The sequence below is a fragment of the Thioclava electrotropha genome, assembly GCF_002085925.2.
Lineage (GTDB): Bacteria > Pseudomonadota > Alphaproteobacteria > Rhodobacterales > Rhodobacteraceae > Thioclava > Thioclava electrotropha.
This window is the reverse complement of sequence record NZ_CP053563.1, coordinates 1-57,671: the sequence shown is the minus strand read 5'-3', so window position 1 is coordinate 57,671 and position 57,671 is coordinate 1. Positions and strand designations below refer to the sequence as shown.

Annotated in this window: 43 protein-coding genes and 8 pseudogenes; 30 read left to right on the top strand and 21 right to left on the bottom strand. The window is 60.1% G+C overall.

The features are described from left to right. Positions 1-261 precede the first annotated feature (261 nt). The 3 genes and pseudogenes from AKL02_RS20655 to AKL02_RS20645 form a co-directional block, all read right to left on the bottom strand. Positions 262-687, bottom strand: coding sequence for a rhodanese-like domain-containing protein (locus AKL02_RS20655; RefSeq protein ID WP_078523298.1), 426 nt, complete (start codon positions 685-687; stop codon positions 262-264). A gap of 24 nt (positions 688-711) precedes the next feature. After that, positions 712-1,428 carry a DUF1499 domain-containing protein gene (locus AKL02_RS20650; protein ID WP_083080186.1) on the bottom strand — a complete coding sequence of 239 codons (717 nt, stop codon included), beginning with the start codon at positions 1,426-1,428 and terminating at the stop codon, positions 712-714. A gap of 138 nt (positions 1,429-1,566) precedes the next feature. Then, positions 1,567-2,417: pseudogene (locus tag AKL02_RS20645) on the bottom strand (sterol desaturase family protein). Positions 2,418-2,502: 85 nt separating this feature from the next. On the opposite strand from AKL02_RS20645, the gene AKL02_RS20640 reads away from it, so the two are divergent. The 3 genes from AKL02_RS20640 to AKL02_RS20630 all read left to right on the top strand — a co-directional run bounded on the left by AKL02_RS20640 (position 2,503) and on the right by AKL02_RS20630 (position 5,207). Beyond that, positions 2,503-3,165, top strand: a complete 663-nt coding sequence (locus AKL02_RS20640; protein ID WP_083080184.1) for an ArsR/SmtB family transcription factor — start codon at positions 2,503-2,505, stop codon at positions 3,163-3,165. 307 nt (positions 3,166-3,472) lie between these two features. Beyond that, positions 3,473-4,447 (top strand): calcium/sodium antiporter, encoded by a 975-nt coding sequence (locus AKL02_RS20635; RefSeq protein ID WP_083080182.1) that lies wholly within the window; start codon positions 3,473-3,475, stop codon positions 4,445-4,447. 139 nt (positions 4,448-4,586) lie between these two features. After that, the gene (locus AKL02_RS20630; RefSeq protein ID WP_083080179.1) at positions 4,587-5,207 is read left to right on the top strand and encodes a class I SAM-dependent methyltransferase; all 621 of its coding nucleotides are present in this window, start codon (positions 4,587-4,589) and stop codon (positions 5,205-5,207) included. A gap of 20 nt (positions 5,208-5,227) precedes the next feature. Here the strand turns inward: AKL02_RS20630 and AKL02_RS20625 are convergent, their stop codons facing one another. Then, entirely contained in the window at positions 5,228-5,656 is a 429-nt protein-coding gene (locus AKL02_RS20625; RefSeq protein WP_083080176.1) for a MerR family transcriptional regulator, read from the bottom strand. A gap of 106 nt (positions 5,657-5,762) precedes the next feature. On the opposite strand from AKL02_RS20625, the gene AKL02_RS20620 reads away from it, so the two are divergent. Next, positions 5,763-7,970, top strand: a complete 2,208-nt coding sequence (locus AKL02_RS20620) for a heavy metal translocating P-type ATPase (RefSeq protein ID WP_232621814.1) — start codon at positions 5,763-5,765, stop codon at positions 7,968-7,970. 290 nt (positions 7,971-8,260) lie between these two features. Here the strand turns inward: AKL02_RS20620 and AKL02_RS20615 are convergent, their stop codons facing one another. The 6 genes from AKL02_RS20615 to AKL02_RS20590 all read right to left on the bottom strand — a co-directional run bounded on the left by AKL02_RS20615 (position 8,261) and on the right by AKL02_RS20590 (position 15,952). Further along, on the bottom strand, positions 8,261-9,649 hold the full coding sequence (locus tag AKL02_RS20615) for an IS1182 family transposase (protein WP_198453197.1): 1,389 nt from the start codon (positions 9,647-9,649) through the stop codon (positions 8,261-8,263). Positions 9,650-9,919: 270 nt separating this feature from the next. Next, the gene (locus AKL02_RS20610; RefSeq protein ID WP_083080445.1) at positions 9,920-10,507 is read right to left on the bottom strand and encodes a hypothetical protein; all 588 of its coding nucleotides are present in this window, start codon (positions 10,505-10,507) and stop codon (positions 9,920-9,922) included. A gap of 265 nt (positions 10,508-10,772) precedes the next feature. Then, positions 10,773-12,221 (bottom strand): hypothetical protein, encoded by a 1,449-nt coding sequence (locus AKL02_RS20605; protein ID WP_083080447.1) that lies wholly within the window; start codon positions 12,219-12,221, stop codon positions 10,773-10,775. Between the two features lie 9 nt (positions 12,222-12,230). Then, on the bottom strand, positions 12,231-14,066 hold the full coding sequence (locus AKL02_RS20600; RefSeq protein WP_083080449.1) for a site-specific integrase: 1,836 nt from the start codon (positions 14,064-14,066) through the stop codon (positions 12,231-12,233). Positions 14,067-14,237: 171 nt separating this feature from the next. Continuing rightward, a complete protein-coding gene (locus tag AKL02_RS20595) occupies positions 14,238-14,627 on the bottom strand; it encodes a helix-turn-helix domain-containing protein (RefSeq protein WP_083080451.1) in 390 nt (129 codons plus the stop codon). A gap of 62 nt (positions 14,628-14,689) precedes the next feature. Then, positions 14,690-15,952, bottom strand: coding sequence for a hypothetical protein (locus AKL02_RS20590; protein WP_198453323.1), 1,263 nt, complete (start codon positions 15,950-15,952; stop codon positions 14,690-14,692). Between the two features lie 520 nt (positions 15,953-16,472). Between AKL02_RS20590 and AKL02_RS20585 the strand changes: the two genes are divergently transcribed. Both AKL02_RS20585 and AKL02_RS20580 read left to right on the top strand, forming a co-directional pair. Further along, positions 16,473-17,564, top strand: coding sequence for a MarR family transcriptional regulator (locus AKL02_RS20585; RefSeq protein ID WP_083080463.1), 1,092 nt, complete (start codon positions 16,473-16,475; stop codon positions 17,562-17,564). After that, positions 17,561-18,448: a nucleotidyl transferase AbiEii/AbiGii toxin family protein gene (locus tag AKL02_RS20580; protein WP_083080465.1), complete on the top strand. Its 888-nt coding sequence runs from the start codon at positions 17,561-17,563 to the stop codon at positions 18,446-18,448. The genes AKL02_RS20585 and AKL02_RS20580 overlap by 4 nt, the downstream gene beginning before the upstream one ends. A 563-nt stretch (positions 18,449-19,011) precedes the next feature. On the opposite strand, the pseudogene AKL02_RS20575 reads toward AKL02_RS20580, so the two are convergent. Then, positions 19,012-19,506: pseudogene (locus AKL02_RS20575) on the bottom strand (ISNCY family transposase); the annotation flags it as partial. A 161-nt stretch (positions 19,507-19,667) separates the two neighbouring features. On the opposite strand from AKL02_RS20575, the gene istA reads away from it, so the two are divergent. From istA to AKL02_RS20530, 9 genes and pseudogenes are all read left to right on the top strand, one after another. Further along, entirely contained in the window at positions 19,668-20,900 is a 1,233-nt protein-coding gene (istA, locus tag AKL02_RS20570) for an IS21 family transposase (RefSeq protein WP_083080372.1), read from the top strand. Continuing rightward, the gene (istB, locus tag AKL02_RS20565; RefSeq protein ID WP_083080375.1) at positions 20,897-21,739 is read left to right on the top strand and encodes an IS21-like element helper ATPase IstB; all 843 of its coding nucleotides are present in this window, start codon (positions 20,897-20,899) and stop codon (positions 21,737-21,739) included. The genes istA and istB overlap by 4 nt, the downstream gene beginning before the upstream one ends. Positions 21,740-21,811: 72 nt before the next feature. After that, complete coding sequence (locus tag AKL02_RS20560; RefSeq protein WP_198453321.1) at positions 21,812-22,747, top strand: hypothetical protein; 936 nt, start codon at positions 21,812-21,814, stop codon at positions 22,745-22,747. 148 nt (positions 22,748-22,895) lie between these two features. After that, a complete protein-coding gene (locus tag AKL02_RS20555; protein WP_083080440.1) occupies positions 22,896-24,779 on the top strand; it encodes a DNA methyltransferase in 1,884 nt (627 codons plus the stop codon). Next, positions 24,776-25,312: a DEAD/DEAH box helicase family protein gene (locus tag AKL02_RS21225; protein WP_198453320.1), complete on the top strand. Its 537-nt coding sequence runs from the start codon at positions 24,776-24,778 to the stop codon at positions 25,310-25,312. Before AKL02_RS20555 ends, AKL02_RS21225 begins: the two co-directional genes overlap by 4 nt. Further along, the gene (locus tag AKL02_RS20545) at positions 25,312-27,399 is read left to right on the top strand and encodes a DEAD/DEAH box helicase family protein (RefSeq protein WP_269780202.1); all 2,088 of its coding nucleotides are present in this window, start codon (positions 25,312-25,314) and stop codon (positions 27,397-27,399) included. Before AKL02_RS21225 ends, AKL02_RS20545 begins: the two co-directional genes overlap by 1 nt. Positions 27,400-27,597: 198 nt before the next feature. Continuing rightward, a pseudogene (locus tag AKL02_RS20540) lies at positions 27,598-27,763 on the top strand (transposase); the annotation flags it as partial. A gap of 55 nt (positions 27,764-27,818) precedes the next feature. Beyond that, a pseudogene (locus AKL02_RS20535) lies at positions 27,819-28,010 on the top strand (ATP-binding protein); the annotation flags it as partial. Between the two features lie 178 nt (positions 28,011-28,188). Beyond that, a pseudogene (locus tag AKL02_RS20530) lies at positions 28,189-28,785 on the top strand (IS3 family transposase); the annotation flags it as partial. A 68-nt stretch (positions 28,786-28,853) separates the two neighbouring features. Here AKL02_RS20530 and AKL02_RS20525 read toward each other — a convergent pair. From AKL02_RS20525 to AKL02_RS20495, 7 genes are all read right to left on the bottom strand, one after another. Further along, positions 28,854-31,292, bottom strand: a complete 2,439-nt coding sequence (locus AKL02_RS20525; RefSeq protein WP_083080102.1) for an ATP-binding response regulator — start codon at positions 31,290-31,292, stop codon at positions 28,854-28,856. A gap of 12 nt (positions 31,293-31,304) precedes the next feature. Further along, positions 31,305-32,165 carry a type II secretion system F family protein gene (locus AKL02_RS20520; RefSeq protein WP_083080099.1) on the bottom strand — a complete coding sequence of 287 codons (861 nt, stop codon included), beginning with the start codon at positions 32,163-32,165 and terminating at the stop codon, positions 31,305-31,307. After that, entirely contained in the window at positions 32,165-33,127 is a 963-nt protein-coding gene (locus tag AKL02_RS20515; RefSeq protein ID WP_083080096.1) for a type II secretion system F family protein, read from the bottom strand. Before AKL02_RS20515 ends, AKL02_RS20520 begins: the two co-directional genes overlap by 1 nt. Continuing rightward, positions 33,124-34,572: a TadA family conjugal transfer-associated ATPase gene (locus tag AKL02_RS20510; RefSeq protein WP_408648151.1), complete on the bottom strand. Its 1,449-nt coding sequence runs from the start codon at positions 34,570-34,572 to the stop codon at positions 33,124-33,126. Before AKL02_RS20510 ends, AKL02_RS20515 begins: the two co-directional genes overlap by 4 nt. Beyond that, entirely contained in the window at positions 34,565-35,872 is a 1,308-nt protein-coding gene (locus tag AKL02_RS20505) for a CpaE/TadZ family protein (RefSeq protein WP_083080090.1), read from the bottom strand. The genes AKL02_RS20510 and AKL02_RS20505 overlap by 8 nt, the downstream gene beginning before the upstream one ends. A 1-nt stretch (position 35,873) precedes the next feature. Next, on the bottom strand, positions 35,874-36,797 hold the full coding sequence (locus AKL02_RS20500; protein WP_083080087.1) for an SAF domain-containing protein: 924 nt from the start codon (positions 36,795-36,797) through the stop codon (positions 35,874-35,876). A 357-nt stretch (positions 36,798-37,154) separates the two neighbouring features. Continuing rightward, positions 37,155-37,934 carry a tetratricopeptide repeat protein gene (locus AKL02_RS20495; RefSeq protein WP_083080085.1) on the bottom strand — a complete coding sequence of 260 codons (780 nt, stop codon included), beginning with the start codon at positions 37,932-37,934 and terminating at the stop codon, positions 37,155-37,157. 339 nt (positions 37,935-38,273) lie between these two features. Here AKL02_RS20495 and AKL02_RS21325 point away from each other — a divergent pair. From AKL02_RS21325 to AKL02_RS20450, 9 genes and pseudogenes are all read left to right on the top strand, one after another. After that, a pseudogene (locus tag AKL02_RS21325) lies at positions 38,274-38,417 on the top strand (hypothetical protein); the annotation flags it as partial. Between the two features lie 636 nt (positions 38,418-39,053). Beyond that, positions 39,054-39,989: a hypothetical protein gene (locus AKL02_RS20485; RefSeq protein WP_198453317.1), complete on the top strand. Its 936-nt coding sequence runs from the start codon at positions 39,054-39,056 to the stop codon at positions 39,987-39,989. 211 nt (positions 39,990-40,200) lie between these two features. Then, positions 40,201-41,112 (top strand): BapA/Bap/LapF family prefix-like domain-containing protein, encoded by a 912-nt coding sequence (locus AKL02_RS20480; protein ID WP_133052013.1) that lies wholly within the window; start codon positions 40,201-40,203, stop codon positions 41,110-41,112. Next, a complete protein-coding gene (locus AKL02_RS20475; RefSeq protein WP_083080077.1) occupies positions 41,109-42,407 on the top strand; it encodes a TolC family protein in 1,299 nt (432 codons plus the stop codon). Before AKL02_RS20480 ends, AKL02_RS20475 begins: the two co-directional genes overlap by 4 nt. A gap of 42 nt (positions 42,408-42,449) precedes the next feature. After that, on the top strand, positions 42,450-44,576 hold the full coding sequence (locus tag AKL02_RS20470) for a type I secretion system permease/ATPase (RefSeq protein ID WP_083080074.1): 2,127 nt from the start codon (positions 42,450-42,452) through the stop codon (positions 44,574-44,576). Then, complete coding sequence (locus AKL02_RS20465) at positions 44,573-45,745, top strand: beta-barrel domain-containing protein (RefSeq protein ID WP_083080071.1); 1,173 nt, start codon at positions 44,573-44,575, stop codon at positions 45,743-45,745. Before AKL02_RS20470 ends, AKL02_RS20465 begins: the two co-directional genes overlap by 4 nt. 44 nt (positions 45,746-45,789) lie before the next feature. Continuing rightward, complete coding sequence (locus AKL02_RS20460; protein WP_083080068.1) at positions 45,790-47,175, top strand: type II and III secretion system protein family protein; 1,386 nt, start codon at positions 45,790-45,792, stop codon at positions 47,173-47,175. A gap of 5 nt (positions 47,176-47,180) precedes the next feature. Further along, entirely contained in the window at positions 47,181-47,759 is a 579-nt protein-coding gene (locus AKL02_RS20455; protein WP_083080065.1) for a hypothetical protein, read from the top strand. Positions 47,760-47,767: 8 nt separating this feature from the next. Further along, a complete protein-coding gene (locus tag AKL02_RS20450; protein ID WP_083080063.1) occupies positions 47,768-48,229 on the top strand; it encodes a TadE/TadG family type IV pilus assembly protein in 462 nt (153 codons plus the stop codon). A gap of 11 nt (positions 48,230-48,240) precedes the next feature. Here AKL02_RS20450 and AKL02_RS20445 read toward each other — a convergent pair whose 3' ends face one another. Beyond that, entirely contained in the window at positions 48,241-49,752 is a 1,512-nt protein-coding gene (locus AKL02_RS20445; protein ID WP_083080060.1) for a UDP-N-acetylmuramoyl-tripeptide--D-alanyl-D-alanine ligase, read from the bottom strand. A gap of 186 nt (positions 49,753-49,938) precedes the next feature. On the opposite strand from AKL02_RS20445, the gene AKL02_RS20440 reads away from it, so the two are divergent. Further along, positions 49,939-51,597: a hypothetical protein gene (locus tag AKL02_RS20440; protein ID WP_133052012.1), complete on the top strand. Its 1,659-nt coding sequence runs from the start codon at positions 49,939-49,941 to the stop codon at positions 51,595-51,597. On the opposite strand, the gene AKL02_RS20435 is transcribed toward AKL02_RS20440, so the two are convergent. After that, a complete protein-coding gene (locus tag AKL02_RS20435; protein ID WP_198453316.1) occupies positions 51,591-52,145 on the bottom strand; it encodes a Tad domain-containing protein in 555 nt (184 codons plus the stop codon). The genes AKL02_RS20440 and AKL02_RS20435 overlap by 7 nt on opposite strands. Then, a complete protein-coding gene (locus AKL02_RS20430) occupies positions 52,124-53,194 on the bottom strand; it encodes a pilus assembly protein TadG-related protein (RefSeq protein WP_198453315.1) in 1,071 nt (356 codons plus the stop codon). The genes AKL02_RS20435 and AKL02_RS20430 overlap by 22 nt, the downstream gene beginning before the upstream one ends. A 227-nt stretch (positions 53,195-53,421) precedes the next feature. Here AKL02_RS20430 and AKL02_RS20425 point away from each other — a divergent pair, with 227 nt between their 5' ends. The 5 genes and pseudogenes from AKL02_RS20425 to AKL02_RS21180 form a co-directional block, all read left to right on the top strand. Then, complete coding sequence (locus tag AKL02_RS20425; RefSeq protein WP_108722455.1) at positions 53,422-54,729, top strand: BamA/TamA family outer membrane protein; 1,308 nt, start codon at positions 53,422-53,424, stop codon at positions 54,727-54,729. Positions 54,730-55,048: 319 nt separating this feature from the next. After that, positions 55,049-55,429 (top strand): IS66-like element accessory protein TnpA, encoded by a 381-nt coding sequence (gene tnpA, locus AKL02_RS20420; protein WP_108722460.1) that lies wholly within the window; start codon positions 55,049-55,051, stop codon positions 55,427-55,429. After that, on the top strand, positions 55,426-55,773 hold the full coding sequence (gene tnpB, locus AKL02_RS20415; RefSeq protein WP_075777367.1) for an IS66 family insertion sequence element accessory protein TnpB: 348 nt from the start codon (positions 55,426-55,428) through the stop codon (positions 55,771-55,773). Before tnpA ends, tnpB begins: the two co-directional genes overlap by 4 nt. A gap of 62 nt (positions 55,774-55,835) precedes the next feature. Beyond that, a pseudogene (gene tnpC / locus AKL02_RS20410) lies at positions 55,836-57,460 on the top strand (IS66 family transposase). After that, a pseudogene (locus tag AKL02_RS21180) lies at positions 57,460-57,666 on the top strand (hypothetical protein); the annotation flags it as partial. The pseudogenes tnpC and AKL02_RS21180, both read left to right, overlap by 1 nt. Positions 57,667-57,671: the final 5 nt, after the last annotated feature.

Sequence of the window (57,671 nt, the reverse complement as noted above, 5' to 3'; positions counted from 1 at the left end):
AAGCTCTGCGGGACAAGCCTGCCGATCGCAGCATTCACTCGATCTGTGCCGCAAGGGCGAAGGATTTTGCAAGGGCGCTGGAATTGGATTTTTACTGCAGTATCGATGAAGGACTGAACAAGAAAAGGAACGGCTGATAGTAGGTTGTGCTGAGCCGACTATTCTGTTGCCCCATCGCTTCGGAGACTTCTCTCAAAGCAGTTCGATCGACGGGCAGTCCGAGCCAACGCCATGGCCCGGAGCCATCAGGAACGGTTCAGATCAGGGCTTGTAGGCAGCGTCTTTTTCCCAACCGGCGAAACCAGTTTGCAGAACTACGACGTTCGTTCGACCCGCCACCCGCAGGGCAAATGCTGCTTGGGCGGACAGACTGCCGGTGTTGCAGAAGAGGACTGTCATTCGATCCTCGGGGATCTCGTCAATCCGGTCCAGCACTTCGCGCCATTCGATATTGATGGAACCGGGAATCGTGGCAGCGTCGAACTGCTCTGCGTCGCGTGTGTCGACGAAAAGCGCCGTTTCAAAGACGGCCTGGTCGATCTGTTGCGGTAGTATGATGCCAGCCTCATACTCCGAAAACATCATGTATTCCTGCATAGCCTCGATGGCCGCGTCCTGCGCCAAAATGGGAGTGGAATAGAGGCAAAGCGCGACAGTGGCCGCGCCAAGAATGTGGGACAGTTTCATCTGGGTGCTCCTTGGTTTTCGATCTTATTCGGTGACTTGTGCTTGCAGCTCCGCAAGGAACGCCTCGATGCGTCGGGCATTGGCGCCGCGGTCGATCTGCCCAAGGCGCGAGCGTGACCGCATGTCGATGCGGCTGCCTGTCTCGATGTCGGTGACCCGAACTGCCACCTCGTCCTCGAAGCCGAAGACGCGGCTTCGGGCGATAGCTTCGATCTGGTTTTCCGCAGGGTCGGCCGAGAGCACCTCCCAGCTACGCGCCTCAACAAGGGTCAACGCCTTTGCGAATGCATCCTCGACCGGGATCGGAATTTCCAGCGGGCGCACGTCCGGATAGGCGGAGCGTTGTGGCTCGGCATTCTGCGCCGGGTAGTCCGTTGGGGTCGCGGTGAACCAGTAGACTGGCGGGTCTTCGGTATCGGTCGAGATGTCGTTTATCGGCGGTGTCGTCCGAGCGGCGATTTCGAAAGCCACTCCGAGGCCTGCAACGGGTAAGGACAGGATCAGGCCAATCAGCGCAATGCTGGCACCGCGCCTCTTGCGGATAGCCCCCGCCAACGTCACGAGCGCTGCGACGACCCCCACTAATGCCGCCCAGACACCCCACCCGGCGATGTCATAGGCTTGGGGCCAAGGCCAGCCGCCCGCGCGATAGCCCCAGACGGACAAACCAAGAAGCGCAAGGGACACAAGGCCGAGAAGGATCGCCGCAAAGCCAAGGCGTCGCGTTATGATTTCAAGCATCTGTATCTTTCTGATCGGAGGCGGGATTTAAGCGGAGTGCGTTTCCAAGGGTCAACGGGCCTCCTGAAAGCCGAAAAGAGCACCTCCAAGGGCTGTTCAAGAAAGGGCGCAGGTTCTCACGGATGCCGAGGATGTAGGTCATTCCTCTTCCTCCACCGCGATGCGTGGGTCGAGAGCATGGCCCGAAGCTGGGCCACGCAGGGGCTGGATCAGCATTCTATCGATCCAAAGGTCACGGCGCGTGCGGAACTGTTCGATCCCGATCTCCATACCCTGATGCCCCCTTGCCGGTTGCGCGACATAGGTGCCTAATAGCCGATCCCACCAAGGCAGGTTGAAGCCGTAGTTCGAATTGGTCTCACGCGGATCGATGGAATGGTGGACGCGATGCATGTCGGGCGTGACCACGAACAGGCGCAGCACTCTATCAACCGGGCGCGGCAGATCGATATTAGCGTGGTTGAAAAGCGCGGTCGCATTCAGGATCACCTCGAACAGCAGCACCGCGACCGCAGGCGGCCCGAGCGCCGCGACCACCGCCAGCTTGATCCCCATCGAGATCAGGATTTCCAGCGGATGGAACCGCAGGCCCGTCGTTGCGTCGAAGTCGAGATCGGCATGGTGCATCCTATGAAGCCGCCAAAGTCCGGGAACTGCGTGGAACATGACGTGCTGAAGGTAGATCGCCAAATCGAGCACCAGCATCGAAACAAGGATGGCTGCCCAGCTGGGCCAATCAAGATTGTTGAACAGCCCCCAGCCACGATCCTCGGCCATGACGGCCAATCCGACTGCGAGGATCGGGAATGCCAGGCGCAGGATCACCGTATCCACAAAGACCAGGCGATATTGTTCGTCCAACGGATCAAGCGCGGGATCTCTCTGCGCCGCCGGGGGGCCGCGACCTCCCATAGCGCCATCGCCGCCAATACGCCCAGGAAAGCGGCAAGTCGGATCGTCGGCTCAGCGGTGAGTATCGTTTCGGTCATGCGGTCGGCTTTGCTCTTGTGGCGCAGGCTGGATTCGCTATCATTCAATTATTCGATTGAATGATGTAATATCCCGAGGCAGCCCATGTCAATTAGCCCGAAGATGGCCCTTCTCGAAGAATACGCCCTTGTCGCGCGGGCCTTGTCGGCCCCCGCACGCCTTATGCTTCTTGAGCAGCTCGCCCAGAGCGAGCGCAGGGTAGAGGCGCTTGCGGAAAAAACCGGGCTCACTGTCGCGAACTGTTCGCAGCATTTGCAGCAATTGCGGCACGCTGGCCTTGTCACCAATCGGCGCGACGGCAAGGCGATAATCTACAGGCTGACCGACGCGAGAACGCTGACGTTGTTGGGAATTTTGGGCGATGTGGCCGACAGGAACCTCGCACAGGTTGGGGAGATTCTGCGCGGGCTATCGAACGGCGGAGACGCGCCGGAACCGATCAACCGCGACGAGCTTGCCGCTCGACTGAGTGAAGGGTCGGTGACCGTCCTCGACGTGCGCCCCGCCGACGAGTTCGCCGATGCCCATATCTCGGGCGCGCTCAACATGGCCGTGACGGAGCTGGACAAGTTCCTGACGGATCTCGACCGAAACACCGAGATTGTGGCCTATTGTCGTGGTCCATACTGTGTCTACGCTCACCAAGCCGTGGCGTTCTTGCGCAAGAATGGCTTCAACGCTCGTCGTCTTGACGGCGGTCTGCCTGAGTGGCGCGAAGACGGTCGAGCCATTCAGGCAACATCCTGATCTACAAAGGCCTTATTCGATGTCGCTACGGGTCGACTTGACTATGTGATCGCATCTGCATGCGAGGCCTTCAAAAATGCAATGACAATTCGCCCAGACTTCACATGAGATCTCATGATGGAAGCAACCTCCGCTTAGTGTCTGCTACCGGGTCGCCGTTCATGGACGGCCAGTTGCTGCCGTTGATACGCATGCCGGAGCGCTGCTCTACACCGCGACACATCTTGCGCAACTCTCTTGATACCCGCGCGCGCCACCGCCATTTGGCGTGCGGTAAGCGGCGATGACCGCATAGGGATGGACTGAGATGTTCGAGATTTGGGGGCCCATTCTGGCGGGGCTGGTCGCGCTGGTGGTCGGAGGCGAGCTTTTGGTCCGCGGGGCGGTCCAGACCGCTGAGCGGATCGGTATCTCACCGCTTGTGATCGGATTGACACTGGTGGGGTTCGGCACCTCGACACCGGAACTGGTGACATCGGTTCAGGCCGGTCTGAGTGGATCGCCAGGCATCGCCTTCGGCAACGTCGTGGGCTCAAACATCGCGAATATCCTTCTGATCGCTGGCGTTTCTGCCGTTATTGCGCCCCTCGTTGTGGCGCGCGTCGCCCTGCGACGAGATGCGATGGTGATGCTGGTCGTCGCCGTCGTCTTCGCTGGGGTCGCGCCGTTCGCTCCGATGGGGCGGATCGCCGGAGTTGGATTGATCGCAGCGCTGGTCGGCTATTTGGGCTTCGTGATCCATCAGGAACGCCAGCACGCTGACCGCGGCGCGATCTACGACAAGACGGTGGCCCTTGCTGACGCGGTTCCCGGCCTCGCGCCACCGCATGCACCTCACGGTATTCTCATGCCGCTGTTGCTCGCGTTCGCCGGATTGGGCCTCGTGGTTTTCGGTGGCTCATTGCTGGTTGGTGGCGCCGTATCGCTCGCGCGGGCTTTTAGCGTCTCGGAAACGGTCATCGGTCTGACCATCGTGGCGATTGGCACCTCGATGCCCGAGCTGATCACCTCGATCGTGGCGGCGCTGAAGCGTCAGGGCGAGGTGGCTTTCGGAAATGTAGTCGGATCAAACATCTACAATATTCTCGGCATCGGTGGGACGACAGCGCTGATCGCCCCGTCGCGCGTGCCCGAGGAAATCGCGCGATTCGACGCCCCGCTGATGGTTCTTGTCTCACTCCTTCTGGTGGTCTTCGCGACCACCGGGCTACGGATCACCCGATGGGAGGGGCTGGCGCTAATCGCGGGCTACGGTATCTATCTTTGGAAGCTTTGGCCTTGAGAACGTTGGAGTCAAAGGTGAAAACTTTGAAATGTCGAACCCTGGGCGGGGCGGCGTCAAAATCTGAAAAAGCATATGGATCACGAACACCAGGCGCCTTGATAGCAATGCTATTATAGCCAGCGAATAGGGGACTTGGATGAACGAAGCGCGAAAGGATCACTGGGATCGGATCTACGGCAACAAGAGTGACAGTGACCTCAGCTGGCATCAGGACGCTCCGGAGATCTCGCTCGAACTTGCCGAACGCGCCGGTTTGACGCCGGACACTCGGGTGATCGACGTGGGCGCTGGCACTTCGCGGGTCGTTGACGGCTTGATCGCGCGTGGCCTGCGCGACATTTCCGTTCTCGACCTCTCCCAGGCGGCCCTCGACGCCCAGCGTGCCCGGCTTGGGCCGCGCGGCGCGGACGTGGAGTGGATCGTCGCCGATATCACGCGCTGGTCGCCCCAGCGGGTCTATGACCTCTGGCATGATCGCGCCGTGTTCCACTTTCTGGTCGATCCATCGGATCGGGCTGCCTATGTGACGCGCCTGTCTCGTGCCCTGCGCATTGGGGGGCACGCGATCATCGTGACCTTCGCTCCTGACGGGCCGGAGACCTGCAGCGGCCTTCCCGTTCGTCGCTACAGTCCGGAGGCCCTTGGCGGTGTGCTGGGCCCCGATTTCGAGTTGGTGGCAAAACGGTTCCAGAAACACACGACGCCCTCAGGCAACCTGCAGTCTTTCCAGTTCAGCCTGTTCCGGAAGCTCCGCTGATCGGCCCCTATGCTACGGGGTCAGCCTATCGCGTCGTGGTCCTCGGCGAGACATTCCGAGTGGTCGCGCAGCACCTCCAGCACCCGGCACTCCGAGGCTGTCCCTCCCCGACATTCGCCGATCATCCGTTCCAGTTCGCTCCTGAGCGCTTGGAGACGCGCGATCCGGGTCTCGACCTCGCGCAATTGCCGCCGCGCGATCGAATCCGCAGCTCCGCAATCGCGCGCCGGATGATCTGACAGGTCCAGCAATTCGCGGATCGCTTCGAGCGGGAAGCCCAATTGGCGCGAGTGCCGGATGAAGGCGAGCCGGTCGAGATCGGAATCGCCGTAGCGCCGCTGGCCGCCCTCGGTCCGCCCGGGCTCGGGCATCAGGCCGATCTGCTCGTAATAGCGGATCGTCTGCACCTTGGTTCCGGTGCGGCGGGCCAATGTTCCGATCGTATGCATGTCGCTCCTATCACGGTCGCGTGAGGGCGAATTTTTCCCTTGAACCTATAGTTGCTGTAGCTCCCATCTTCCTCGCTGTCGAGAAAACCACGCGAGAGGACAGCAGATGACCGAGACAGCAGACCTTCAGGAATGGCGCGTGATGGGCATGGATTGCGGCGCCTGCGCGGCGAAGGTGCGCGGTGCCGTCGAGGCTCTGCCCGGTGTCGAGGGGGTCGAGGTGACGCTGATGAACGAGCGGCTGCGGTTGCGGCTCGATACGGCGACCACCTCGCGCGAAAGCGTGGAGAAGGCGATCCGCCGCCTCGGCTATGGCGTCTCGGCCAAAGGGGCTGAGCCGGAAAAGCCCAAGGGCGGATTTGTTCTTCCCGAGGGTGCCCTTCCGGCGGCGAGCGAGACGAATGAGACGCCTGCGGTCGAGAGCGCGCCAACGCCGCCTGCCGATCCCGCGTGGTATGCGACCCCGAAGGGACGCTACCTGATCGCGACTGGGCTTCTGCTGGCCGCCGCCTGGGTGGTGGAGCTGCTGGTCGGCGGCCCGATTGCGCATTGGGTCTTCGTGCTCGTCACCGTGATCGCCGTCGCCCCCGTGGCGCGGCGGGCCGCCCTGATGGCCCGGGCGCGGATGCCTTTCACCATCGAAATGCTGATGAGCATCGCCGCGATCGGCGCGCTTTTCGTCGGGGCGGCGGAGGAAGCCGCGCTCGTCGTCTTCCTCTTCGCTGTCGGCGAGATGCTCGAAGGGCTTGCGGCGTCGCGCGCCCGCGGCTCGATCCGGGCGCTGGCCGATCTTGTGCCGAAGACTGCGCGGCTCGTCAGCGGAGACCGGATCCGAGAAGTTCCGGCGGACAGCCTCGACATCGGGCAGATCGTGCAGGCCCGCCCGGGCGACCGCATCCCGGCGGACGGCGTCATCGTCTCAGGCAGTTCGGGTGTCGATGAAAGCCCTGTGACCGGCGAGAGCGTGCCAGTCCTGAAAGAGCCCGGCGACGCGGTCTTCGCCGGCGCGATTAACACCGAAGGCGAGCTGCGCATCCGCGTCGAGAAAGCCGCCGAGGACAACACCATCTCGCGCATCCTGCATCTCGTCGAGGAAGCTGAAAGCGCCCGCGCCCCTGTAGAGCGGTTCATCGACCGGTTCAGCCGCGTCTACATGCCCGCGGTGGTGGGCGTGGCGCTTCTGGCCGCGATCGTGCCGCCGCTCGCCTTCGGCGCGCCTTGGGAGACGTGGATCTATCGCGGCCTCGCGCTCTTGCTGATCGGCTGCCCCTGCGCGCTGGTGATTTCTGTGCCTGCCGCCGTCGCCGCCGGGCTCTCGACCGGGGCGCGCCACGGGCTGTTGATGAAGGGCGGCGCGGTGATGGAGACAGCGGCTAAAACCAGCCTCGTCGCCTTCGACAAGACCGGCACGCTGACCGAGGGACGGCCGCAGATCACCGATCTTTTGCCCCTGAACGGGACCGAGGCCGACCTTCTCGCCACCGCCGCAGCGGTCGAGACGGGCAGCAACCACCCGCTCGCACAGGCGATCCTCGCACGGGCGGAGGCGGGCTCTATCGTGGTGCCCGAGGCGACTGAAGGCATGGCGATCCCGGGCCGCGGCGCGCGCGCCAAGATCGACGGCGAGGTCTGGAACGTCGGGGCGCCGCGCCTTGCAAACGAAACGGGAATTCTCGGCGCCGCCGACAGCGCTACCGCCCGCCGCCTCGAAAGCGCGGGCAAGACCGTCGTCTGCGTCTTCACGCCTGGGCGCCTTCTGGGCCTTATCGCGCTGCGCGACGAGCCGCGCCCCGATGCGGCAGAGGCGGTCTCCGCGCTCAAGCAGATGGGTATCTCGTCGGTCATGCTGACCGGCGACAACCCGGTGACGGCCCGCGCGATCGCCGACGGGCTGGGCATCGAAGCCCGTGCCGGGCTGCTGCCAGAGGACAAGGTTACGGCGGTGCGCGATCTGGCGCGGGATGCGCATGTGATGATGGTGGGCGACGGCATCAACGATGCCCCGGCGCTCGCCACCGCCCATCTCGGCATCGCGATGGGATCGGGCACCCATGTCGCCCTCGAGACCGCGGACGGAGCGCTGCTGCGCAATCGGGTTGCCGATGTCGTCGAGCAGATCCGGCTAGCGCGCGCGACGATGGCCAACATCCGTCAGAACGTGGCCATCGCGCTCGGGCTGAAAGGGGTGTTTCTGGTGACGACGCTGCTCGGTCTCACCGGTCTCTGGATCGCGGTAATGGCCGATACCGGCGCGACGGTGCTGGTCACGATGAACGCGCTCCGCCTCCTACGGTTCAAGGCGGAGGCGCAGTAGGCCTGAAATCTCTGCTCAAGCGCTGGAGATTTCCTAAATCGACAAACCCCGTGCCGTTCAACCGGGCAGCCGAAAACGTTTGAGGCAACTCGAAGCTGGAGTGCCTACTCTTTCTTTGAAGGAAACCGCCGCGGTAATTTGTGGGATAGCGTGCCCTGAATGGCCGCTTCCAAACGATAGAGGCACCACTTTGTCTTTGCAGCGAACGTCTGCTCTCCGCCGATTCTGTGGAAAAACACCCGTTCGCGATTGCAGAAATTGGAAGCTTTCGTGATGTGCGACTGCCTTTCCTATAAGGCTTTCCGCGGTTGCTGCGGTGCGGGAAAGATCTTCGCCAGCTTCCTGAGGTTCTGGGCGGTTGCGGCGAGGAGAAATTCGTCATTTGCGCCGCACGGGCCACGTAGTCGGAGGCGTCCGAGGCCAAGGATGCGTTTGAGGTGCGCGAAGAGCATCTCGACTTTCTTCCGAAGCTTCATCGAGACCTCGTATTGCCTGGTCTTTGCGATGTCCCTGGCGACCTGGCGGGCGTCTTCGTGTTCCTCGCGGGTGATGGACCGGAAGTCCATGTTCGGGCAGCAGTGCTGCTTCGAAGGGCAGGCCTGACAGATGTGCTTCAAGCCGCGGTATTTGGCGACGCCCTTGCCGGTCGGTCCTCTGTTCGGGTCGGAATAGTTCCGGCGGAACTGCTTCAGCGTCTGACCCTCTGGGCAGATGTATTGATTGTTTTCGGCGTCCCACTCGAAGTCGGCCCGAGTCCAGGTGCCATCGTTACGGCCCGACTTGTCCAAGACGGGGATGTGCGGCGCGATCTTGCGCTCGACCAGCCAACCCAGCATCGGCCCGGTGCCATAGGCGGTATCCGCGATCAGGCGTTCGGGATGCAAATCGAACTTGGCCTTCACCCGGTCCAGCATGGTGCGTGTCGAGCCGACCTCCGCCTGCCGGATCGACCGCGTCGCCTCGACATCCACAATGACGCCGTGATCCGTGTCGATCAGGTAGTTGTCTGAATAGCTAAAGAATGCCGGACCCTTGCGCGCTGCCGTCCACTGGCTGGCCGGGTCGGAATGCGAGGTGAACTTGGGCTGGACCTCGCTGGCGGCACCGAAGGCGGCCTCGTCCAGCGTCTCAAGATACTCGCGAACGGCGCGGGGCGCATCCGTCGGATCGATTTGCGAGGCGTCCCACTCTTCCTTCGGCGTCGAGTTCTGCTTGTTCGCATCCGCCTCGATCAGGCTGGCATCGACCGCCATGCGCTGCCCGCTCACCAGGCCTGCCTCGATGCAGCGTGCGACCGTCATCTCGAACAGGTGGCGTAGCAGCTCGCTGTCACGAAACCGGCCATGGCGGTTCTTCGAAAAGGTGGAGTGATCCGGCACCCGGTCAGCAAGGTCGAGCCGGCAGAACCAGCGATACGCCAAGTTCAGATGCACCTCTTCGCAGAGGCGCCGCTCGGACCGGATGCCGGAGCAATAGCCGACCAGAAGCATGCGGATCAGCAGTTCGGGGTCGACAGACGGACGGCCCGTGTGACTGTAGAAATCCGCAAGATGAGCACGGATGCCGCTCAGGTCGACGAACCGGTCGATGGATCGAAGTAGGTGATCTTGCGGAACATGGTCCTCCAGCGAAAACTCATAGAACAGCGCTGGCTGAGCTTCCTGCTTCGGTCCCATCATCGCCAATCCTCCCACCTGATGTCGGAATTGAATCAGCGCCACGCCCAGCAATCAAGCGCGAGTTTTTCAACGGAATACGCCCTTCCCGGGCCGCACCACCTCTCGAATGCACGAAACGCAGAAAGGCGCTGTGGCGTCGCCCATCTTTGCCTTGCGTCTACGCTCTGGAGCCCCGATCGAAGTGATCGGGGCGGACATCTCAGCCCATCCGATCTATTCATCCGGCGGAGCGCGCTTGCGCATCTGTGTCCGCCGGACAGCAGACACCCCTTACCCACCTTTAGGGTTTTTGAACGACTTCACGACATCTTCGAGAGTTGTCTTCGCGGTTGAGAGCTTCGTGACCTTGTGTTGGAGCTTCTGGCGCTCCGTGAGCAGGCTATCGATGCGTTTCTGCGCTTTCGCGAGCTGCTCGGTCAGCTGCTCCGCTTGCTCGATCGACCCTTCGAGGTCATCCTCCAACGCGGCGATGCGCTTGTCGCGATATTCCATGGAAGTGTTCGCCGCATCGAGCGAGCTTTTGGTCGCCTTTTGCATGTCCTGATGTGCCCGGGCGAGCAACATATGAACAAGAGAGGTCAACTCCTCCATACCAGGCTGGAGCCCCTCGATCATGCCCGCCGGCAACGTAGCAAGCAGCCGCCTTTGCTCATCTTCATTTTCACGCTCAAGAAACCGCTGAATGACCTTTTTGACGGCTTCCGTGCTCGGGGCTTTCGCGATGCCCGCCGCCTTGAGCCAGGCACAAACGTTCTTCCCGTTCAAGTCCCGACCATTGAAACGCAGATCGGCGATCGCATCGGCGATGTCGTCATCGGTGTAGTTGGGCTTCCGCCCTGCAGTGCTTTTTTCAGTCATGTAACCTCGGTCTTGGTGTAATCATTCGTTGATTGATTTGATGAATGGCATTCAACGAATAGCTGCGTGTGGCGGGCCTCATTGCCCGACCTGAAAGGGAGATCGTTCCGGTCTGGAAATTCCAAAACCGAATTTTCTTAAAAAGTTGGGCGCGCCTCGGTCAGACGTCCAGGCGCCGCGGGGCGCCAAAGATATGCCTGTCGCGCAATTTTTGAATTGCAGAGAGGGGCGGCTGGCTTTTCCGAAATTGCGGACGAAGCGCGTCTTATGACGCTTCGTCGTAGACTGTTGCTCGCGCGACTTTCTTCTCAAGGTCCGCCATCGTGGACTGCCATTCGCGCACGGATGCCGTGACGCGGAAATCGGTAAGATAAGCGCGCTGCGAATAGCGGTTCGAGTGCCCGAGGAGCGCCTGTGCTGCCCATGCCGCATCCGGCTCTTCGGTGCGGATCAGGTTTGTGACCAAGGTCCGGATGAGGTGGCCCGAAATCCCGAACTCCTGCTTCAGAAGGGCGCTCGGGTGGTAGGTGTCGTAGCCGTCCTCTCCCAGACTGAGCAGGTTCATTCCGTCGAGCTCCGCCATGCGGTCCTTGATTTGCCACGAAGGACGATCGGCCAAAACATGGGCGTCGAGAAGCCGGGCCGTGAAGGGCCAAAGAGCACCCAGTTCCTTTTTGCGTCGCGTCTTTGCCTGTCGAAACTCCACCTCCCAAGTGCCGTCTGGCAATCGCGAGATTTCACGGCCAATCCGAAACTCCGACAGGTCTCCCTGTCGGTCCGACCCGTTGACCAGTAGCCCGAAGATGACGGACTTGCGCCTGAGCCGTTCGGCTTGGGCACTGTCCCCCCGACAAGACGTTGCGGCCTCGGAAAATCGTGCGGCCGCATGCAGGATATCGGCCAAGTCGAACGCCTTCAGAAAGCCCTGAACCTTTGCGCGTTTGCCTTCCGGCTGATCTTCCGTTTCAGCTCGCAACTGCCCGCGGATATCCGCGAAAGCTTCCGCGGCGTCCCGGTCGAAGAGTCTCCCGCGATAGGCGAACCCTTCCACACGCTCGAAGTAGTCTGCGGCGGAGCGTGCCGAGATCCCGCGTTCGACGAGTAAATAGCGTAGGAATACCTCGGCGATATCGGCGCATAGGGCGTCACCCAGCGCGATGCCGCGCCCGATAGCCCAGGTCCGGGCTGTTTCGCAGGTCCCGATGGCGGCGACGACGGACGCGCGCGACTTTTCCCGAAGCGGCTTGTAGACCGTCTCACCGCGGCGAACGACCCGGTCGAGAAGAGGGAGGGCCTCGCGCCAAGGCGCTGGCCATTGCTCGGGCAATGCGGCGATCCGGGTGGATCGCCGAGGTTTCTTCGGTTTGCTGCCGTAGGTCGAGTTCAACCAGCGATCCCAGCTTTTCGTCACGTCTCGGGCCGGGGCAAGCGGCACGGTGGGATCAAACCGCGTAAGGGCCGAGATCAAAGTCCGGTAACTCGTCCGGCTGCTCGCGGCCGCCTCGAAGTCTTCGCGGTTTGCAGTTTCGGGCGTTCGGCCCGCCGCCGCGAGGGCGGCATAGAAGCGCTCGAGCGCGGCGGGTGCTCCGCGCCCCTTGAACGTGCCCTCAACAACTGCCTCCGCAACCGCGTGGGCGACAGGGCGCGGGACATTCTGCATCCGCGCAAGCAGCCGTGCGACCCGCTCGGCGCGGGAGAAAGGTTGATGAGCCATGAGGCCTCCTCAGGAAAGGTGGAGCGTCGGGTCTAGGCGCTGGATCACTTCGGCAAAGAGACGCGACGCTTCGCGTCCAGCTCCACGCGCGTAAAATGCCTGCACCGTGTCGATTTTGTCGCCCAGCAGGTCTGCAACGACGCCGTAGGCGCCGGGGTTCTGAGCGATGTAGAGCGTCGCGCCGACATGCCGCATCAGGTGCGGATTGAGGCCCATCACTCCAATGCGCGACATCCCCCGATTCCAAAACTTGTTGAATGTGCCCCGCGAGATCGCCTCACCGCTCTTGATGCCCGGGAACAGGTAAGGATTGAGATCGGGATCGATGTCATGGTTCGCACACCACTTGTCACGCCCTTCCTCGATCCAGAGCGCGAGCGTCTTCCACTGAACCGCCGGCACCTCGTGGAAAATGTCGCGATTGTTTTTCACACGCGTCCGGGCAATCTCGATCATCGCCAAAGATCCCTTGCGACGCGGGAGACAGAGCTCGGCGCCTTGCCCGCTTATTGTCAGCTCGTGGATATTGCGCGTCCGCAGAGGTCGCGAAAGCTGGAGCGCCATCGCTGCCGAGGCCATCGCCAAATGCAGCGCCTCGGTCTGGGCGTGCGCCCCCAATTTGTCCCACCCATCAAGTCCGCGTCGCGCTTCGCGTGCCAGAACGCGCGGACCTGTTAGGATGGTTTGAACCACTGCGGGGTTGTGATCCAGGATCTTTAGGAACGCCGCGCGTTCTGCCGCCATCTCGTTCGCATAATCACTGTGGACGGTGTCGGAGAACCGCAAATCCGCGATCGCATCGAGCACGCCGTCACCGAGGTCATTGCGCTTCGCGAGCGTATCGAGGGTCGCGAGCCATGAGTGCGTCGAAGACGTCTCCTTGGCCGTCTTGAGGGTTTTGCTTTGTTTCGTTCTCTCCGCGTATTTTGCGGTCGCCATTTTGACATTCTTGGAGGTCAGAAGGTCTTCGAGCCGAGTGACGTCAGGGGGCGGTGTGCGGTCCTCCCATGTGTGCCGGATCAGCCAGGACAGAGCCTGACGATGGTTCTTGCGGCGGTTTTCAGGGTTGCGGATCTTGCGCTTATTTTTGCTCCGCCGCGGCAGCGGGTCTGTGCCGAGTTTGCCTCCGAAACGATCGCGCTGCGGCCGCTCCACATTGATAGCCCTCTCGATCGCCGTGTCGCAGGATGCGACCAAGGATGCGGGTAGCGCACTCCAGTCGAGCGGAGCGTCTCGCAGTCCCCGAAGCGGCCCCACCGGCGATGTCGGGAGCAGGGCGGCGATTTCTTCATGCCGGTCCCTCCGGGTGATCATCTTGTCGAGGAGCTTGATCGAGCGACGAAACGATGCGGTCTTGTCCGCGGGGATACAAGAGAGTGCTTCGGTGGCCGCACCGGTATCGAGTTCTGCGGGAAAAACATGCCCGACTCGCGCCCGCAGATTTGCGAGCGATACATCTGCCATTCCGGGCAGCTGTTTTTTCCCATCAGGCCCTGGGCGGTTCTGCACGCGCTTCGCGTAATCGATCAACTGATCCCATGCGAGGCGCGCATCGGGAGCGACCGGCGCTGACGCGGTCGCCTCCTGCGCTTTCCGAATTGCGGCGCTGATTTTTCCTGACCAGGTATGAAACGCGCGCTCTGCCGCTTTCGGCGTCCCGGCCCGAAACTCCCCGGCCCAGACGATATGTCGGGCGATCTCGGTCCAGGCGACGTCATCTGCGGGAACCTGTTTGAGGGTTCGGCCGGTCAGCTTCTCGACGCGGCGAAACGCTGCGCCGTAAGCCTTTGCCGAGGACTCGGAATAGAGATTGGGCAGGGCGAGGTAGATATCGTTGAGAGTCATTATTTCATCCTTGCTGGTAAGATTTCATCTGCTGAGTGGCGCGTTCATTCGGACCAAGATGAACGAGACGCTCACGCAGATTTGGCCCATGAAGTTCGGGGGGTGTTTGGTTCAAAGGGGTAGAAAACCCGTTCAAATGGCGGTTTTCCCGTTCAGGCGCGGTGGCGACGATCAAAGCCATGAGCACAGCCAGCGATCGATCTCATCGACGACAAAACGGATGCGTGTGCCGATCCTGCGGCAGGGCAGGGTGTCTTCCCGCGCCTTGGTGATGAGCGTCGATGGTCGGTAGGGCCCGCGCATCGCTGCCTGCTCAGGGGTCAGCAATCGCTTTCGATAGGCGGCTTCCAGTCCCGCTGGCGGCTGCCCGCCCTCGAACGCCCAGATCGTCTCCCACGAATAGCCCCTGCGACGGCCCTCGCGGACCGGGATCAGGAGCCCGTCTTTTTCGGCGCGCCAGAGCGTCGCATCGCTCCCGGCCTGCCAGCGGCGAAGCAGGTCGGCGGCACTCAGGAGGGTAGAAGCGTGGTCGACGTCAGAGGTCTTGGGGCGTCTTGGCATAGGCAATTCCTTTCGTTGGAAAGGAGAGAGGGACATTGCCGTTCAAATCCAAATTTTCGCGTTCAGAATTTTCGTGGAGTGGCCGGATAGGGGGTGCGGGTGCGGTGCTGGGGGCTTTTCGGGCTGCTGCGGAATTCCAGCTGCGGCCCTGCCCTATGGTTCCCCCTGTCCCGGGCACGGACCTGTCCGGACCTTTGTGCCACAAGGCGAGGCGGAAGCGTCCCGTCCTTCTTGCGCTTGTAGTAAGTGGTTCGGCTCAGGCCGTATTCTTTCCAGATCTCGCAGCGTGAGGCGCTGTTCTCGGCAAGATATTCCGCTCGCCTTTGTGCCCCATCCCGCGCACGCCGTTTCCGTTCAGCCTCTGCCTTCCGGCGCTTTCGTTCGTGAGCAGGCATGATCTGGCGCAGGCCGAGGGCGCGTGCGTCCTCTCCTGAAATTCCGAGACGTTCTGCGATTGTCCCTCCAGAATAGTGATAGCGGCCATCTTTGAGTGGGTTCGCTCCACGATCCCGTGCGGCTTGTCTCTCCGCGCTGCGAATTATCGCCGTGATTTCTTGCGCCGGGAGATCCGGCGTCGCGAGCTGAGCCATCTCTTCGATTTTCTGTGCGAGTTCAGTCTCTCGTGGATCATGCGTCAGCGACGTCGCGTAGAGATGCAGCCAAGTGTTCCGCAAGCCCTCCGAGAGCTGTCCGCCGTGCGCAACGCGTATAGCTTCGAGGTCATCACGGATCTGACGAAAACGTGCCGCCGGAGGGAGGCCGAAAGGCATCTCGCGTGGATTTACGTTCGTGTGCCGCTTCGCGCGTTTTGCTGCGCGAAGCAATTGAAATTCAGCGCGGGTGGGCAGTCCCGCAGCTTGGAAGATCTCATCGGAGAGCGCATCGAAGTCATGCCGTGCGGCGCTTCCGCCGGAGACGCGCACCCGTCTTTTGGACTTTTCACTGATACTGCCCGGAAGCCGAAAGATGCGCGCCGCTTCCTGGCTCGAACGATCTACACCGAACCGTGCGAACACATTCCCGAGTGCGCGCATCGTCGATTGCCAGCGCGACAAAGCTTGGGGCGGCATTTCATCGATGAGCCAAATCAGCGCCGAACCACGCCCGCTTCGCAGCACCACGGAGGGCGCGGGAAGGTCGGAGGCACAGACGTGGCGCAGGATCGCCGCTTCGACCTCGTCCGGGCTCTGCCCGCGCCATTCATCCGTCGTGTGCCAGTCGAGATCCACGTAGACAGCGTTTAGAGCTTTGAGCTGGTCGAGGTTTCGCCGTCGTGCAAATCGGTTCATCGAGAGATATGCCCGACCGTCGAGCAAGCCGGACACGCCGGACTTTAGGCCGCTGGCGGCGAGGCATCGGTTGCGCGGCGTCGAACCTTCGAACCAAAGGATCGCAGGCCGACCGTGAGAGTGGCGCGGGTGGAGGAGCTCAACATAAGCTTCCGCAGAGAGATCTTCTATTGGGGACGGGGCGGGGCGTGTGGCGAGGCTTTGCATCGATCGGACATGGATCGGTCGATGCGGTGCGGAAGCGCTTCGTTTGAAGCTTTGGTGGGGCGCGGATGGGTCGAGATCAGTGTGCTTCGAGCGTCTGCTAGATAGCAACCCAACCCGCTCTTATTTCGACCCCAAACAGCTCAAGAGCACAGTGTTTTATAGCGCAAAGCCAATGTGCCTGTAGTTGACGGTCAGACGGATGGTCCAACTTTTTCGCGGCGATGGTCTGAGTGAGCAAACCGCATCACTGCTGCAGTCGTGGTGGCGTTTTGGAAAATTTGCTGAACAGCAAATATTGACTTTTTGGCGAATATAGGGGATTGAATGTTAAGTCTGCTGAACAGTGAATATGTCAGAAAACGCGAACATAGATCCAGAACTTATAGAAAGCCTGAGCAAGAGCTTTGAGGCGCTTCCTAACACTTACATGGGCCAAATCTCCTCTGAAGCGGGGATCGGTGACCGTTTGCGCCCGGACGCAATGCTTGATGCAGTTGTGGCAGGTCGTGAAATCGCCTTCGTGATTGAGGCCCGTGGCGAGGTCTACCCGAGAGACGCAAGAGAGATCGTCTGGCAGCTCAAACGGTATCTGCGGGAGCTGGATGGTTCCAACCTGCGATATGTTCCCATGATCCTCGCGCGATTGGTTTCAGAAGGGGCTCGGGACTTCCTCCAGGAAGAGCAGGTTGCCTATCATGACTTGAGCGGATCGCTTTTTTTCAATGTCGATGAGATGTTTGTGCTGATCGAGAGGCCAAAACCCAAGCGTGCCAAGCGTCGGGCCGCAAATGTTTTCAAAGGATCCCGTGCACAGGTTTTGCACGCCTTGTTCGATCATCCAGACGAATGGGTCACCGGCTCGGAAATTGCCGAAAATGCTGGTGTGTCTCCGGCCACTGTCTCCGAGACTTTCAAGGATCTTGAACGCCGCGATTGGCTAGATGCAAAAGGGGAGGGACCTGCGAAACGGCGTCGCCTGATCCGACCGGATGACCTACTGGATGCTTGGCGGGACAGCATTCTTGCTGGTCGCGCATCGAAGCGGACCCGATACTACGTTCCGCGGATGAAACCAGAGGACATGGCTCACGAGATCAAAGGCGCGAACTACTACGACGATTTCGATCTGGAGTTTACCGGGCAGTTTGCCGCCCAAGCCTACACGCCATATCTCTCGAACATCTCACACCTCACGGTGCGGACGTTTGGGAAGAGGACACGCGACTGGCTCCTCTCAACTTTGGGAGCGCGGGAGGTTCCCGAAGGCGCAAATCTTGTCGTGATCGACGGCAACCCCAACAAAAATCGTCACAGGATGCATGACGAGAACGAAGGCTTGCTAGCCTCACCACTACAAGTCTATCTCGACCTTTTGGAAGAGCGTGGCCGCGCCAAGGAAATGGCGGAACATATGCGGTCGCAGAAATTGGTGTGGCGATGAAAAAACCAACGTCCATTCAAGGCTACAATCAGTCCGTCACCGAAGCGTGCGAGCGCGTACTGGTCACATTGATCCGCCATTTGGGTCCCTGGCGCGACTCCATCTTTCTCGTAGGCGGTCTGACACCCCGTTATATTATCGAGGAACGTCCTCCAGCTGTACCAGTGCATGCGGGGACGGGCGATGTTGACGTCGTCGTGGACATGAAACTTCTCGCTGACATTGAAGCTTACCGGACGCTTGAGGACAATATCAGAGCCATCGGTTTTACCCGATCGGAAAACGACAAGGGCCAGAAGCTGTCATGGCGCTGGCAACAGGAACTGGCCGATGGCACGGTTCTGATCCTCGAATTCCTGGCCGACGCAGGAAACGAAAAAGGCGGAGCGCTTCAGGAACTGCCTTCCGAAGGCGCGGTTTCGGCAATTCACATCCCACATTCGGCCATGGTGCTGGATCACTTTGAGACAGTTGAAATCACGGCGGAATTGCTCGGTGACGGCGGTATCACGACCGAGACCATCCGGCATGCCGATATTGTCAGTTTCACCTGTCTCAAGGCTTTCGCCTTCGATCACCGGGCGGAGCCAAAGGATGCGCATGACCTGTGCTACTGCCTTGAACATTACAAAGGTGGAACGAAGGCCTTGCGGGCCATATTCGAAGCGGCTCTGGCCGGGAAACACGCCGAAACCGTGAAGACGGCACTAGCCATCCTCGCACGGCGTTTCTGTGATGGCGACGGAATTGAGGGCTATCAGAAAGACGGTCCTGTCGCCGCGGCGCGTTTTGAAGGCGCAGAGGATTGGAATGCCGATAACCGAATTCTTCGACAGCGTGACTTGAGCGCCATCGTTCAGGACGCCATTGCGCCGTTCATCTGATTTTGATCCCGTGAGATAGGGGCTTGCCGGACTGACCTCACCCGTATCCTTCCCGTGCAAGCAAGGGACTCGCGGGTTGGTGGACGCCGCCGGCCGCGCAATGATCTGCCCGATCCATTCGCTGACGCTTCCATGCTAACCATGTTCAGGCGCCTAATTGCATTTTCCATTTTCTACGGCGCGAATATCGTTGGCCTCCGTGTCGAAGTTCTAAGGCCGAAGCACACTCGCAGCGTAAGGCAGAGTTGGACGCGAACATCTAAGAGCGTTTTTTGGACGCCCCCATTTGCCAGTTTATCGAGCGTGTTAGACCGTGTCGGGATAGAGCTCGACCGAAAGCTAGCCCGCTGGAAGGGCGCGGTGGCGTTCTCGGCCCATCTGTCGCGCAATAGCAAGTCGGAGAGTGTTTAGGCATGGATGGGTTTACGACGCCCGACACTGTCATTGCATCGACGTCAACGCTATGCGCAACAGAGCCTATTTTCCGCAATCAAGGTGTTGCAACCAAGTAGAAATGTCACCGTTGAGCGCTGACGCTAGCGCAGCCTGACAGGGCGGAGACCTCATATATCGCAGCCCTGGCTGGCTGCGCGTGCTTCCCGCTCGGCGCGTTTGCGGGCGTAGTAAGCGTCGAGCTTCGAAGGCCTTCCCGGCGATTTACGGCCCGACTTCTTGTAGCCGTTCTTTGCGCTGACGGGTTTGACTTTTGGCGGTGATGCGGCCTTATCCTGCTCTTCCTTGATGTGCGCGAGAACCGCGCTGAGATGTTTGTTCTCAGTGATCGCGGCATGGGTTACGCGTTTCTGGTGTGGGTCGAACACCGTGTGGGGCAGGGCGACGCCCTTGGCACGGACCAGAATGCGCCCGTCCGCGTATTCGTAGGTGTCGACATATTTGCCGACTAGGCCGCGCGTCAGGTCGTTGACCTCGAACCGGATGCGCTTGCGATCATACTTCAGGGTCAGATCCTTTGTTACATAGCGCTTGTCGCGCAGGCAGAAGACCTCGGCTAGGCGATCCGGTTCGATGTTGAGCGCGCGATGCAGATTGTCCGGGCGCCGGCGCCTGTAACCGCCGGACGTAATCTCCCCGAAACCGCCGTTTGAATTTTCCCCAGACGTGAGCGTCAGGGCCAATTCCGAACTTCATCTATTCGGAATTGGCACTGTCGCGGGACACAGGCCTGATGCTCCGAACGGAGAGCGACAGGGGCAGGCAGGTGATAGGACTGAGGGAGATTGTCTTGATCCAGAATTTGAAGAACCAGGGTCTCAGCATCACCGCGATCGCGCGGAAGGTTGGCTGCGACCGGAAGACGGTGCGGAAGTATCTCGAGCTGGGGCTGGAAGCTCCGGTCTACGGGCCGCGCCAGCCACGGGCACGGGTGATTGAGCCCTATGAGCGCTACCTGCAGGAACGGGTTCAGGCCTTTCCCGATCTCAGCGGCGCGCGGCTTTTACGCGAGATCCGGGAGCTGGGTTATGAAGGCGCTTACACCGCGGTGACGGACTTCCTGCGCGAGGTGCGCCCGGCGCGGCACGCCCCGTTCGAGAGACGGTTCGAAACCCCACCCGGCAAGCAGGCCCAGGTCGACTTCGCGGAGTTCACGGTGGAGTTCACCGACGAGCCGGGCGTGGTTCGCAAGGTCTGGCTGTTCTCGCTGGTGCTCGGCCACAGTCTCTGGCTCTGGGGCCGGTTCGTTGCCAGTCAGAACCTGCAATCGGTGCTGCGCTGCCACATCGCGGCCTTCGCTGCCCTCGGCGGCGTGCCAGAGGAGATCCTCTATGACCGGATGAAGACGGCGGTGATTGGCGAAGACGAGGCCGGAGTTGTCACCTACAACGCCGCATTGGTTGCGTTGCTGAACCACTATGGCGCGGTGCCGCGGGCCTGCCAGCCGTATCGAGCAAAGACCAAGGGCAAGGTAGAGCGTCCCTTCCGCTACATCCGGCAAGACTTCTTCTTGGCCCGCACATTCCGCAACATCGACGATCTCAACACCCAGTTCGAGGCCTGGCGAACCGAGATCGCCAATCCCCGGGTTCATGCCACGACCCGACGGGTGGTGGACGCGGCCTTCACCGAAGAACAGCCCAGTCTGAAGCCGCTCCCGGTGATCCCCTACAGCGCCGTCCTCACCGTAGAACGGCGCGTGAGCAAGGAGGGGATGATCTCGGTCGGTGGCAATTTCTATTCCGTGCCCGACACGACCCGTCGCCGGACACTCGAGGTCCAGCATCACGCCGAGGAACTTCGGATCTTCGAAGACGGGCAACTGATCGCCTGCCATCCGGTTCTGGAAGGCAAGGCCTGCCGCCGGGTCGACCCCACCCATCGCAAGACACCGCCGAAGAAACCGGCCCCGCCGCCGTCATCGCAAGGGCTACGGCGGCCGCTCGACTTCTATGATGCGGTTGGCCGACGCCTGGCCGCTACGGGGGCGCCATCATGACCGATCTTTTGGACCGTATCCGCGGCGCCCTTGTCGGCTTGAAGATGCCGCGTGCGCTGGAGGCGCTCGATCACACCATACGGCAGCTCGAGACGGGCGAGATCACCGCGATCGAGGCGATCGACGGGCTGCTCAGCGAGGAATACGCGACCCGCGAGACGCGCCGGATCGACGTCGCCCTGCGCACGGCCAAGCTGCTGCCGGTCAAAACGCTCGAAGGCTTCGACTTCCGCTTCCAGCCCTCGCTCGACCGAGATCGGATCGCGGCCTTGGCCCAGCTCGACTTCATCCGGCGCGCCGAGGTCGTTCACTTCCTCGGGCCGCCGGGCACCGGCAAGAGCCATCTCGCAACTGCGCTCGGCGTCGCGGCAGTAAAGGCGGGGCGAAGCGTCTACCGCGCCACACTCGCAGAACTAATCACCGCGCTGAACCAGGCCGAACGCGAGGGACGATTGCCCGAAAAGATCCGGTTCTATGCCCGGGCCGCGCTGCTCATCGTCGACGAGATCGGCTATCTGCCGATCACGACCGGCGGCGCCAACCTGTTCTTCCAGCTCGTCAACGCCCGCTACGAGAAAGGCGCCATGATCCTGACCTCGAACCGCGGCTTCGCCGAATGGGGCGAGGTGTTCGGCGATCCGGTCGTCGCGACAGCCCTGCTGGATCGCCTCTTGCACCATGCTGTCGTCATCCAGATCGAAGGGGCCAGCTACCGGCTACGCGCCCATGCCGACCTCATCCCCGAGCATGTCAGGGCGAACGCCCCCATCGCTCCGCCGCCACCGCCCAAGCGCCGCGGACGGCCACCGAAAAACCAGAATGGAGGCGCCGATCACTGAAACCGGCTGATCGCCGCAACCGCCGTAGTGGGGAATTTTACTTCGGCACTTTTGGGGAAAATTAAGACGGCGTTGACACGCGGTCTGGTGTCGATGGTGAAGGCTGGTCATCAACAGGAAGACTATGCCGAAACGGCCCGCTACGCGCTGACGGAAGCTGCGCGCACGGTGTTGCCCTTGTCGCGCCTTACGGTCCGAGATTTCACCATCGGCAGGCGGGATGAAGTCATCAGGCTGAAAGATGCCGAAGGTCACCTAACCCGATACCTGGACACGCCGGAAACCGAGGCAATGCGTGCCAATCTGCGCCGCCTGAACGATCTCTTGGAAGGCACTGACATAGCCTTGGCGCGACCGGCCAATCCGTTAGCCGACTTCGATGATGAATACAGTGGGCAGAAAATCGACCTCTACCGTGTCTTCAACAAAGGCAGTTTCGCGCAAGGAGGGCGTTTCTATGGCGGCTGGTGGCAGCACGCCAAGAAGCACTTGCGGCCCTTCATCACCATCGACGGGCAGTCCACCATCGAAGCTGACTTCAAGGGGCTGCACCCGGCGATCCTGTTCGCCAAGGCAGGACTGGATATTCCGCCCGACCCCTACAGCCTTGTGCCCGGCATAACGGATAACGAGACGCTGCGCGATTATGCCAAAACTACCTTCCTTGCCCTGCTGAATGCAGACAACACCACCAAGGAGCCGCGCAACTTCGACAGCGTCGTCCATGGTATGACAGCGGAGGCGTTTCGTCGGCGCGTCAAGGATGCCTTCCCGATGTTGCCGGGCGTCTTCGGCACCGGCATCGGGCGTTACCTGCAACGCGAAGACAGCGACATGGCCGAAAAGATCATGCTGCACTTCGCGGACAGGGGCGTGCCGGTCCTGCCCGTGCATGACAGCTTCATCATCGCAGCCGAACACAAAGATGAACTGGTCCGGGTCATGGAGGCAGTGTTCCATGACCGATACGGCCAGATTCCCACCATCACGCTGAAAGCACCGGCATAACGGTGATGCGGTGCGCAGCCCGATCCATGATCCGGGTATCCCTATACCTTGGGTTCTCCCACTACCGGGTAAATTAAGGACTGGGGTGGATTTTCGCCGCCCGAGCAGGCACATATCCGTCAACAAGACCAATCAACGGGGCGAGGCAATGCAGAACCTGCTGGACGATCTGACGGAACTCTTGCAGGCCGACCAAGCCTTTATCTCCGATGGTGCGATCCTTAAGAACGCGGTGATCGAGGCCGCGCTGAACATGGAGCCGCGCCTGTTGGAACTGTTGATGCAGTCAGACACGATCAAGGCGCATTTCTTCACCGAGGTCGCGGGCGCGCTGGTCTTCGACAAGGTGAAGTTTCAGGACTTCGTGTCGAACAAGGCGTTCCTGCCCGACAGCTACACGGCCTTCAAGAACCGCATCGGCCTGACGGATGTGCGTGGCGATTACCTGAGCCAGTCGCGCGACGTGGTGCTTGCATGGCCCTACAAGGATTGCGTGCTGGAAGGCGGCATGACGAAAGAGGACCGGGGCCGGAACGAGGTGTTCTGGAACACGACGCTGGCCCCGGACGACATCACGCGGCTGTTTGAACCCAAGGTGCTGACCGGCTGGGAACGCTGGGATGCGGAGGCCGTGGCAGAGGGCAAGGCCAAGCCCGTGGGTGAGGTGTCAGAGGACGACAACCTGCTTATCAAGGGCAATAACTTGCTGGCGCTGCACTCGCTGAAAGCGCGTTATGCGGGCAAGGTGAAGCTGATCTATATCGACCCGCCCTACAATACTGGCTCAGACGGTTTCAAATACAACGACCGCTTTAATCACTCAGCTTGGCTGACGTTCATGCGCAGTCGTCTTGAGATTTCCAAGGAACTTTTAAGCCGAGATGGAACGATCTTCGTCAATATGGATGACAATGAGGCCCACTATTGCAAGGTATTGATGGATGAGGTGTTCGGGAGGGATTGCTTCATTGCAAACATCGTCTGGCAAAAGCGGTACTCACGCGAAAACCGAACTGCCATCGGTGCAGCGCATGACCATATCTTGCTCTTTTCCAAGATACCGGACGCCTACAAAGATAGCTTCAACAAGCTTCCATTAGGTGAAAAGCAAAAGTCGGTTTACTCCAACCCCAATGACGACCCGCGCGGACTATGGAGAGGCGTATCACTATCTGCACAAGGCTATCGTCCGAACCAGATGTACGAGATAGTCGCGCCTAGTGGAAAGGTGCACAAACCACCAGCGGGTTCCTGTTGGAAGGTTGTGAGGGCTGAGTATGACCGCCTTCTTGCAGATGACCGCATTTACTTTGGCAAAAATGGTGATGCGGTCCCGTCCAGAAAACAGTTTCTCAAAGATATTGAGGGCATCGCTCCATGGACTTGGTGGCCACATGATGAAGCGGGCCATACTGATGAGGCGAAGCGCGAAGTGTACGAACTCTTTGGCGCAGAGGAGGCCAATAAGCTAACGCCTAAGCCTGAACGTCTGCTGGAACGCATACTTCATGTCGCAACTAAACCCGGTGACCTTGTACTCGACTTCTTTGCAGGGTCAGGCACGACCGCATCGGTGGCCTTCAAGTTGGGGCGCAAGTGGATTGCTGTCGAACAACTGGACTATATCCGCGACCTACCGGCGTCACGCCTAAAGAAAGTCATCGAAGGCGAACAGGGTGGCATCTCTAAAGCCGTCGAGTGGCAAGGCGGCGGCTCGTTTGTCTATGCCGAGCTCGCTGCGTCAAACTCCGCCTTTGCTGACCAAATCGAAGCTGCGCAGGACATGGCCGCGCTGCAAACCATTCATGCCGACATGGAGGCCACCGGCTATCTGCGCTATGACGTGGACCTGAGCACCTTTGACACAGACGACTTCGTGGCCCTTCCGATTGACGACGCCAAGCGCGTGTTGATGGACTGCCTTGATGCCAACCACCTCTATGTCAATCTCGGCTCCCTTGACGATGCGGACTTTGACATCTCCCACGAAGACGCCCGTGCGACCCGCTCTTTCTATGGGCTGGACCAATGAGCCAGACGCTAAACGACAAGCTGAACGGGGCGGTTGAACTCGGGCTGCTAAAGAAGGACATCCCCGACCACATAACAGGCAACATAGCGGGCAAGATCACGTTGCGGCCCTATCAGGTCACAGCGCTGGAACGCTGGCTTTACTACATCGAAGACTTCCCGCAACGCCCGACCAATCCGCACCTGCTGTTCCATATGGCCACGGGCAGCGGCAAGACGGTGCTGATGGCTGCGTTGATCCTTGACCTCTACCGGCGTGGCTATCGCAACTTCCTATTCTTCGTGAACTCCGCCCAGATTATCGAGAAGACCAAGGGCAACTTCCTGAACCCGGCATCCGCCAAGCATCTGTTTGCGCCTGCGGTGCGGATTGACGACAAGCCGGTGGACATCCGTGCAGTCGATACGTTCGACGCGGTGAGCGGGGATGCGATCAACATCCACTTCACCACCATTCAAGGGCTTCACACCCGCATGCAGGCCCCAAAGAGAACGCCGTCACCATCGAGGACTTCCGTGACTACAAGGTGGTGATGATCTCGGACGAAGCGCACCACCTGAACGCCGAGACCAAGAAGACGCTGACTAAGGGCGAGGCGGAGGAGAAGGCTAGTTGGGAAGGCACGGTGAGTGAGATTTTCGGCCAGCACCCTGAGAACATGCTGTTGGAGTTTACTGCAACCGTGGACCTCAGCCACGAGGCGATCCGCTCAAAGTATCACGACAAAATTTTGTACGATTATTCTCTGCGGCAATTCCGAGAAGACGGCTATTCCAAGGACATCGAGTTGCGACAGGCCGACTTGCCGCCCGACGACCGGATGATGCAGGCGATGGTGCTGAGCCAATATCGCCGCAAAGTGGCTGAAGCGCACGGGCTGCACTGCAAGCCCGTTATTCTGATGAAGTCGAAGACGATCAAGGAAAGCGCCGACAACGAAGCGGCCTTCGGCGCGATGGTGGCGGGATTGTCCAGTGATGCACTGGACGCGCTCAGGGCGGCCTCTGGCGGCGATGAGACGCTTTCACGAGCCTTTGCCTACATCATGGATGAAAGGGGCCTCAGTGGCCCGGATTTTGCCCGCGAGCTGCAGGGCGACTTTGGTCGCGAGAAGGTGGTGAATGTCAACAACCCAACCGATCTCGAAAGAAGACAGATACAGTTGAACGCGCTTGAAGACCGGGACAACGAGATACGGGTGATTTTTGCCGTCGATAAGCTGAATGAGGGCTGGGATGTTCTGAACCTGTTCGACATCGTGCGGCTTTACGACACCCGTGACGGCAAGGCGAACAAGGTCGGCAAGACCACCATGGCCGAGGCGCAGTTGATCGGGCGCGGGGCGCGATATTTCCCCTTCATGGCGCCGGATCAGCCCGAGGCGGAGCGAGAGAAGCGCAAGTACGACAACGCGATGGACAATCCCCTGCGCATATTGGAGGAACTGCACTATCACTGTTCCCACAATCCCAAATACATCCAAGACATCCGCAACGCTCTACGCGAAACCGGCATGCTGGACGAAACCGCCCGCACGGTGCGGCTACGGTTGAAGGACAGTTTCAAACAGACTTCCCTGTATGCCGGGGAATATGTCTGGATGAACGACCGGAAGAAGAACACGCGCGATGGCGTGGCCGGACTGGATGCCTACAAGATCGAAGGCAGCTTCACCTATCCCAGCTTGATGACGGGTCGAGTAACGGAAGCCTCAGCCTTCGGCGGTGGCCAGTTGACGTTGAAGCCGTCGAACAAGGAGCCTGTGTCGCGCGAATTCAAGCTGGCGGACTTCGGCAAGGCGATACTGAGCTTTGCAATGGACGCGAACGACTTCTTTCATTTCACCAGTCTGAAAACCTACTTCCCACAACTTGCCAGCGCATCGCAGTTTGTGACCTCTGACGCCTATCTGGGCGACGTGACGGTAAACGTGCGCGGCTTGCTGGATGACTTGGCCCACCTTACCGCAAGACAAAAGCTAGATATTACGCAGTACGTGCTGCACGAGATCGAAAGCGGTGTGAAACGCGAAAGCGTCGAATACATCGGCACCAAAGACTTCAAGCCGTACCCCATTAAGGACCGTTTCACCGACAAGATACTGAAACTGCGGATCGAAGGCGAAACCGGTCTAAGCTGGACCGAAAGCAACGTGCCCGGACTGGATCAGATCGACTTGAGCGGCAAGGACTGGCACGCCTATGAAGACAGCTACGGCACCGATCAGGAAAAGCACTTCATCAAGTATATGCACGATCAGGAAGCCCGGTTGCGCGGTATCTATGACGACTTCTACCTGTTGAGGAACGAGAAGGCGGTGAAGCTGTACGACTTTGACACCGGGCGCGCCTTTGAACCAGACTTCGTTCTGTTTCTGAGGAAGAAGGGGCAAGAGGGAAGTACGATCTTGCAGCTATTCATCGAACCCAAGGGCGACCAGTTGCGACCGAAGGACGACTGGAAGCAAGACTTTCTCGCGCAAGTGAAGGCCCAAGCAAGACTTGAGACGATTTTCCAAGGTCGGGACTATACCATCCTTGGCTTGCCATTCTTCAATGAGACGGGACAAACTAATACCGACTTCAAAGCGGCGTTCGAGGCTGAGGCGCTGGGCGCATAGCCCGGTTCCATATGTCGAAATATGTGGGATTGGTGGTCTAAAGAACCGCCAGCCCCCATTACTGGGGCAAATAAGCGGATTCAGTATGGCGCTCAGTCCGACATCTTGGTCAGCCTGTTGAGCTACCCCCTGAAATTCGGACACTGACATAAGCTACGATTTGCAGTCTGCTGATCTTCGACGAGAAGGAGATCAGAGATGTCGAAACGCAAGCAGCACGCGCCCGAGTTCAAGGCAAAGGTCGCGCTGGAAGCCCTGAAGGGTGAAGAGACAGCGGCCGAGCTGGCGAGCCGGTTCGGGGTGCATCCAACGATGATCCATCAATGGAAGCGGGCCTTGCTCGAAGGCGCGTCGGGCGTGTTCGAGCGCGGGGGCCGAAGGAAGCCCGAGATCGACGAGGAGCAGGTGAAGGAGCTCCACGCCAAGATCGGGGCGCCACCATGATCACCAGCAATCTGCCCTTCGACGAATGGACCGAGACCTTCGGCTCCGAGCGCCTGACCGGCGCTCTGCTCGACCGGCTCACCCACCATGTCCACATCCTCGAGATGAACGGCGACAGCTATCGGCTCGCACAGAGCCGCGCGCGCAAGTCCGCCGACACCGCCTGATCCAGCCGATAAAGGCTTGGCCCTCACGGGCCAAGGCGGCCAGTCAACCGCCAGCTATCTGGGAAGCGCGGCTGACTGGCCGCCGCCTCATGGCGCGCGTCGCGCCCAAACCCGAAGTGGCCGGTTATTGCGCCGCCCAATGGCCGGATTTCACTCCGCCGTTGACAGGCTGATGCCGATTTACCAGAAGCCCAACACCAGCAGGCCCGCAAAGGGCCACAAGACCTATCCCTACCTGCTGCGAGGTCTGCGAGTGGATCGCCCGAACCAGGTCTGGTGCTCGGATATCACCTACCTGCCCATGCGGCGCGGGTTCCTCTACCTCGTGGCGATCATGGACTGGCACACCCGCAAGGTTCTGTCTTGGCGGATCTCGAACACCCTGGAGGCCGACTTCTGTGTCGAGGCGCTGAACGAAGCCATCCACAAGTTCGGCCCGCCCGAGATAATGAATACGGATCAGGGTTCTCAGTTCACGTCCTTCGCTTGGACGGATCGGCTCCGCCGGTCGGGCGTGCGCATCTCGATGGATGGGAAAGGCCGATTCCTCGACAACATCTTCATCGAGCGGCTGTGGCGAACCCTGAAATACGAATGCGTCTACCTGCATGCCTGGGAGACAGGATCGGAGACAAAGGCGGCGATCCGGAAATGGATGACCTTCTACAACCACCAGCGCCCTCACTCAGCCCTCGGCGGCAAGCCACCGGCGCTGGTCTATTGGCAGAGACATGATATCAACCAACCCGATCAGCAGGTGCAAAGAGTAGCTTAAATTACGCCAGATCCTGTCCAAGAGACGGGGAGTAGCTCACCATTCGGAGGCCTACATCATTCGCTCTGTCATTTGTTTGAGCCAAGTTCTTTGTGACCTAGGAAATCCGCGACCATGAGTTGGATCTGGGCGAAGCTAAGCGGTTTTTCGACGGCTATATTGGCGCCTGCCTCCTCCAGGATTTCGCATTCCGAACCCATGGTCGATGCTGTCACGCCGACGATCGGTACCTCGGCGTCGATCTGGCGGATCTGCCGGATCAACTCGTTTCCTTGCAGGCCGGGTAGCAGCTGATCCACAAATATCATATCGGGCTTATTCTCTCGAAACAGCTCTAGCGCTGTCGTGCCGGCTTCGGCCCATAGAACCTTCCCAAAGATACGGCCCAGCCTATTCGTCGTGAGTTCCCCCACGAGAACGTTGTCTTCGACTAACAACGCCGTGCGGTCGGGGTGGTCGATGGTTGTATTTTCCTGTGTCATCTTATCTCTGCCATTCTCGTTCAACTCTGCCGTAATCCGAACTGGATGAGTGATAACGAACTCGGTGCCGTCCTCGGCGCTCGATCGTTCGAGGCGAATGTCACCGCCGAGCAGGTGGATCGCTTTGCGGGCTGTATAGAGACCGATTCCGACACCTTCCGCTGTACCCAAACCAGCGCTCTCCTTGCCGGTGAAGGGGGTGAAGAGCGCCTCTCGGGTCTCTGGAGGCACGCCGCAGCCGTCATCCTTGATGATCCATGTGATCTCTCCAGCCTCTTCGTTCTCGGAGGTCAGCATGGCGCCAATCACGACTTCCGTGCCCTTTGAATGTACGATCGCGTTGTGAACGACTTTAGAAACCGCGATCAGGACTCGCGCGGGATCTCCGCGCAGAAGCGTGTCGGCATGTTGGGATAGAGCCAGACGCAATTCGATGCCGCGTGCCGTGGCGGCGCCCCCGAAGACGTCAAGCAGCTGCTTTCCGATCTCGCCCAGAGTAAACGTGTCGGGCCGGGCGGTATCCTCGTTTGTCAGGCGCAGGTCGTCCAGGATCCGGGTGAGCCGTTCAAGGCTCGTCTCGAAACTGAACTCGACTTCCTTCCAGTTCGCTCCGGATTTGAGCTCTTCGGCAAGCATGGCGATGATTGTCACCGGAGTGCGCATTTCATGCGATGCAATGGAGAGAAGACGCTCCTCGCGGACGCGCATTGCGGCCAGGCGGGATTCCGCATTTTCGAGACGCAAGGCAAGATCCTCATCGTCGCGCAGCGCCCGTAAAGCGAGCCAGGCGTGATCGGCTTCCAGAGACATGACATGCGCGGTGACCGGGCGCGGCCCTGTATCGTCCAGCGTGACCCGCAATTCGAAAGCGAGCTCGAGTGGTTCGGTACGCTCCCGCAACGAGCGAGTTTCCATCTGGCTCATGAAAGCGAGCAGTTTCGCCGGGTGAGAGGCATGAAAAAAGTTTGCGAAGGAAATCTCATGCGCTTGCGACATATCTGCCAAAGGGAGCGAGGCGGTCTTGTTATCGAAGTCTAAGCGTACGAGCCAGCTTTCGGCCTGATCCTGAAACCGTGCGCTCAGCCCTGTCAGGTCCTCGTTCGAAAAGGACCATTCATCGAGTCGTGCGGCGAGACTGACCAGCGTGAACAGGATGATGAGGGCGCCGGCATTGAACGCTTCGTCGGGCCAGAGAGTGACTGCTTGGGCCGCGCTCATGAAGATCATGCCGATCTGTGTTGCGAGCAATGCTGCGATAAGTGGTGCACTGCGCAGGGCGCCGCCGACGATCATTGCGGGCATGAGGCTGACGATCACGACGGTTGATATCGCGAAGGTCCAATCCGCCGGCAGGAGCCCGACGAGCTCCAGCAGCTGCACGCCGGCCGCGCAGAGACCGATAAGGAGTCCAGGCGGCATATTACCCGAACGGCGCCTGCGTTCGCGGTCCTGTGCAATTCGCGCGAAATGAAGCAGCGTCAGGGCCACGAGCGCGCCCAACTCGGCGTGCAGCAGGTCGATTGCACTGGCCTGACTACGCCCCATCGCGAACAGGGAAAACCGCACGGCCAGGGTCATTGCGACGAGAAACTGCCAGCGCGCCGTGAACCCGAGCAGGGCAGACCTGTCTCCGATACGGCCAAGCGCGGGAAGATACCGCTCGCTCCCGATCACGAGCCCGCCGGTCATGATCCCCGCGAGATACAGCAAGAGTGCTGAAACCGGTTCTGCGCCGAGGCGTGTGATCTCGAGCAATACCAATCCCAGCCCGAGAGCGAGTGCGATCAATACAGCTTGCAGATAGGTGCTTCCTCGTCGGCTCAAACCGAAGGCAGCGAGCGCGAGGACCAAGCCCAACATATAGGGCGCCTCGGGCATGTCACGCCACAGGGCAGGATCGATGAAGCCAAGGAGTGCAAAGCCGATGATCGCGGTGCAGATGAGATCGAGGCCTCCCCGCTCTGCACGGCGGCGACTGCGTTCGTGGGACTGTGACCCTTTCCAGAATGCAGTTATCTCAGACAATGGTGCCTCCAGTCAGAGCATATCGGAAAGACGGACGATCGCTGGCGTAAGCAGCAGGATCAGAAGCGGCGGTACGGTAAAGAGCATCGTGCCCAAGGTCATTTTCGTGGGCAGCACGTTTGCCTTCTCCTCAACCTTCCGCAGGCGGTGATCGCGAAGGTCATTTCCGAAGACGCGCAGCGTACGCGAAATCGGTGTGCCAAGCTTTGTTGCCTGAACGAGTGTCATTGCGAGCAATCGCAGATCGTCGTTACCGGTCTCGTCCGCGATCTTCATGAAGGCGGCTTCGCGATCGAGCCCTGCCGCCACCGCCTCGCTCGCCCAGGCGAAATGCGCCGCAAGTTCTGGATGCACTGCCCCCAATTCACGTGCGACGCGCAGCAAGGCCAAGTCGAGCGATTGCCCTGCATCGACGCAGATCTGCATCAAGTCCAGCGCATCGGGCACGGCCCGTTCAATGCGCACACGATAGGCGGCAACGCGTTTGCTCAGCGCGCGCATCGGAAGCAGGTAGCCAAGGCTGAAGGTGAAGCCAATGAAACCGAGCCGCGTCATGATCGGGATGTCCGACAGTGCCGGAATCATCGAGAGGAACATGAAGCCAGCGATCGCAGAGGCACCCCCAGTTACGAATTTCAGGACGCCGAAGATCGTCGGTGCCGAAGGGTGAACGAAGCCTGCCCTCGCAAGATCGCGCTGCAATGTGCCGCCTTGTTCCGCCGGCAGGGTGGCGAGCAGTCGGTCGGAGTGAAGCTCTGCTGGATCGAGAGCGTGTTCCTCTGAAAGTCGGGCCGAGAGAAGCAGCGCACTGGCGAGAAGAAGAAAGCTGCCGCCCACCACGATGCCTGCAATCAAAAGCCATGGCTCGGGCATCAGTCGAACCTCACGAGGCGGTGCATGAAGACGATATTCGCGAGCAGAAGCGCCCCGATCAGCAGAACGAGAGGGATCAGGTACGGCTTGTCATAGAGGTTGTCGAAGTAGGACGGATTGATCACCGCGATGAGGAAGCTCGCGACGACGGGGAAGGCCGAAAGGAACCGCCCCGACCAGATCGCCTCGGCAGTCATCGCACGAATCTTGCGTTGCAGCTGAATACGCGCCCGCGCCAGATTGGCGATCCGTTCAACCACCTCAACGAGGTTCCCGCCTGTCTCGCTCTGGATCGCGACAGCGGCTGCAAGGAAACGCAGGGAGGTGCTGTTTGTGCGAGTGGCCATCTCGCGCAGCGCCCCGACCATGTCCTTGCCATAGCTTATCTGGTCTGCGGTCACCGTGAATTCCTGCGCGATGATCCCAGTTAGATCCTGCGCCACGACCCGGAGCGAGGCGTTGATCGGCATCCCGATTCGCAGGCAGCGCGCGATGATATCGAGCGCTTCGGGCAAGCGCTCCTCGATCTTGATGAGGCGTTGGCGTCCGTGCATACGTGCCGCGAGGAAGATCCCGGATGCGTAAAGCGCGATCATCAAAGGTAAGGCCCAGAACAGCGATGCCCCGAGTAGTCGCATCAGCAGTAGTGAGACCGCGGCGACGAGGCCGGCGATGGCGGGCCAAAGGAAGCGGGGTTGATCTGCCCGAAAGGCAGCGAATGCCGTTGGTGAGAGCCCGATAAATTGCCAGATCGGCCCCTCGCGTTCCGAACTGCGTAGAAGCTCCCGCGGTGCCTCGACTATCGTGGATATCGTATCTGCGTTCGGCTGCCTGCCCGCGTAGCGATCGGCAAGCCGTTGTCGATGCCGCGCAATCTCGTCGACAAACCACACGAGGCCGGCGGCCAGTAAGCTCGCGCCGCCCAGTGCCATGATCACACTCAGGCCGAGCGCAGGGGTCATGTTCCAGCCTCGCTGAAGATAGTGTCTGGCAGTCCCACGTTCCAGCGCCGGAAATGTTCGACGAAGAATGAAGGGACGCCGACGCTGACGAAACGTCCCTCCACGCGTCCCTCCGGCGTGATGTCCTCCTGGTTGAAATAGAACAGTTCCTGCATCGTCAGGACGTCGCCTTCACACCCGATCACCTCCTGAATCGACATAACCTTGCGTGCTCCGTCCTGTAACCGCTCGACGTGTATGATGACGTGCATTGCGCTGGCGATCTGACGTCGAAGGGCCGCGAGTGGAATCTCGATCCCCGCCATGGCGATCATGTTCTCTATGCGCAGCGTCGCGTCGCGCGCGGAGTTCGCGTGAATCGTCGTCATTGAGCCATTGTGGCCTGTGTTCATCGCTTGCAGCATGTCGATGACCTCTTCCCCGCGCGTTTCGCCGACGATGATTCTGTCGGGGCGCATTCTCAAGGCGTTGCGCAGGCAGTCGCGTTGTGTGACCGCGCCTTTTCCCTCGACGTTCGGGGGGCGACTTTCCATCCGGCCGACATGTTTCAGCTGCAGGTCGAGCTCGGCAGTATCCTCAATCGTCAGGATGCGCTCGCGTTTGCCAATGAAGGCCGAGAGCGCATTGAGCATCGTCGATTTACCGGAGCCGGTGCCGCCGGAGACGACGATGTTGAGGCGGCTGGCGACTGCTGCGCGCAGATAGGCTGCCATGCGCGCGTCGAGCGTGCCGTTGAACTCTATCTGTTCGAGGCTGAGCTGTTCGCGCCGACGCTTTCGGATCGAGACCAGCGTGCCGTCCAGCGCGATCGGTGAAATCACCGCGTTCAGGCGCGAACCTTCGGGCAGGCGGGCATCGACATAGGGCACCGACTCGTCGAGTCGTCGCCCAGTACCGGCGAGAATCTTCTGTACGATCCGACGCAAGTGACTTTCGCTCTGGAACTGGACATCCGTCTCTTCAATGATGCCGAAACGTTCGACCATGACTTGCTCAGGGCCGTTGATCAGGATGTCGGACACGGTGTCATCTTTGAGCAGAACCTCAAGCGGCCCGAGCCCCATCACCTCGTAGTACAACTCGGTTATCAGTTGATCGCGTTCCGACCGGCTCAGCGCGACGGCGGTTTTTGGGAGGAGGCCGTGGAGGACGTTTCCGATCTCGGACTTGATCTCATCCTCGGAGAATTGCATGAGCGCCGAAAGGTTGAACGTGTCTAGAAGCTCCGAATGCGCGGCTTGACGTAACTCTACCAATTTGCGGCGCCGCTCCTGTCCGGAGCCCGGCTCGTGGGCGATATCTGACGCGCTGGGGCGTGGTAGCGCGGCGCCTGCGATTTGCTCTGTTTGGCTGTCTGGCGGTGTGCCATGCCGGGACGAAGTGCGGGTATCTGCGAGCCGGACGACTTTGTCTCCAGGGGCGTCTTCGTTGAAGTCATCAAAGATCGACATCGTTCACCTCATGCAATTCCGTTTTACCTTTTGAGGGGCGAACCGGGATGCGCTGTGCCAATTGGCGGATCGATTTGGTCAATGGATTGGACGGACACGCGGCTGATAGAACCTTGCCGAGGTCGCTAGCTGCCCCGATCTCATTCCCGCCATCGGGCAACAACGTTTCGAAGGGCGCGCCGATTCCGGCTTCGAAATTTTCGATCCGCAGCTTCGTGTCTCGTGCGGTCACCTTTTCGGAGCGATTGAGCAGGTGCTTGATCCGTTCGGGCGGTGTGCCGATTTTGTTTATGATCGACGTGAGGCGCCGGGCATTCTGTGCGGCGCGTATTTCCAGAAGATTCACGCTGAGGATCAGGTCCGCAGTTCTGAAAGCTTGTTCGCTCCACTGCGTGACAATGGGCGGCATGTCGATGATGACGAGCGGCGCGACGGCACGGGCGCAATCGAGCAGCTGCTCGAAGGGTTTGCCGCCCAAGATGTCCATTGGCACGAGATCGGGCGGCGCGGTAAAGACGAGGAGGCCGGGATCTACCCCTTGCGACGAGGTGAGGAAGGCTTCGGCGTCCAGCTGTCGGAGCTTGCGATAAGCGTCCGAGACGCGCCTCGTTTCCTGCAAGCCAAGATAGGTCGAAACGCACCCGAACTGCATGTTGAGGTCGATCAGGCAGACGGCGGGCGCGCCATCCCGATCAGATTTACTTGTCGCGATCTCTGATGCGAGATTGACGGCAAGGGTGGTTCCTCCGGCGCCGCCGCAGGTTCCTTGAACAATCAGTGTCTCTACAGGGCCGGACGCGCAAAGCGGATCGGCTGCCGGAAAGGCATCGGAGTGGGGCGGAGTTCGTCTGCGCAGAAGCGGGAAACGGCGGCCTGAGAGAGGCTTCGTGTCGTGACCATCTGGCTTTTTATGTGGCGATGTGGCGTCGATCAACGCTTTGAGCCCGCCGGTCGGGAAGGGCGGTCCCGACAGCAGCCTCACAGTCTCGGGTAATTTCGCAGGCGGTGGAGCACCTTCGGGTAAAAGCAGGAAAAGCTCTGCATTCATACCGGAGGCGCGCTTCAGTATTTCTCGTAATGTATCGGGCGAGCGCTGTAGGTTCGAGGGCGCAATGACGAGTAGATCGAAGGCATCCGCTTCCGAGGCACGCAACTTATCCGGCGCTTCGAGGAAGCTGAGATCTGTGCGGGACATGACACCCTCGAGCCGCGCGATCAGCGATGCCAGCAACAGAACGGCCTCCGAGCCGTCCGATATGGTGCAAAGTTTCAAGTCGTCCTTGGGTATCGACATTTCACTCACAAGGAACCTGGATGACTGAGCGCGTGGCTTGCCGCACGACGGAGAGCGAACAGAGCTTTTCGTTCTGGGACGAGTTCATCTGGCTCTCTAACGTATTTGCCAGCCGCTGTGGGGCCGTGACGGGTTCAGTGGTCGGTGCCGCAGTGCCTTTGCGCACAGCGAGCGGCAGATCCCGAAGCTGGGAGTTGTCTACGACGATTTCCCCGTTGCGCGCACGGCTAATGCCCTGAGCGGATGCGATCCAGAGCTTTCCACTGGTTTTAGCGTGCAGAAGACGCGCGACGACCTTGGCGCGCGCTTCCACCATCACAGCCGTCGCCTTGGCAGCGGGCACCTTGTTCCATTGGGGGGGCTCTCCCTCGGAACGCAGGAAAGAAACGACATGGATATTGTCTGCCAAAAGCCGCGTTTCGATCGTTCCGCCGCCAATATCGTGCTGCCAGAACAGATCGACACGTCCACCCTCCTTCAGTGTGTCCCTCATCTCGGAAAGGTTTTGGGGCACTATGACGGCCAGATTATTCCCAGGAATACTAAGCTCCCCAGGCGCGCTCCCTGCATCATCCCTGACGCCAAGGTCGATTGGCAGCATGACTCGGCCGATCTGAAGGTCACTCAATGCGATATACGAAGCCGTTTTGGTCTTAGGCAATTTGGGCAAGTAATCCAGAATGCCTTCGGGGAGGAGAGATTTGGGGATTTCTACCGTCTTGAAGTCGGAAGCGCTGACGGCCTCGCCCTGAGCGATCTCGTGAGCAGGCACCGGGACGGGGATGCGGTCGCCATATGCGTCGAGGCGACGTTGAACTTCTGCAACACGCTCGTTGGCATGCTGGATGCCAACCAGAGTTGCTGTTGCTGATCCGACAATCAGCACCATTCCCACAGCGACAAGCAGAATGATTTTGACGTTCATAGAACGAGCCCCCCACCTTTGGCGCTCATAGAACAAGCCTCCCAAACCTTAGTCAGTGAAGCATAGACTTTCGATCATATGAATTGGAAGTACAAACTAATTGGTTGCTTGTGTTCCGTTTGATACTGCGTCCAATAGAATACCTTTAAGTTCAGTGAAGATCGTTCCGTCGAGATAAGAGCCGACGGACACCGCTAGCGCGACGACAGAGGCTGTCAGCACGACCCATTCAATCGTGACCGCCCCATCCTGATGCTTCAGAAAGCGATAAAACCTGCGCATGTGATCCTCTGGTGGCTTTTGGGATCATATTACATACTTTGGTATATGTCGCAATGTTTGGGCGCGGCGCCGGTGTCAATTGAACACCAGATACCCGATCGGCTTGCCTGCATTATAGTCGACGCGCACTTTTCGATAGTAAGCGATCTTGGATGCGGCGTCAGCGTCGGACATCGATCCGGCCAGGATTGCACGCGCATCCGCGTCTCGGCCGTCGAGAACGTAGGCGAGTGCCATGTTTTGACGCACCGCATTGCCCTTGACTGGGTCGTGCACCAATTCCTCGAGCACCCGGATGCCCTCGCCGATCTTGCCCGACAACACTTGCGACAACCCGTAATTGCTCAGCAGTGCAAAGTTGGTAGGATACCATTTAAGCGCTTGTTGATAGACTTCCTGAGCCTCCGCGTAGCGAGACAGAAAGTCGAGCGAGACTGCCTTGCCAGTTAATGCCGACAGGTTGTGCGCGTCATGCGTTAGGGCTGCATCGTAGAATGTGATGGCCCGGCGGGGTTGTTTCTGGCTGAGGGCCAGAAAGCCCAGTTCTGTCAGGACTTCGGTATTGCGGGGCGCGAGGTCGCGAGCCCGGTCGAGCGCGTTCTCCGCGCGCACATGCTGGCCAAGTGCGATATAGCTTTTGCCCAGACCGAGGAGCGCGGGAACCGATTTCAGGTCCTTCTGCGACGCCCGTTCAAAGAGAGTTGCCGCCTGGCTGTAATCCCCACCCTCATACGCGGCCCTCGCAACCTGCACAGCTTCGCTCGAGGAGGCCTGCGGGGGCTTCGGCAACCAGTTCGTGTCTGCGCAACCACTTAGAAGTGCGGCGATTACAAGAGCCTGCCCTGCTCGAACCATAGTCTTACCTTCCCGCCATCAAATCCGGCACTCCGCATCCTGTCGAAGTGCGGAGGTCTCATGCCCCAGCCCAAAGCATATTTATTTTTCTTTCCGAATGTCACCGCAAACTTTCGGCACTTTCCGAGGCGAATCTGGCGACGAAATGAGGTGGGCACCTCAATTAACATACCTACGTATGGTCAAAAAGCCACATGAGAAACAGGTTGTTTCCGTTCTGGGGATTGACTGTGTGGCTCTAGTGGTGGCTTATACAGACCAAAGTATGTAGTTTACAGTCTTAGAGTGTTCGTTTGGGTAATTTCGGCCCGACGAGCAGGGGACCAACGGAGATTCGCTATGACTATGAAGACCACGAAGATCGCGCTCGATGCGCCTAAAGACGTTTTGCTTCCGGCGACTTCCGATGAGGCGCAGCGCTTCGATCGCGTCGGACAGGATCTGGTTGTCACTATGAAAGGCGATCAGCAAATCGTTGTTGAGGATTTCTTCGTGAAAGGACCCGACGGCGAAGTGAGCCGGCTCTTCTTCTCGGACGGGACCTTCGCGAAAATCGATGGCAACACCGATACGGTTGATATCGGCGGTATTGGTGCCGGAATGGACCCGGGTATCATCGCTGCAGCTGGTGCCGGGCTTCTTGGTCTGGCCGCCATCGCCAGCGGCGACGGCGACGGCGATGGTGACGGCGACGGCGATGGTGACGGCGACGGCGACGGCGATGGCGACGGCGATGGTGACGGCGATGGTGACGGCGATGGTGACGGCGACGGCGACGGCGATGGTGACGGCGATGGTGACGGCGACGGCGACGGCGACGGCGATGGTGACGGCGACGGCGACGGCGATGGTGACGGCGACGGCGACGGCGATGGTGACGGCGACGGCGACGGCGATGGTGACGGCGATGGTGACGGCGATGGTGACGGCGACGGCGATGGTGACGGCGACGGCGATGGTGACGGCGATGGTGACGGCGATGGTGATGGCGATGGCCAACTTGGGCTTCTCGACCCGGTAGTCGGTCCGAATGGTCTGCTCGGCAGCGAAGGCATTCTCGCTGGCACCGGACTGGTGGGCGACAATGGTCTTCTTGGTGGCATTACTGGGACGGACGGCTTGCTTCAGAGCGTGGCAGGGAATGATGGCGCTCTTTCCAGCATTACCGGGTCGGATGGCCTACTCGGAAATCTGACCGGCGTGGGCCTGCTTGGGGACGGAACGACGACCCCGACTGCAAGCGATGGCATTCTCGATCCTATCCTAAGCGATGGTGGTTTGCTGGGTGATATCACCGGCGATAACGGCCTCTTGGGTGACGTGACGGGGGCTGGTGGCGTTGTCGGCGATTTGCTCGGCAATGATGGCGCCCTCGCCTCAGTAAGTGGTTTCGACGGTTTGCTCGGAGATCTCACCGGGCAGGGTGTTCAGGGCGGCTCCGCGGCATCGGGTGGCGGTAGCGACGGGCTGCTTAGTGGCGTGACCGATACGGTCGAAGGCGTGCTGAGCGGCGTCACGGACACGGTCGGCGGTCTTCTCGGCGGAGCTGGCGGTTCGGACCTTCTGGGTGGCGTGGCCGATACGGTCGATGGTTTGCTTGGTGGCACGGATGGTTCTGGCGTGCTGAGCGGCGTCACGGACACGGTCGGCGGTCTTCTCGGCGGAGCTGGCGGTTCGGACCTTCTGGGTGGCGTGACCGATACGGTCGATGGTTTGCTTGGTGGCACGGATGGTTCTGGCGTGCTGAGCGGCGTCACGGACACGGTCGGCGGTCTTCTCGGCGGAGCTGGCGGTTCGGACCTTCTGGGTGGCGTGACCGATACGGTCGATGGTTTGCTTGGTGGCACGGATGGTTCTGGCCTGTTGAGCGGCGTCACGGACACGGTCAGTGGCCTAGGTGGCGGCATGCTCGACAGCGGTTCGGGCGACGTCCTCAGCGGTGTGACCGACACGGTCGGTGGCCTGCTCGGCGGCGCGGATACGGGCCTGCTCAACACCGTCACCGATCTGACAGATGGCCTGCTCGGCGACTTGACCGACGGTACCACGGCGTAACGACGCACTCCCTTCCCGGCGATTCATGTTGGTCGCCGGGAGGGCTTCAATTCCGCGACGTTTGTCGCTGGAGTTGCGGCGCTTCACCAAAGCACTATGCAAACATCTTTAAGTATCTTGCGCGCATTGTGTCGCAATACTTTAGTTTGAAATGCATCAAAACTGGTGCTAACGCTTCCGAACGTTTGTCTCAAAGCTGCAGGGTTATCCGATGGCGGTCGAAATCTTCACTATGTCCAATGAGAGCGAAACCCCTCAACGGACATATGGAAATGAGGTCTCGCTCAGAACGCCATCACATATCTATTTCGGGAAGAGTGCCCCGGGAATCGCCTATTACGAGAAAGCAAGTTCCGACCTGCAGATCACTCTGCTGGATGGTCAGGAAGTCACTGTCCGGAACTTTTTCGTCTTGGGACCGGAGGGGGGTTACAGTCGCCTCGACATTACGCCCAATGGACCCACGGAAGTGTCGGGCATGCTGGCACCCGAGCCGCAGATTCCCGACAGCGGAGAGATTCCCCTCGAAAAGACGGTCGATAGTGAGACACCGGGGGCGATGGATCCCTCACATGGCGATTTGACTGCTCCGACGGGTGGCGCGACGGATGACGGTTCCGATACGTCCTTGGCGGATAATGCCGATGGTGGCGGTTGGGATGGCTTCGGTATTCCGAGCGATCAGATGATCTTCGGGCTCGCATCCGCGCCGATTGCGGTCGCTGCTGTCAGCGGTTTCGACAGTGGCGGGGGCTCCGGGGGCAATCATACGGATCCGAAAGACACGGCGGGCCAGGCAGATTCGACGGTCCCGGCCGGTGGTGACCATGCCTCGGATAGCAGTACCCCGACAACGCCGACCGATGCGACGGACCCGAGCGGCAGTACGAGCCCGACAGATGGGACCGGCTCCACCGATGCGACCGGCAGCTCGGGCCCGGTTTCTGAGACCGTGCTTGCGGTCGCAGATTTTCTCGGGCTGGCTCCCTCAGGAGGGGACCTGTCAGGGGGGATGCTTGCTGACAGCTCGGGAAGCACTGATCTTCTGGGCGGTGGTATGAACGCCGCCAGCTCGGCCGGCGACGCCTACCTTCTGGACCTTCTTGACCCGACCGGTGCATGAATATGCGCAGCGCGGTTTTCCAAAGTTCGATCGCGTCGACGATGCGCACCCGTGCCGGACTGATTGCGGCCGGACTCGGTGTATTCCTGTTCATGGCCCCACCAATTCACGCACAGTCCCTGTCGCTGCAGCAGGCGCTCCAGATCGCGACGAACCGGGATGCGTCTGTGGCATCGATGCGTCAGAAGGTGGCGCGCAAGACGACCGACATCAAGACGGCAAAGGATGCACTTAAGCCGTCCTTTCAGTTCGCGGGAGATACCTCTTCCGCTGGTGCGAACATCCCGACCGTGTCCCTGACGCTCAGCCAGGTACTGTTCGACTGGGGCTATGCGCGTAGTAATATCGAGAGTGCTTCACAGGAGCGGGTCAAGGCCGTTACCAAGCTCAAGAGTTCAGTGGAAGACCTCGCATTCGACGTGTCGCAATTGTTCATCGCCGTTGCGATCGACAATCGCAAGCTGCAGAAGACGCAGGATTATCTGACTTTCGCGAGACGGATCGAGGGGGTTTCGCATCGCCGGGTTGCCGGGGGGGTCGCGGACAGTTCCGAGATCGCTCGGGCCCGGTTGGAAGTGGCCCGCGCGGAGGACCAGATCGCTCAACTCGAAGCTGATCGCCAGACCGCGCTGGCGCAGCTCGAATTCTATATCGGACATCCGGTCACGACTCTCAGGACACCGCCTGACCTGCGGGTCACCGATCGCTTCAAGTCAAGTGCAGAGATGATCACCGCGACTATCGAAGCTCCCGATTACCTTTCGGCGCAGGCGGATGTCGCGATCGCACGGGCAAACGTGAAGAAGGCGAAAGCAGCCCGTAAGCCCAAGATCGTGCTGAAGGCCCGGGGTTTGCAAGAACTCAATAATGGGCGTAGCCGGTCGGCATCAATTGGTCTGACCACCTCGCTCGATTTTGACGCCAGCGATCTGAGTGGGCGTGCTACCCAGGCGGCACAACAGGATCTGACCGCGGCGAAATCCTCCCAGCTCGCGGTCGAACGGAAGTTGCAGAACCAGCTGCGCACCTACGTGCAGCAGGTCGCTTCGCTGGCAAAAACCGAAGATGCCCAGTCCCGTCAGCTTCAGCAGGCGCAGAAGGTGCGGCAGAGTTATGAGCAGCAATTCAGTGGCGGCAAGCGCAAGCTCGTTGAGGTGCTAACCTCCGCGCGAGACTTCTACGACGCACAGATCGACCAACTCGATACCTACAATCAAAGGCTTCAGACAGAATACGAGGCAGCTCACTCTATAGGTATGCTTGGCTCCCTTATAATTGCCACAAACAAAAGATAAAAGAATATAAAGCACATACTTTAGGATTGATGGGGGTGCACCATGACGAATGCGCAAAGCCAAGACCCGCTTGTCCTCGGTCTCGTCGAGCTGTGCCGCCTCAATGGGATACAGGCGCATGCGAAACGTCTAACCGACGGTCTCATCAAGCTTGGCCAAGGGCTCAAAGCAGCGGATGCCGCTGTTGCGTTGCGCCGGGTCAACATGAGTTGCCGCATCGCGCGCGTGGCGCTCGACGAGATTCCGCTTTCCTCGCTTCCGGTGCTGCTGTTTCTTGAGGACGGCCAGACGCTGGTCCTTGAGGAACTAGAAGCGGATCAGGCGATTGTCATCGCCCCCGAGAGTGGGGGAGGACGGCTCGAAATCGCGCGCGCAGAGCTGGAAAACCGCTATGCGGGGATGGCCCTCTTCTCGCGACCGGTCGATGTGCTTTCCGACCGGCTGGGTGAGAAGGTACAGGACAAGCATCACTGGATTCTTGGCCCGGTGCTTGGCAATGCCATCCTCTATCGGGATGTGATCCTCGCGGCTCTCGTGGCGAACCTGTTGGCGGTGGGCACCTCGCTGTTCTCGATGCAGGTCTATGACCGCGTGGTACCGAGTGGGGCGTTCGATACACTTTGGATCCTCGCAAGCGGTGTCGGTCTCGCAATCTGCCTCGAATGGGCGTTGCGGGTCATGCGGGCGAAGCTGATCGACGTTTCCGGCCGCGATCTGGATCTTCAGCTTTCGGCGAAGCTGTTCGAGCAGGTCACCAACCTGCGCCTGTCCCATCAGCCGAAATCGACAGGCGTCTTCGCCAACCAGGTCCGTGAATTTGCGACGGTGCGCGAGTTCTTTACCTCGGGGACGGTGGCCGCTGTCAGCGATTTGCCCTTCGTGTTCATCTTTATTGCGATCATTGCCTTCATTGGCGGTCCCGTGGCGCTTGTCACGGTTTTCGGTGCTGTGGCAATCGTTTTTCCAGGTATCGCATTGCAAAAGCGCCTTGCGAAAGCGTCACGTGAAAATGCGCGCGAGGCTTCCGCTCTGAACGGACTTCTTCTGGAGACCGTTTCGAACCTCGAGACGGTCAAAGCTGCGCGCGCGGAGACCCGTTTGCAGCGCGCCTATGGGCAGTTGTCGGAAACCATCGCGGCCTCTTCGATCCGCAACAGGGAACTGACGACGCTGATCTCGCAATTCGTGTCGTCGGTTCAGCAATTCGCTTATGCCGGTGTGGTCATCGTGGGCGTTTACCGGGTCAGTGGCGGGGCGATGACCGTCGGGGCTCTGATTGCTTGCACCTTGCTTTCGGGGCGCGCACTGCGACCGATGGGACAGGTCGCCGGGCTTCTGGCGCGCTGGCAGAACGTGCGCGCCGCGCTTGAAGGGCTCGATGCGATTATGGAGATGCCGACGGAGCGCCCTGTGGAGCGCAGCTTCGTCCGTGCTTCCGAAATTTCGGGAGGTTTCGGTCTCGCCGATCTACAGTTCCGCCACGATCCGGAGGCGCAACCGGTCCTCAATATGGGCAAGATGACGGTTGAGCCGGGGGAGCATATCGCGCTGCTTGGCGGCAACGGTGCGGGCAAGTCGACGTTGCTGCGCGTACTCGCCGGATATCTCGAGCCCCAGTCGGGAAGCCTTCTGCTTGATAACCTCGCGCTGAGCCAGATCGATCCGATCGATCGGCGTCGACAGATCGGGTACCTGCCGCAGAGCGTGGCTCTTTTCCAAGGAACGCTGCGTGACAACCTTCTCCTCGATCACGGTCTGCACAGCGACGAGGATCTGCTTTCGGCGCTCGATGCCGTGGGGCTTGGCGTGTTCGTTCGCCGTCACGTGCGCGGTCTGGATTTGCAGATCCATGGCAATTCTAACGTCTCGGGTGGTCAACGTCAGGCAATCGGGCTGGCACGTGTACTTCTGCAGGATCCACGCGTCGTGCTTCTGGACGAGCCGACCGCCTCCTTTGATCAGAACACGGAGCGTCACGTGATCGAGCATCTCCAGGCATGGTTGAAAGGGCGCACCACGATCATCGCGACGCACCGCAAGGAGCTGCTGTCGTTGGTCGATCGCGCCGTGATCCTCAAGGACGGGAGGATCGCCCATGACGGCACGCTCGGCCAGATTTACGAGATCGCGGCGCGCGGCCAAGCCAATCAGGTGAAGGCAGTGAAATGAGCAGTTCCAGCGCAATCGACCCGAGCTTCATCGACGGTACGCATCGCCGGCAGACCCTGAAAGTCGCGCGCAACACGATCCGGCTCGTGGCGGGCTGCGTGCTCATAGCACTGATCTGGGCTGGCTTTGCCCAGATCGATGAGGTGACACGCGGGGATGGTCGTGTGGTGCCGCTCAGCCGGTTGCAGTCGATCCAGTCACTGGAAGGCGGGATCATCTCGAAGCTAATGGTGCATGAGGGCGATTTGGTGAAGCCGGGACAGATCCTGGTGAAAATGGATCCGACGCAGGCGCGCTCGGACTACCTGCAGACGAAGTCCGAGATGGAAGTGCTTGAGGCAGAGATCGCGCGTCTGCAGGCGGAGGTCCTGGAAAAGCCCGATATCGGGTTCCCGGCGAAAATGTCAGAGATCGAGGCAACCGAAGAGAAGCTGTTCAAGGCTCGGCGCGAGAAGCTCGAGCAATCGCTTAAGGCCATTCGTGATGAAGAGGCGACGATACAGAAACAGATCGATATCACTCAGCCCCTGACCAAGGACCAATCCGTGAGCCAGATCGACCTGCTCAAGCTCGAACAGCAGAAGGCGACGCTAGTGGGCAAGGAAACCGAGACACGTAACAGCTACGTTCAGGACGCCTACAAGGACCTTGCCGATCGCAAGGCGAAACTCGCGTCTCTAAAAGAGGGCATCATCCAGAAGGAAGATCAGTTCAAGCGAACGGATATCCGTTCCCCGGTCGCAGGCCGCGTGAACAACATCAACATCACGACTCTCGGTGGGGTGGTGCAGCCGGGGCAGGCGATCATGGAAGTTACCCCGATCGACGACCAATTGCTGATCGAGACGCGGGTGCGCCCGCGCGACGTGGCCTTCATTGCACCGGGCATGCCTGCGAGCGTCAAGATTACGGCCTACGACTACACGGTCTACGGTGACCTGAAGGGAACGGTGACGCAGATTTCTGAGGATACTGTGCAGGAGAAGACCCAGACCGGCGAGCAGGAATACTACAAGGTCATGGTCAAGACAGACCGCAATTACCTCGAGCGTGGCGACCAGACCTATCCGATCCGACCCGGTATGGTCGCGCAGGTCGACATCAAGAGCGGGCAGCGGTCGGTACTCAGCTACCTAATGCGACCGCTTCTAAGGGCGCAGCTTCGTTGAGACACGTTTTCCCCTATCTTTCGACAGGACGGCTACTGAAAATCATGAACCACAACCTTCGCCAGATGCATCCGCTTTTCCAGTTCAGGTTCTTGCAGGCATCTGGTGATCGATTGGGGCTCATCTGGGGTGTCTTGATCGCCGCATGCCTATTGCTTCTGCTTTTTGTGCCGGCGGCGCAGGCGCAAGATACTTGGGATGGCAAGGGAAGCACTCTGTCGCTCAAGGTGGGAGAGGCGAAGTTTATTCGTCTGCAGCAACCAGCGAAATCCGTCTTCCTATCCAACCCAGCGGTCGCGGATATCGACCTGCAATCGGCGCGCTCGATCTATATCGTGGGGCACAGTCTGGGGACGACCAACCTCTATGTCCTGGGACAGGACGACAAGCCGTTGGTTAAGGGCACAGTTCATGTCGATCTCTACCTCGACCGGATTCAGGCCGCGGTAAGCGCCGCTCTGAAGACTGATACGGTGCATCTCTCAACTGTGGACGGCGCCGTTTTCCTGAACGGAACGGTCGATACCGAAGAAGATGCGAGGAGAGCAGAAGACGTTGTCGGCAAGCTCGCTGGGGACGCCGCGACCGTCGTAAATAATCTGACGCTCACCACTCCGTCGCAGGTGAACCTGCGGGTCACGATCGCCGAAGTGTCTCGCAAAGTTCAGCAGGATCTCGGGATTTCGTTGAGTGGTACGGTCCAGTCCGGACGCCGTTCGATCGGTGCGCCAGGATCGTCAACGAATGGCTATTCTCTCTCTGTTAAACTCAACGGTGGGAACCTTAATCTTTCTCTCAATGCTCTAGCTGAGTCGGGGCTCGCGTCGATCCTATCGGAGCCAAATCTCACGGCGCGCTCGGGGGAAAAGGCGACATTCCTTGCCGGTGGCCGAGTACCGATCCGGATCGGTGCGACGCAAGAAGACACACGGGTCTCGTTCGAGAATATCGGCGTCGAGCTGAATTTCACGCCCACTGTCTTCAAACAGAACCGCATACAGATCCAATTAGACACGAGCGTGCGCCAGATCGATGCAGCAAATTCGACGGCGAACACGCCAGCTTTTACCGAGCGCTCGGCATCTACCACCGTTGAACTGGGCAGCGGCCAGAGCTTTGCTATCGCGGGGATGTTCGGGTCGAACCGCCAGCAGACGCTGAGCGAGTTTCCCGGGCTGGGCAAGATCCCGATCCTCGGCGCGTTGTTCCGATCTTCTTCCTACCAGAAAGGTGAGAGTGAATTGGTCATAATCGTGACGCCCTATGTCGTACGACCGACGGATCGAAAAAATCTCGCAACGCCGCTCGACACGTTGCGTCCCGTCGACAACGGCATCACCCAGATGGCGACGGGTCAGATGGAACGCCCCTTGGTCAAGCTGAACGGTGCGAACGGTCGCAGCGGTGCCACCTTCCTGATGAACCGGTGAACGAGATGAACCTGCGTTTCGCGATGCCATTGTTTCTCTCCGGACTACTGCTCACCGGATGTGCCGCCCCGCCGACGGAGCACACGCTAGACCGGCTGAGCGCCGATGAAGCCACACAGGTCCACAGCTACGCGTTCGTCGATCGCTGTTCAGCCAGCATTGGGAAGGCGGAGCAGAAGAGACTGAGCCGGTTCCTTGTGCGAAACGCCCATCCCGAGAAGGATGTCGTGATCGCCTCAATCCCGCGTGGCTGCAACGCACAGGTCGATCGACAACGCAGCGCAACCTTGCGGAATCTCATCGGGGATACTCACGGCGCGTTGCGAGTGATGCCGTCTGACGCTTCCGACCCGGTTGGATCGCATGGAATCGTCCGGATCGCCCATATAATCGGGATCAACGTTGATCGTAGCGAGTGCAGGGTGAATTCAAATTGTGCCGTCGCCGGCAATCTCGCCGCGATGATCTCGGATCCGCGCGACCTTTTCATGCCCCAGAGCGGTAACCGGTACTGGAAACATCCCTCCGCCATCGATCTGTCCAGCAAGTCCGGGCTGGGAAGCGATACGCCCGCGCTCAACTAGGACGCTCCATGATGTCTGATCATTCATTCATTGGCTCTCTCCAGCGTTTCAAACGGCGTGAAGATGGTGTCGTCACGATCGAGTTCGTGCTGATCTTTCCTTTGATCCTTTTGATGCTGGCGCTGATCGCTTTTGTTAGCTTCGCGATCGCGGCCCAGAGCGAGGTCCAGCAGGTCGCGTTCGAACTTGCGCGGTTCGGAATGGTCCTCGCCGATACTCCCAGTTTTAGCGGCGATATCTGCTCCAAGCTAGATGCCGATTACCTGCCGCGCCTAATCCAGAACTCCGTCACCCTCTCGGCGGCGGATTTCCGGCCGCTCTCGGCATGCCCAAATCAGCCCGACAGCAATGGGGTCTTCACGGTTGCTGTGACATATGACATGGCGGGCAGCTTTGCGGAAACCTTCTCGGAGTTTCTTGGTGTGCGCCTTGGCGAGATCACGCGTCAAGCTGCGGTCATTGTGAATTGAGCGCCAACGGATCAGAGGAGAAGCGCATCCTTTCCCGCGACGAGATGTTCGACGAATTTACGAAAACGGATGTCGCCGAGGCCATTCACGCCGCGTCCGCTCTTGACGGTCAGAACGTCGCCGTCGCGCAGAGTGGTTCGCAGCTGCGCATAGAGAACTTCAACGGAGTCGTCTTGATGCGCCCCCCGAATGCCTGCGGGCAGGGCTTCGAACATCGGCCGCATCAAGAGGCCCCACGAAAAAACGAGATCGGCGCCGCTTTCGAGGACCGCCTTGGACAGAGCACGGTGTTCCTCCGCCTCGGTGGCGCCGACATGGCCGATTTCTCCCAGAACGGCGATCCGCCGGCCGTTTGCGCGCGGCTCGGCCAGTCGAAGCAGTTGCAGACTGGAGCGCATCGAGGCAATTGTCGCGTTGAAGCTGTCATCGATGATCGTCACCTCTCCGCCCTCGCGCAGCTTTGCCGTGACGACTCGGGCACGACCTTTTACCGGTGCGAAATCGGCCATGTCGGAGACCGCCCTGTCCAGATCAAACCCGGCCAGCCCGACCGCCAGAAGGGCTCCCAGCGCGTTGATGATCATATGGTGCCCCGGGACTTGCAGCTTCAGAAGAAAGCGATGTCCGAGGACGCTGACATGGGCCTGCGACCCGCCCAATGTCAGCTCTGCTCTCTCAAGGCGTGCATCGGCTCCTTCGGCTTCGCCAAAACCGAAGACATGAGGCGTCTGGCGTTCTGCCAGGGCTCTTGCAAGTTGGTATTCAGGCAAGTCCGCGTTAATCACGGCGGCGCCGCCGGGCACGAGACCTGTGAAGATGCCCGACTTGTGGCGCAACAACAGCTCTCTGCCACTCGCCTTTTCCAGCATTTCGGGTGTGAACATGTCGAAGTGGGCGACGTCGATCGTCGTCAGGACCGCGATATCGGGCTGGGCGATGCGGGACGATCTGGCGATCCCGTCGAGCGGTTTGCCAAACCCCATCTCGATCACGCCGGCCGCGTTTTCACGCGGCATATAGGCGAGGCTGCGGTGCACTCCAGAAATGTTATTGTTGTTCGCCGCCGATCCGGTCGCGCCACCTTGCAGATCCGTCATATGGCGGATCATTTCCCGTGTCGTGGTTTTGCCCACCGTCCCCGTCACGGCAAAGACTTTTCCCGCGAAGCGCATGCGCGCAATCTGCGCCATGTATTGCAGTCCAGACCAAGTACTGTGCACCAAAAGGACCGGAAGTCCGGGTGGCAGTGTTTCCTTCCGGCTCTGCAAAGTTTGAAGATGAGAAGGTTCAACCATGATGCCGGCGGCCCCTTCGCGGGCAAGCCGCGAGATGTCCCCTGTCGGATCGCGCCGTCCCTTTCCCCAACTGTTCGGGTGAACCAGAACGCAGAAATGATCTGCCATGTTTCCCGTCACATCGTAGGAGACGCACTTGGGTTGCCAATCCGTTGGTGGTGCCACGAGCCACTGTCCACCAGTTGCCTTGGCGATTTCTTCGGAGGTCCAGAGAGGAGAGCGGTTCATCGGATTTCCTTCGTGTCTTTCAGGCTGCGAATTTTGCCACGAGGTTCGGAGAAAATGAAGAGATAAGCATATGATAATAATGTATTTTATTTTTACATGGTCGCTATTTGCCGTGTGTTTTCGGGTGCCTTGTTGGCAGCTTGTGAGAGCCTTGACTGCGGCCACCGAGACGGGAGTAAGGCCGCAATGATCACGCCCCCCAAAGCTGCTTCTGAGACGACGAAAGCAACCTTGGAGGAGGTCGTCTCGACCGTCTTCGGGAAGGGGGCGGACGTGGTGCTTGCAGGGCCGGTATGGTTCGCGTGGCGTGATGGAGGTCGGTTGTTGCGTGCCGGCTGGTTGAAGGCTCCAACATTAGCCGAGGCGATCACGCGCGCTCGCGAGAGTGGGGGCTCTGATGACGCGACCGTCCTGGAGCTATGTCTGACCGAAGATTACCGCCCCGTACCGGCGTCAGCACTTGAGCAGGCTTTTTCCAATGCCGCTCGTGGTCGGGTCGGGATCGAGATACAGCTCGGGACCGCCCTTCACCGCATACCGCCGACTCTAACCATCGCGAGCAATCGCAAGCTTCTGCGTGAAGTCGAGGTTTTCGCGACCACGCTAGGGCTGTCGCTCGAAGAAGTGCGGGCGAAAGCCCGCTTCGCGCGGTTCGGTGCGCGCCAGTTTTTGGTCGATCTGAGGTCCGGAGCGGACTCTGCCGAACTATATCGGGGCAACCAGGTGATCGCGCCCGATGCGGTTGGTCCGGATTTGTTGCAGGGCGTGATCGACGGGATGATAGGTTGGATGCTCTCCAATGTTCGGGCGTCCGGGCGCATGACCTACAAGTATTGGCCCAGCCGGGGGGCGTATTCGAGCGCCGATAACACGATCCGTCAGTTCATGGCTAGCGTCGCCCTCGGTCGCATTGCGCAGCGACTTGGAACGCCGGCGGCGCGCGATGCCTTCCAAAGAAACCTGCAATACAATCTGAAGAGCTATTACACCGAGGTCGACGGACTGGGGGGAATCCTTCTCGACGGGAAGATTAAATTGGGGGCGAATGCGCTCGCGGCGCTCGCCATCCTCGAGGGGCGTCAGTGCCGGCTTCTGCAACCGGACAGCTATAAGCGCGAGTTTGATGGTCTGTGCCGCAGCATCGATCACCTGTGGCAGCCGGATGGAAGCTGGCGCACTTTTCTTCTGCCGGGTGATCGCAATGACAACCAAAATTTCTACCCCGGCGAAGCGCTTCTGTTCTGGGCGACGCTGTATCGGAGGACGCGTGATCCGGGTTTGGCCGCGAAATGTCTCAAGAGTTTCGAGTATTACAGCGCATGGCATCTGGCGCAGCCGAACCCCGCTTTCGTGCCGTGGCACAGCCAGGCCTATGTTATGCTTTACGAAGACATCGGAGAGCCCGCGCTTGCCGATTTCGTTTTCTCCCGGAATGATTGGCTGCTCGAAATGCAGCAGTGGGGCGGCACGCTGGACCCGGATCTTTGGGGGCGGTTCTTTCACCCCAAACGGTCCGATTTCGGTCCGCCACATGCGTCCTCAACCGGCGTTTATATGGAGGGACTGGCTGATGCGTGGCGGCTCGCGGTGCGGCTTGGCGACGTCTTGCGGGCCGATCGGTACGCCAAAACGCTGCGGCGCGGCCTGCGCAGCGTAGCGCAGCTGCAGTTTCGAAACGAGAACGATATGTACTACATCTCGCGCCCCGAACGCGTGAGGGGCGGGCTGCGCACCGAGGTCTACAATAACGAGATTCGCGTCGATAACGTCCAGCACTGCTTAATGGCGCTGCTCAAGTTCGATACAGATCCGCTTTTCCCGTGGCCCGTTCCGGCGGTTCATTGAACGAGTGTGCCCGTGCAGGTGTAGTCGTTGACGATTAGGTCGGCCTGCGCCACCGAAACACCAAGCGCAGAGAGCAAGCCATTCACGAGGTCATCGAGAAATCCAAGATTGGCGAGGATGGAGTTAAGGGCGCTGATGATCCCGTTCACGAGGTCCAAGATCGGTCCCAGCAAGCAGCTCAGCAAGCCGCAGGAGGTCTTCTCGTCTGTTGTGCTCTGTTGTAATTGGACCAGCAGGTCGCTCAACGCGGTGGTGATCGTCGAGAGGTGAAGATTATTCTGGATCGTGATCGCCTTGCCGACCTGGTCCTTGCGTACGCTGATCGTCTGTTCGTCGCCTAGCACTGGGATCGAGGCGCTCTGCTCCAACGATTTCCCGTTGATCAGGTTCAGGAGAGAAGTCGTCAATTTGATCTTGAGCGCCGCCGTTTTTACGTCAAAGGTGGCGAGCGTGTCGTTCCCACTGATGGCGCCGCAGTTCAACGTCTGAGCGGTTGCGGTAGCGCCGCCTCCCTGTAGGTCCAGTCCTACACTGACGATACCGGCCAATTCAGTCTTAACCTTTGCGTGGAGTTGGGCAAGTCGCGCCTCGACTGGGGCACGTCATCGATGAAACCGAGGGCTGTCACGGCAGGGTGGATCGCTGAGACTACGACGTCGACCGCAGCAAGATGGGGAATCTGGAGGCTCAGCGGTACGTTGACGAGATCGACGCCCGAGTTCGATCCATCGACGCTGACAATTGCCGCCAAAAGGTCGAACACGTTGAGTTTGATGTCAGGCAGAACCTGCCCGATCTCGGCTTGCAGCACATTCGGGGAAAGCGCCAGAAGCGAGCCGAGCGAAACCGTGTTGGTTGCGTTGCTACTGACGCCCGTTGGTAGGCCGTTTAGGTCCGTCAGACCGCCGATCAGCGTGTCGAGTGCGATCGGCGCCTTGAGGAGGTCCTCGTAGCTCACCGCGTCCAGACCGATCCGCGAACTTACCAGTCCGAGCAATTGATTGATCCCCACCTCGGTATTCGCGAGCCCGCTGTAGTCGAGGAGCTTGGCGGACACACCGAGGCCCAAGCCATCGTTGAGTAGCGGATCGAGGATGGAGCGCGAAGTGTCGATCCCAAGGAGACGATTGCGCAGTGTGAACGAAATCGCCCCGCGACGCGCCGCCACGCCCGAACGACGGATGACGTAGTTCCCGTTTTGCATCACGGGGGCAAGCAGAAAGGGGGCGAAATTGGAGGGTACGCTGACTTTGACCGCGGTGACGCCGGTCGGGTCGGTCTGGACCGGTGCGGCGGTAAAGGTTCCCGTCTTGCTGTCGAAGCTTCCGAAGGTCACATCTGTCGAGCCGAGCGGGACGTTCCCGTACTTGTCATTCGCGGAAACGACCTCCTGCGCGATGGTGCGGGCTTCCGAGAGGTTTGGAAGATGGCGTGCTGCACTCTGAGCTGCGAGGTCGGCTTGCGATTGTACGTAGCGCTTTTGGGCATTGATCATCGAGATATCGGTGGCGAACCCGCCGACAAGAAGCATCGCGGGGATCAGCAGGAGCCAGAGGATCGTAATCGAACCTCGCTCGGAATAAACAAAAGAGCGCAAACCGTCCCCCTCTGCGAGATGAACTGCGGCGTACGCCACAAGACTTTAGTTCATATCTTTCGTCATTCGCTTTCCATAACTATGCGATATTATCAAAATGTGTCGCGATCTAGGTCTGAAGATATTTTTTAGATACAAAATGATGTTCAGGCGTTGACGGTCCGGGGAGGACCCTTAGGGTCGCGTGATCCATAAACCCTGCGCGACTCACCACAAGAGGCAAGAGCTTGAGCCTGAAGCACCTGCAATCCCGTACCCTACTATCTATTATCGCATTTTCGTCGGTTGCCTCTGTCGCAATCGGTCTGACCCAGGCGAATGCCCGGAGCTTCAAGTCGGTGGAGGTTGAGGGAAACAAGCTCATCGCCAGCCAAGACATCCTGGCGGCATGCGATCTCAAGAGCGGGGTCGATTATAGTCCGGAGGACCTCGACGCGCGCGCAGATTGCCTTCGTTCGAGTGGTGTCTTCAACAGCGTCAAGCTGCGCTCTCAGAACGACGCACTGGTCGTCGACGTCAAAGAGGTCGAAATGCGTCCCGGGCATATCGATCTTTCCGTGGCCTACGATACTCAGGACAAAGTCGTCGGTTCTTTGTATTTTGAGCGGTACAACCTGTTTCCGAACACGTTCGGTTCTCTCGAGATGAACCTCGGCAAGGAGATGCAGTCACTGCGCAGCTCGCTCTATTACTCGGGATTGGGCGATGGGAAGCCAGGCGTCGGGATGGATGCTCTCTTCAGCCGTAGTGATTACGACGATCAGGGCTACGCGTCCCGTCGCGCTCAAATCGAAGGATATCTCGCGCAGGATTTGGGCGAGGCGGGGCGTCTTGAGTACGGGCTCGGGTATCGTTCCCTTAAGATGCGCGACACCTCGGACGGTTCGAGTACGTTGTTCCAGCAGGAGGAAAGCTCGACCAGTGCTCCCTACCTGCGGTTCAGCTACAAACTCGCGAGCGCATCAGAAAAGGGCGCGTCCGGCTCGGCGGGATACCAGGTGGGGATCGATCAGTATTTCTGGGGGCTTGGCGATATCGATACGGTTTCTGAGACGCGCCTGAATGCGAAGGCACGGCTCCCGCTAGGCGCCAAGACCGATCTCTTGCTCGGTTTCCAAGGCGGGGTCGCCAAGGGACTGGGGGGCGATAACACCCGCGCTGTGGATCGCTTCCAGCTCGGCGGCGTGTCCTTCCGCGGCTTCGCGCCACGTGGGCTCGGTCCCAAGGATGCTGATTATTTCACGGGGGGCAACAAGTTCGCAGTGGCATCGATCGAGCTGCAGCATGACCTCGGAACCGTGTTCGACACGCCGATGCGGGGTGGAGCATTCATCGATGTGGGGTCGCTCTGGTCACTTGACGATACGCAGGGCGGAGCGATCGACGATTCCTTCAAATTGCGCAGTTCCATCGGCCTGAGCGTAACCTTCGATATTCAGGGCGCGCCGGTCTCTCTTTACGTCGCCAAAGCGATGGACAAGGCGCCCGGTGATGACACGCAAAGTTTCGGCTTGAGTGTTGCGGCCCGCTTCTGAGCCTGACGCATCGGAGGGCTTGGCGCTCGGCGCGCCCCTTTCCAAGCGAACGACAGCGTTGAGCATCGACTCGTGATGGTCGGCTCCCACAGCGCATGGCTTGAGTATTGGTTGCTCAACACGAGGCGACTTACGTCCTCGAGGGGCTTCTCGCTCCGGAATCCATAAAATGGCTCTGCGAAGTCGGAGCGTTGAAGCTGATTTCACCGCGCGCTGATCGTAACGGCCCGGTTGGCACCGCCTGCCAGATTCCGGCGTGAGGCCCTAAGACACGTGCATAACGACGTCGCAAACGACGTCTCTTATGCGCGGAGGGGCTATGCGGGGCGAGGTTTTGGGTATTGAGCGCCGCCGGCGTTGGGACGACGAGATGAAGCTGGCGATCGTGAGCGCGGTGGGGATCGACGGCGCGACGGTGACCCAGGTTGCGCAACGGCACGAGGTGACGCGTCAGCAGATTTACGCGTGGCGTCACGAGCTGAAGCGGAAGGGGTTGTGGTCACCCGAGACGGGCGTGCTGTTCCTGCCCGCCGGCATGGTGCCCGCGATGGACCTGACGGTGGTTGAGGATCGAACCACAGCTACCACTCCCGTAGTCTGGGTTGAGTTGCGGCTTGTGAAGGGCCGCGTGCTCCGGTTCGAGAGCAACATCGACGATGCAGCGCTGTCCCGCTTGGTTCGCGCGGTGGATGCCGCATGATCGGGCCGGGGACCGGGGTGCGGGTGTATCTGGCCTGCGGGACGACGGATATGCGCAAGGGGATCGGTGGGTTGGCGGCGCTGGCGCAAGACGTGCTGCGCCAGAAGCCGACCGGCGGTGCAGTCTTTGCCTTCCGGGGCCGCAAGGGGGATCGGCTGAAGCTGCTTTACTGGGACGGCCAGGGGTTCTGTCTTTACTACAAGGTCCTCGAGCGTGGGCGCTTTCCCTGGCCGAACACCAGCTCGGGGGCGGTGCGACTGACCTCGGCGCAGCTGGCGATGTTGTGGGAAGGGATTGATTGGCGGCGGCCAGATTGGGGCGCTCCACCGGCCCGTGTCGGGTGATTTATCTACCTGAAACACCTTGTTTTTATAGCGCTTCCTGATGGGGTGTGTTAGATGGTGGCATGTCAAGCGATGCGCCCATCCTCCCCGAAGATCCCGCTGTTCTGAAAGCGATGATCGCCGCCTTGCAGGCGGAAAACGCCAGGATGTCGGCGACGATCCGGGCGCATGACCAGCTGATCCAGACGCTGCGGCTGCGCATCGCGAAGCTCAAGAAGCAGGCCTTCGGCAAGTCCTCGGAGAAGATTGAGCGCGAGATCGAACAGCTGGAACTGGCGCTTGAGGATCTGTTGATTGCCAGCGCCGAAAGCGCCACCATCCCGACGGACGAAGACGAGGCGGATCCTGCCCCTGAGGCGAAGACCGGCGATGTGGACAAACACAAGCCCCGCCGTCGTCCCCGCGTCTCGGAGGCTACCCGCGGGAGCGGCGCGAGCTCGACCCCGGCAGCTGCTGCCCGGATTGCGGTGGCGACCTGCGGCTCGTTGGCGAAGACATGAGCGAGATGCTCGACCTGGTTGCGGCACAGCTGAAGGTCCTGCAGATCGCGCGGCTGAAGAAGTCCTGCCGCCGCTGTGAGAAGATGGTGCAGACACCGGCGCCCAGCCGTCCGATCCCCGGTAGCATGGCGAGCGCGGCGCTCTTGGCCTGGATCCTCGTCTCCAAGTTCGATGACCATCTTCCCTTGTATCGCCTGAACGAGATCTTCGCCCGCATGGGGGCCGACATCCCGGACAGCACGCTGGTCGACTGGTGTGGGCGCGCCATGAAGGTGCTGGCGCCGCTGGTCGAACGGATCGAAGCCGATGTGATGGCCAGCGACCTGCTGCATGCGGACGACACCCCGATCCGGGTGCTGGACCGGTCCCTCAAGGACCGCGGCCTCGGCAAGGGGGTGAAGCAGGGCCGGATCTGGGCCTATGTCCGCGATCCACGACCTTGGGCCGGAACCGCGCCACCCGGGGCGGTCTACCGCTTCGCCCCGGACTGGAAGCAGGAACACGTGCATGGGCATCTCGCCCAGACCCGCGGCATCCTGCAGGCCGATGGCTACAAGGGCTACAACAAGCTTTACGAACCCGATCCCGATGGCACGCCCCGCCTGCAGGAGGCGTCCTGCTGGGCGCATCTGCGGCGTGACTTTCATGACGAATGGGGCAAGACGAAATCCGCCATCGCGCGCGAGGCACTCGACCGCATCGGCGCGCTCTACGACATCGAGCGCGAGATCAACGGGCAGCCCGCCGAGATCCGCCTTGCCGCGCGGCAGACGCACAGCGCCCCGAAGGTCGAGGCCTTCTTCGCCTGGTCCGAAAGCCAGCTCACGCGGATCCCCGGCAAGGGGGACCTCGCGCGCGCGTTCCGTTATGGGCTGGCCCGCCGGGCCTCGTTCAGCCTCTTCCTCAGCGATGGCCGCGTTGCCATCGATAACAATCCAGCCGAGCGCGCCCTGCGTCCGATCGGCATCGGTCGGAAGAACTGGCTCTTTGCAGGCGCCGACACCGGCGGCGAAACGCTGGCCCGCGCCATGACGATCATCGAGACCGCAAAGCTGAACGGCCTCGATCCGCAGGCCTACCTCGCCGACGTGCTCGACCGCATCAACGATCACAAGATCAACCGGCTCGACGAGCTACTCCCATGGAACTGGAAACCGGTCGCCGCCGCTCAGGCCGAGGCCGCCTGATGGCGACCGTCACCCATGTCTGCACGATCGACTATGTCGCGAAGATACTCGGCGAAGACCGCGAGTTGCTTGAAGCCATCGTCTCCAACGACGACAATCTGACCTACGGTGACATCATCAGCGTCTATACCAGTTCGGAAGAGGCCATTACGGCCCTCACAGACCGCGGCATCGAAGAACTCCGAGACATGCTCACTGCCGCGCGCATCAC

Coding starts and splice junctions, on each gene's coding strand:
- AKL02_RS20455 (WP_083080065.1), top strand. CDS start 47,181: ATGAACCTGCGTTTCGCGATGCCATTGTTTCTCTCCGGACTACTGCTC.
- AKL02_RS20650 (WP_083080186.1), bottom strand. CDS start 1,428: ATGCTTGAAATCATAACGCGACGCCTTGGCTTTGCGGCGATCCTTCTC.
- AKL02_RS20615 (WP_198453197.1), bottom strand. CDS start 9,649: ATGATGGGACCGAAGCAGGAAGCTCAGCCAGCGCTGTTCTATGAGTTT.
- AKL02_RS20440 (WP_133052012.1), top strand. CDS start 49,939: ATGATCACGCCCCCCAAAGCTGCTTCTGAGACGACGAAAGCAACCTTG.
- AKL02_RS20465 (WP_083080071.1), top strand. CDS start 44,573: ATGAGCAGTTCCAGCGCAATCGACCCGAGCTTCATCGACGGTACGCAT.
- AKL02_RS20515 (WP_083080096.1), bottom strand. CDS start 33,127: ATGACCCCTGCGCTCGGCCTGAGTGTGATCATGGCACTGGGCGGCGCG.
- AKL02_RS20625 (WP_083080176.1), bottom strand. CDS start 5,656: ATGCATACGATCGGAACATTGGCCCGCCGCACCGGAACCAAGGTGCAG.
- AKL02_RS20520 (WP_083080099.1), bottom strand. CDS start 32,165: ATGCCCGAGCCATGGCTTTTGATTGCAGGCATCGTGGTGGGCGGCAGC.
- AKL02_RS20610 (WP_083080445.1), bottom strand. CDS start 10,507: ATGACTGAAAAAAGCACTGCAGGGCGGAAGCCCAACTACACCGATGAC.
- AKL02_RS20545 (WP_269780202.1), top strand. CDS start 25,312: ATGATCTCGGACGAAGCGCACCACCTGAACGCCGAGACCAAGAAGACG.
- AKL02_RS20635 (WP_083080182.1), top strand. CDS start 3,473: ATGTTCGAGATTTGGGGGCCCATTCTGGCGGGGCTGGTCGCGCTGGTG.
- AKL02_RS20640 (WP_083080184.1), top strand. CDS start 2,503: ATGTCAATTAGCCCGAAGATGGCCCTTCTCGAAGAATACGCCCTTGTC.
- istB (WP_083080375.1), top strand. CDS start 20,897: ATGACCGATCTTTTGGACCGTATCCGCGGCGCCCTTGTCGGCTTGAAG.
- AKL02_RS20585 (WP_083080463.1), top strand. CDS start 16,473: ATGTCAGAAAACGCGAACATAGATCCAGAACTTATAGAAAGCCTGAGC.
- AKL02_RS20620 (WP_232621814.1), top strand. CDS start 5,763: ATGACCGAGACAGCAGACCTTCAGGAATGGCGCGTGATGGGCATGGAT.
- tnpB (WP_075777367.1), top strand. CDS start 55,426: ATGATCGGGCCGGGGACCGGGGTGCGGGTGTATCTGGCCTGCGGGACG.
- AKL02_RS20630 (WP_083080179.1), top strand. CDS start 4,587: ATGAACGAAGCGCGAAAGGATCACTGGGATCGGATCTACGGCAACAAG.
- AKL02_RS20475 (WP_083080077.1), top strand. CDS start 41,109: ATGAATATGCGCAGCGCGGTTTTCCAAAGTTCGATCGCGTCGACGATG.
- tnpA (WP_108722460.1), top strand. CDS start 55,049: ATGCGGGGCGAGGTTTTGGGTATTGAGCGCCGCCGGCGTTGGGACGAC.
- AKL02_RS20595 (WP_083080451.1), bottom strand. CDS start 14,627: ATGCCAAGACGCCCCAAGACCTCTGACGTCGACCACGCTTCTACCCTC.
- AKL02_RS20655 (WP_078523298.1), bottom strand. CDS start 687: ATGAAACTGTCCCACATTCTTGGCGCGGCCACTGTCGCGCTTTGCCTC.
- AKL02_RS20445 (WP_083080060.1), bottom strand. CDS start 49,752: ATGAACCGCTCTCCTCTCTGGACCTCCGAAGAAATCGCCAAGGCAACT.
- AKL02_RS20500 (WP_083080087.1), bottom strand. CDS start 36,797: ATGAACGTCAAAATCATTCTGCTTGTCGCTGTGGGAATGGTGCTGATT.
- AKL02_RS20480 (WP_133052013.1), top strand. CDS start 40,201: ATGGCGGTCGAAATCTTCACTATGTCCAATGAGAGCGAAACCCCTCAA.
- AKL02_RS20460 (WP_083080068.1), top strand. CDS start 45,790: ATGAACCACAACCTTCGCCAGATGCATCCGCTTTTCCAGTTCAGGTTC.
- AKL02_RS20600 (WP_083080449.1), bottom strand. CDS start 14,066: ATGACTCTCAACGATATCTACCTCGCCCTGCCCAATCTCTATTCCGAG.
- AKL02_RS21225 (WP_198453320.1), top strand. CDS start 24,776: ATGAGCCAGACGCTAAACGACAAGCTGAACGGGGCGGTTGAACTCGGG.
- AKL02_RS20580 (WP_083080465.1), top strand. CDS start 17,561: ATGAAAAAACCAACGTCCATTCAAGGCTACAATCAGTCCGTCACCGAA.
- AKL02_RS20505 (WP_083080090.1), bottom strand. CDS start 35,872: ATGTCGATACCCAAGGACGACTTGAAACTTTGCACCATATCGGACGGC.
- AKL02_RS20450 (WP_083080063.1), top strand. CDS start 47,768: ATGATGTCTGATCATTCATTCATTGGCTCTCTCCAGCGTTTCAAACGG.
- AKL02_RS20495 (WP_083080085.1), bottom strand. CDS start 37,934: ATGGTTCGAGCAGGGCAGGCTCTTGTAATCGCCGCACTTCTAAGTGGT.
- AKL02_RS20470 (WP_083080074.1), top strand. CDS start 42,450: ATGACGAATGCGCAAAGCCAAGACCCGCTTGTCCTCGGTCTCGTCGAG.
- AKL02_RS20555 (WP_083080440.1), top strand. CDS start 22,896: ATGCAGAACCTGCTGGACGATCTGACGGAACTCTTGCAGGCCGACCAA.
- AKL02_RS20605 (WP_083080447.1), bottom strand. CDS start 12,221: ATGGCTCATCAACCTTTCTCCCGCGCCGAGCGGGTCGCACGGCTGCTT.